39 protein-coding genes are annotated in these 40,861 nt (G+C 48.7%); 17 read left to right on the plus strand and 22 right to left on the minus strand.

The window, feature by feature from the left end:
- Positions 1-419: 419 nt before the first annotated feature.
- Complete coding sequence (locus tag H6A12_RS10540) at positions 420-944, plus strand: hypothetical protein (protein WP_204447676.1); 525 nt, start codon at positions 420-422, stop codon at positions 942-944.
- Positions 945-1,000: 56 nt separating this feature from the next.
- On the opposite strand, the gene H6A12_RS10545 is transcribed toward H6A12_RS10540, so the two are convergent.
- The 3 genes from H6A12_RS10545 to H6A12_RS10555 form a co-directional block, all read right to left on the minus strand.
- Positions 1,001-2,041 (minus strand): lysylphosphatidylglycerol synthase transmembrane domain-containing protein, encoded by a 1,041-nt coding sequence (locus H6A12_RS10545; protein ID WP_204447678.1) that lies wholly within the window; start codon positions 2,039-2,041, stop codon positions 1,001-1,003.
- An 11-nt stretch (positions 2,042-2,052) separates the two neighbouring features.
- Positions 2,053-3,105 (minus strand): glycosyltransferase family 4 protein, encoded by a 1,053-nt coding sequence (locus tag H6A12_RS10550; RefSeq protein ID WP_204447680.1) that lies wholly within the window; start codon positions 3,103-3,105, stop codon positions 2,053-2,055.
- Between the two features lie 126 nt (positions 3,106-3,231).
- Positions 3,232-3,735: a DNA-deoxyinosine glycosylase gene (locus H6A12_RS10555; RefSeq protein ID WP_204447682.1), complete on the minus strand. Its 504-nt coding sequence runs from the start codon at positions 3,733-3,735 to the stop codon at positions 3,232-3,234.
- Positions 3,736-3,895: 160 nt separating this feature from the next.
- On the opposite strand from H6A12_RS10555, the gene H6A12_RS10560 reads away from it, so the two are divergent.
- Entirely contained in the window at positions 3,896-4,447 is a 552-nt protein-coding gene (locus H6A12_RS10560) for a TIGR01440 family protein (protein WP_204447684.1), read from the plus strand.
- A gap of 36 nt (positions 4,448-4,483) precedes the next feature.
- On the opposite strand, the gene H6A12_RS10565 is transcribed toward H6A12_RS10560, so the two are convergent.
- From H6A12_RS10565 to H6A12_RS10585, 5 genes are all read right to left on the minus strand, one after another.
- Entirely contained in the window at positions 4,484-5,380 is an 897-nt protein-coding gene (locus H6A12_RS10565) for a carbon-nitrogen hydrolase family protein (RefSeq protein ID WP_204447686.1), read from the minus strand.
- 92 nt (positions 5,381-5,472) lie between these two features.
- The gene (locus H6A12_RS10570; RefSeq protein ID WP_204447688.1) at positions 5,473-6,945 is read right to left on the minus strand and encodes an L-fucose/L-arabinose isomerase family protein; all 1,473 of its coding nucleotides are present in this window, start codon (positions 6,943-6,945) and stop codon (positions 5,473-5,475) included.
- 27 nt (positions 6,946-6,972) lie between these two features.
- On the minus strand, positions 6,973-7,611 hold the full coding sequence (locus tag H6A12_RS10575) for a DUF4867 family protein (RefSeq protein WP_204447690.1): 639 nt from the start codon (positions 7,609-7,611) through the stop codon (positions 6,973-6,975).
- A 19-nt stretch (positions 7,612-7,630) separates the two neighbouring features.
- On the minus strand, positions 7,631-9,154 hold the full coding sequence (gene xylB, locus H6A12_RS10580; RefSeq protein WP_204447691.1) for a xylulokinase: 1,524 nt from the start codon (positions 9,152-9,154) through the stop codon (positions 7,631-7,633).
- Positions 9,155-9,330: 176 nt separating this feature from the next.
- Positions 9,331-10,470 (minus strand): ROK family transcriptional regulator, encoded by a 1,140-nt coding sequence (locus tag H6A12_RS10585; RefSeq protein WP_204447692.1) that lies wholly within the window; start codon positions 10,468-10,470, stop codon positions 9,331-9,333.
- A gap of 263 nt (positions 10,471-10,733) precedes the next feature.
- On the opposite strand from H6A12_RS10585, the gene metA reads away from it, so the two are divergent.
- The gene (metA, locus tag H6A12_RS10590) at positions 10,734-11,684 is read left to right on the plus strand and encodes a homoserine O-acetyltransferase MetA (RefSeq protein WP_204447693.1); all 951 of its coding nucleotides are present in this window, start codon (positions 10,734-10,736) and stop codon (positions 11,682-11,684) included.
- 50 nt (positions 11,685-11,734) lie between these two features.
- On the opposite strand, the gene H6A12_RS10595 is transcribed toward metA, so the two are convergent.
- The 3 genes from H6A12_RS10595 to H6A12_RS10600 form a co-directional block, all read right to left on the minus strand.
- On the minus strand, positions 11,735-13,978 hold the full coding sequence (locus H6A12_RS10595; RefSeq protein ID WP_345941246.1) for a heavy metal translocating P-type ATPase: 2,244 nt from the start codon (positions 13,976-13,978) through the stop codon (positions 11,735-11,737).
- On the minus strand, positions 13,979-14,188 hold the full coding sequence (locus tag H6A12_RS13700; protein ID WP_345941247.1) for a heavy-metal-associated domain-containing protein: 210 nt from the start codon (positions 14,186-14,188) through the stop codon (positions 13,979-13,981).
- 108 nt (positions 14,189-14,296) lie between these two features.
- The gene (locus H6A12_RS10600; protein ID WP_204447694.1) at positions 14,297-15,178 is read right to left on the minus strand and encodes a helix-turn-helix domain-containing protein; all 882 of its coding nucleotides are present in this window, start codon (positions 15,176-15,178) and stop codon (positions 14,297-14,299) included.
- 187 nt (positions 15,179-15,365) lie between these two features.
- Between H6A12_RS10600 and H6A12_RS10605 the strand changes: the two genes are divergently transcribed.
- The 8 genes from H6A12_RS10605 (at position 15,366) to H6A12_RS10640 (ending at position 22,917) form a co-directional block, all read left to right on the plus strand.
- Positions 15,366-16,442 carry a uroporphyrinogen decarboxylase family protein gene (locus H6A12_RS10605; protein ID WP_204447695.1) on the plus strand — a complete coding sequence of 359 codons (1,077 nt, stop codon included), beginning with the start codon at positions 15,366-15,368 and terminating at the stop codon, positions 16,440-16,442.
- A 21-nt stretch (positions 16,443-16,463) separates the two neighbouring features.
- On the plus strand, positions 16,464-16,997 hold the full coding sequence (locus H6A12_RS10610; RefSeq protein WP_204447697.1) for a DUF2284 domain-containing protein: 534 nt from the start codon (positions 16,464-16,466) through the stop codon (positions 16,995-16,997).
- Between the two features lie 31 nt (positions 16,998-17,028).
- Positions 17,029-18,567 carry an ASKHA domain-containing protein gene (locus tag H6A12_RS10615; RefSeq protein ID WP_204447699.1) on the plus strand — a complete coding sequence of 513 codons (1,539 nt, stop codon included), beginning with the start codon at positions 17,029-17,031 and terminating at the stop codon, positions 18,565-18,567.
- A gap of 65 nt (positions 18,568-18,632) precedes the next feature.
- Entirely contained in the window at positions 18,633-19,262 is a 630-nt protein-coding gene (locus tag H6A12_RS10620; RefSeq protein ID WP_204447702.1) for a corrinoid protein, read from the plus strand.
- Between the two features lie 26 nt (positions 19,263-19,288).
- A complete protein-coding gene (locus H6A12_RS10625) occupies positions 19,289-20,251 on the plus strand; it encodes a uroporphyrinogen decarboxylase family protein (RefSeq protein ID WP_204447704.1) in 963 nt (320 codons plus the stop codon).
- A 35-nt stretch (positions 20,252-20,286) separates the two neighbouring features.
- Positions 20,287-20,751 carry a uroporphyrinogen decarboxylase family protein gene (locus H6A12_RS10630; protein ID WP_204447707.1) on the plus strand — a complete coding sequence of 155 codons (465 nt, stop codon included), beginning with the start codon at positions 20,287-20,289 and terminating at the stop codon, positions 20,749-20,751.
- Positions 20,752-20,766: 15 nt separating this feature from the next.
- On the plus strand, positions 20,767-21,783 hold the full coding sequence (locus H6A12_RS10635; protein ID WP_204447709.1) for a uroporphyrinogen decarboxylase family protein: 1,017 nt from the start codon (positions 20,767-20,769) through the stop codon (positions 21,781-21,783).
- A 21-nt stretch (positions 21,784-21,804) separates the two neighbouring features.
- Positions 21,805-22,917, plus strand: a complete 1,113-nt coding sequence (locus H6A12_RS10640) for a hypothetical protein (protein ID WP_204447711.1) — start codon at positions 21,805-21,807, stop codon at positions 22,915-22,917.
- A gap of 61 nt (positions 22,918-22,978) precedes the next feature.
- Here the strand turns inward: H6A12_RS10640 and H6A12_RS10645 are convergent, their stop codons facing one another.
- The 3 genes from H6A12_RS10645 to H6A12_RS10655 are packed head-to-tail and all read right to left on the minus strand — an operon-like array spanning position 22,979 to position 27,938.
- Positions 22,979-23,749: a putative ABC transporter permease gene (locus tag H6A12_RS10645; protein ID WP_204447712.1), complete on the minus strand. Its 771-nt coding sequence runs from the start codon at positions 23,747-23,749 to the stop codon at positions 22,979-22,981.
- Positions 23,737-25,026 carry a 2-hydroxyacyl-CoA dehydratase gene (locus tag H6A12_RS10650; protein WP_204447713.1) on the minus strand — a complete coding sequence of 430 codons (1,290 nt, stop codon included), beginning with the start codon at positions 25,024-25,026 and terminating at the stop codon, positions 23,737-23,739. The genes H6A12_RS10645 and H6A12_RS10650 overlap by 13 nt, the downstream gene beginning before the upstream one ends.
- A gap of 11 nt (positions 25,027-25,037) precedes the next feature.
- On the minus strand, positions 25,038-27,938 hold the full coding sequence (locus H6A12_RS10655; protein ID WP_204447714.1) for an acyl-CoA dehydratase activase-related protein: 2,901 nt from the start codon (positions 27,936-27,938) through the stop codon (positions 25,038-25,040).
- 220 nt (positions 27,939-28,158) lie between these two features.
- On the opposite strand from H6A12_RS10655, the gene H6A12_RS10660 reads away from it, so the two are divergent.
- Complete coding sequence (locus H6A12_RS10660; RefSeq protein ID WP_204447715.1) at positions 28,159-28,671, plus strand: flavin reductase; 513 nt, start codon at positions 28,159-28,161, stop codon at positions 28,669-28,671.
- Positions 28,672-28,747: 76 nt separating this feature from the next.
- Here the strand turns inward: H6A12_RS10660 and H6A12_RS10665 are convergent, their stop codons facing one another.
- The 8 genes from H6A12_RS10665 to H6A12_RS10700 form a co-directional block, all read right to left on the minus strand.
- Positions 28,748-29,422 (minus strand): TIGR03936 family radical SAM-associated protein, encoded by a 675-nt coding sequence (locus H6A12_RS10665; protein WP_204447718.1) that lies wholly within the window; start codon positions 29,420-29,422, stop codon positions 28,748-28,750.
- Positions 29,415-31,253 (minus strand): TIGR03960 family B12-binding radical SAM protein, encoded by a 1,839-nt coding sequence (locus tag H6A12_RS10670; RefSeq protein ID WP_204447721.1) that lies wholly within the window; start codon positions 31,251-31,253, stop codon positions 29,415-29,417. Before H6A12_RS10670 ends, H6A12_RS10665 begins: the two co-directional genes overlap by 8 nt.
- Positions 31,254-31,438: 185 nt before the next feature.
- Positions 31,439-32,221 carry a sporulation transcription factor Spo0A gene (spo0A, locus tag H6A12_RS10675; protein ID WP_204447723.1) on the minus strand — a complete coding sequence of 261 codons (783 nt, stop codon included), beginning with the start codon at positions 32,219-32,221 and terminating at the stop codon, positions 31,439-31,441.
- A 122-nt stretch (positions 32,222-32,343) separates the two neighbouring features.
- Positions 32,344-33,564, minus strand: a complete 1,221-nt coding sequence (gene spoIVB / locus H6A12_RS10680) for a SpoIVB peptidase (protein WP_204447726.1) — start codon at positions 33,562-33,564, stop codon at positions 32,344-32,346.
- A 130-nt stretch (positions 33,565-33,694) separates the two neighbouring features.
- A complete protein-coding gene (gene rpsR, locus H6A12_RS10685) occupies positions 33,695-33,958 on the minus strand; it encodes a 30S ribosomal protein S18 (RefSeq protein ID WP_204447728.1) in 264 nt (87 codons plus the stop codon).
- Positions 33,959-33,982: 24 nt separating this feature from the next.
- Positions 33,983-34,447: a single-stranded DNA-binding protein gene (locus tag H6A12_RS10690; RefSeq protein ID WP_204447730.1), complete on the minus strand. Its 465-nt coding sequence runs from the start codon at positions 34,445-34,447 to the stop codon at positions 33,983-33,985.
- A gap of 17 nt (positions 34,448-34,464) precedes the next feature.
- Complete coding sequence (gene rpsF / locus H6A12_RS10695; RefSeq protein WP_204447732.1) at positions 34,465-34,764, minus strand: 30S ribosomal protein S6; 300 nt, start codon at positions 34,762-34,764, stop codon at positions 34,465-34,467.
- A gap of 167 nt (positions 34,765-34,931) precedes the next feature.
- Positions 34,932-35,900, minus strand: a complete 969-nt coding sequence (locus tag H6A12_RS10700) for an RING finger protein (RefSeq protein ID WP_204447734.1) — start codon at positions 35,898-35,900, stop codon at positions 34,932-34,934.
- Between the two features lie 172 nt (positions 35,901-36,072).
- Here H6A12_RS10700 and H6A12_RS10705 point away from each other — a divergent pair, with 172 nt between their 5' ends.
- The 5 genes from H6A12_RS10705 (at position 36,073) to H6A12_RS10725 (ending at position 40,726) form a co-directional block, all read left to right on the plus strand.
- A complete protein-coding gene (locus H6A12_RS10705; protein WP_204447735.1) occupies positions 36,073-36,765 on the plus strand; it encodes an endonuclease III domain-containing protein in 693 nt (230 codons plus the stop codon).
- A gap of 3 nt (positions 36,766-36,768) precedes the next feature.
- Positions 36,769-37,245 (plus strand): pyridoxamine 5'-phosphate oxidase family protein, encoded by a 477-nt coding sequence (locus H6A12_RS10710; protein WP_204447736.1) that lies wholly within the window; start codon positions 36,769-36,771, stop codon positions 37,243-37,245.
- An 85-nt stretch (positions 37,246-37,330) separates the two neighbouring features.
- Complete coding sequence (gene ilvD, locus H6A12_RS10715; protein WP_204447737.1) at positions 37,331-38,998, plus strand: dihydroxy-acid dehydratase; 1,668 nt, start codon at positions 37,331-37,333, stop codon at positions 38,996-38,998.
- Positions 38,999-39,089: 91 nt separating this feature from the next.
- Positions 39,090-40,268: an enoyl-ACP reductase FabV gene (fabV, locus tag H6A12_RS10720; RefSeq protein ID WP_204447738.1), complete on the plus strand. Its 1,179-nt coding sequence runs from the start codon at positions 39,090-39,092 to the stop codon at positions 40,266-40,268.
- Positions 40,268-40,726, plus strand: coding sequence for an 8-oxo-dGTP diphosphatase (locus H6A12_RS10725; protein ID WP_204447739.1), 459 nt, complete (start codon positions 40,268-40,270; stop codon positions 40,724-40,726). The genes fabV and H6A12_RS10725 overlap by 1 nt, the downstream gene beginning before the upstream one ends.
- Positions 40,727-40,861 lie beyond the last annotated feature (135 nt).

The following is a 40,861-nucleotide window of genomic DNA, read 5'->3' on the forward strand; positions in this document are numbered from 1 at the left end:
TAGAGCACCTGACTGTTAATCAGGGTGTCACTGGTTCGAGTCCAGTTGGGGGAGCCACCAGACTAAGTCTGGACGTAATTCGCGTCTGGACTTAGTTTTTTTATTTTAACGAGATGCTCGCGTCGGGAGCGAAGAAAGAAGCATCGACGCGGAATAGATAATTTCCTTTTGTTCGTGATCTTCGGACGCGAGGAAATCGAGCTTAGCCCGCGCGTCCGGACTTAGTTTTTTTATTTTAATGAGATGCTCGCATCGGGGATGACAGAGGAAATCGGACTTAGTCCGCGCGAAACGCCCACCGCAGGTGCGGGTGTGCCCGCGCGGGTACGTGTGTTTAAATTTCGCCGCCTGTAGCACGTTTGCGTTATTCTTGATTCGATATAATATTTATGCTACAATACGTTCAGGCGGTGATATAGATGAGATTTAAGACTAAATTGAATTTAAAGTTTTATATTGTTTCTCTTCTTCTATTGGGCATCGTTCTATTGGGATGGTATGGTCTGTATTTTTTGAATACAAATAAAATCTTAATGGAAGATAATATGCCGATGGATGCTCAAACTAAAATAATGTTTACGATTGTAATTGGTGCAGTTGTATTATCATGGACATTTTCTTTATTTACATTGATAAGGCAAGCAATATTGGGTTACGCTTTTGTGATAGATGAAAACGGAATTCATGCCACAGCAACGGTGAGGAATGTGTTGGCTTTTATTTTTGTTGTACCGATCAGAACGATCCCGTTTTCAGCAATCGAAAAAGTATCGGAAGATCACGAAACTTTGATCTTACATATTGATAAAACCAAAATAGACATAATTCCGTTTTTGCGGACTTTTGCAAGAAAAAAATATCATTTATTTTCTGGATTTACGGTAGAAAAACAAAACGTTATCAAAGGTGAAATCGAAAAATATATTATAAATAAAATGAACTGACTTCGTCTTGTTCCTATAGAAAAACGGCACAACAATCAGCTGTGCCGTTTTTATGTTTAGGTTGTCGAGCAAGAAGGTGTCCCTTTGCTGCCTTTCATTTTTCTCAGTGCAAATACAAACACACAAAGACCAACAATGATTGGCAGATAGAATGTCAGCAACCGCCACAATAATAGAATCAAATTGATGAGTGACGTATCTTTGAAAAAGGAAGAAAAGAATGTATAGAAGCTGTATTCCGCGCCGCCAGATGCACCCGGAAGCGGAACAAACGATGAAATCATCGTCACAAATGACAGTGCACAGATTACAAGGGTAGGCGACAGCGTGTTAACACGAAATGTTAAACATAAAAAATACGGAATAGAGAACTGCACGGTTAATTGAAGGGCTGTGAGTACGAATGTTGTAATCATCATGCGCAGGTGTTTGCGCAGCAGCAAAAATCCTTCATGAAACTCAGCGAGTTCCTTTGCGACACGGTTTGTGATCTCATCCGGTTTTTTCAGAAGCTTTAATTTGGTTAACAGACGAATCACACCAAATGCAATTTTCTGCGTAAGATTCTTAAAAAAGCAAATGGCGAATAAAAAGAACATCACACCGGTATTGATTAAAAAGCCAATGAAAACAAGATAGCCAAATCCACTGATCTGAGAAGAAAAATATCCCCATTTTGCAACCAATACAACGATGGAGTAGATCGTCAGAACAATTTGATACACAATAAATTTAATCAGCAGACAACTGCTGGAAATTCCAAGCGGGATTCCTGTTTTCGTCATATGATATGCCTGAACAGGCTGACCGCCGCTGGAAAACGGCGTAACGCAGTTAAACAGCTGACCGATCATTGAAGTGGTTACACTGGACCGAAAACGTTGTTTTTTATGGAAGCATCGTACAATCAAATGAAAGACACTACTTTCTAAAAGCCAAAACAAAATCATCAAAAGCAGCGCAACGAACAGCCATCCGAGATTTGCGATTTTAAACGTCCGTATAATGGTGTCCCATCCTGTTGACCAAATGACGTATCCAACCAGTGCGATCAAGAAGATCCCAAGAAAAATCAGATTTCTCTTTTTAAGTTCCATAATACTCCTCTCTATTTTGTGTGAGCCTGTTTTTTAGATTGTTCATCCATCACACGCGTGTAAAACGCATCCCACATGGAAAGAACGTGCTCCCGATTGTAGAAGAGATGTCCACGCCAAGCGTCTGCTTGCGCCTTTTCATAAAATGCAGGATCAGTTGCAAGGCGTTTTAATGCACGGACAAATCCGTCCAAATCCGGCTCTTTGACATAATAATTAAATAAAATTGCTTCATAGATGGGGATGTCACGCAGAAGGAGCAGAATGTTGCAATTCATTGCTTCAAGAATTGTCATGGGGAACAGTTCCTCAAACGAAGGCAAAAACATCACATCACCAAGATTATAAATGGTATTCATTTCATCACGAGCGACAATGCCCGGAAATACAAGATTTTTCGGTGGATTTGCAACGATTTTTTCAATTTCAGCGTATCCGTCGGTGATTTTTCCAAACGAAAAGCCACCTGCCCATAAAAATTGAATGTCAGGAAGGCGTTTTGCGCATTCTACAAAGTCAAAGACACCTTTGCGTGTTTGAAGCTGACCGGCGCAAACGACTGTGAATTTGTTTGGATCTAAGCCGTATTTTTGACGGGCTGCTGTCTTTTCTTCTTTGGAAAACGGGAAAAAATCGTTTTCATTCACAAAATTCGGAATGTATGTAACCTTGCTGCGGTCAATGCCATATGCGGCAAGACGGTCGATGAAGTACGGGTTGACGGTTACAAGATAATCCATACGGCCATAAAAGGACAGCAGATATTTATAAAACACTTTTTTAAAGAGCTTCGGCAATTTTAAACTCTGCTCCAGCGTTTCCGGTAAAAAGTGAACATAGCCAACCGTGCTGCCTTTTCGCTTTGCGCGTGAGATGGAGAGATAGAATGGAAAATTCACCGTATGATAATGATTGATGTTTCCGGGCTTTTTGGAATTATATGTGACATAAAAACGATCAGATAATCCATTTTCAACCAAAGCAACTTGTTCTTTATATGCAGAAGCCACGCCTTGACCTTGAACAGAATCTGCACGAGACATCATGTTGATGCAATATTTCATTAAGTAAATTCCTTTCGTTTTTTACTTGCTAAATATTAACAAAATACGTATCAATAACAGAGGTTCTATATATTATAATACGATATTCCCCCTATAAAGTCAAGGAAAAGGGGGAAAACGAAACGATTACAGCAAAATTGTATGCAATGCACTCCTATAAACATCACATAACCGTTCAAGTGTATAATATCGGCAGTTTGCTGGACTTGTGGATGGCAGTTCAATGGCTTCACGCTTTGTCTGCGGCAGACAATATTTTTTATAGAGCGCTGCCGCTTTTTTTCCTGTCGTAAAGATTGCGCGAATATCCGCGTGATTGAGAATGATCGATAAATCATTCGCCACAGGGTCTTTGATGCTTTGATCATCCGCACCGCGAATGGTGCAGGAGGCCAGCACATCCCATAGCGCAATCCCGTGTGAAAGTGCAAAATTGCGCCGTTGTTCTGTTGTCTGCGGGATTTCTTCACCGAACACGGCAGCCAACACCGGCCAGAAGCGGTTTTGCGGATGCGCATAATAAAATCCTTTTTCACGTGATTTCGGCGACGGGATTGTCCCCAAAAACAACACGCGTGATTGTTTGTCGAAAACGGGAGCCAGTTCATGCAGTACAGTATTTGAATCCATCCAATGCGCTCCTTCCGTGTTGCAGTCCCTTTTTTCGCTGACAGCTTGTTTATCAATATTATACCGCGTTTGTATATGCGTGTGCAAGCGCTGCAGTGTTGATTTTTGGCGGTGAGAGGATTATACTTGACTTAACGGAAAAACGGGAGGCATAAAAACAATGGAAGAACAAATCAGAAGAGAAGCTGCCGCTGCGGTACAGGAACTCATTGATACCGCACACTTAAAAAGCGGACAGATTCTGGTGGTTGGCTGCTCGTCGAGTGAAATTGTCGGTGAGCGGATCGGTTCACATTCGAGCGTCGATGCGGCGGGTGCAGTTGTGGCTGCGATTTTGCCGATTTTAAAGGAACATGGGATTTACCTTGCGGCACAGTGCTGTGAGCATTTGAATCGTGCGCTGATCGTGGAACAAGCGTGTGCAGATGCATATGGCCTTGAATGCGTAAACGTCGTGCCACAGCCAAAAGCAGGCGGATCGTTTGCAACGGCAGTCTATGCGTCGTTTAAATCTCCTGCCGCAGTGGAGTCGATTCGTGCACATGCAGGTATTGATATCGGCGATACGCTGATCGGCATGCATTTGCGTGCAGTTGCGGTGCCTGTGCGGCTGTCAGTGAAGCAAATCGGAGAAGCACACGTCACAGCGGCACGTACAAGGCTTAAATGTATCGGCGGCATTCGTGCACACTATGATGAATCGCTGATGTAAACAAAGACAGCCATCCGAAAACGGATGGCTGTTTTTTTAATGTTCCCGCAGAAACGGCGGAGAGATTTCGGTTGAAAGCAATGGCGCGTATACGTCCGGGCGGCGGAATGTGTTGCCCATCATTTCGTTTTCGCGGTAGGCACGCAGCGCGTCTAGATCATAATCAGCATATAATATTCCTTCTTCTGTTTCGCTTGCCAGACATAAGGTCGGATCAACAGCATTCGTATCGTCTTTCCACTGAATTGGGCTGTATGCGCACGAGCATCCGGCACCTGCACCCGGTGGATTTGCCATGATAACCCCCACCATGTTTTCATACGCACGGACACATAATGTACGCAGCCGCGGTGCCATGATGGTGCAGTCATTGGGAACAACGATCAATTCTGCGCCTTTGAGCATCAAAATGCGTGCACTTTCAGGATATTCGCGGTCATAACAGATCATCGCGCCGATTTTCACGCCGTCTATTTCGCCGACGAAAAATTCATTTCCCGGTTCGATCATTTTTTCAAAGGAAAACGCACAGGTATGCACTTTGTGATATACAAACTGGATTTCTCCGTTTTTGTCAATGAGCATCGCTGTGTTATGGGGACGCTCTGTGCCTTTTGTCAGTGCAGTGATGAGTACGCCGATTCGATGCGTTTTCGCGGCATGGCGAATCGTTTGGAAAGCATCGCCGGTGAGTGAAAGCGCTTGTGCTTTCCATGATTGATAGGCGGGGGATGTCTGTAAAACTAAGAAGGGAAGTGTTTCATCAACTTCGGGAAACGCGTATCCGGTTAAAAAGCATTCAGGAAACAGAACAAGATCCGCGCGGTTTGACGCTGCTTCCTTAATCATTTGTAATGCGGAGTGTGTATTCTGTTTAACAGCAAACGGGGTGCTTTTTTGCTGTACAATCCCGATGCGAAATGACTTTTCCAATGCACTTACCTCCTTTTTCCTTATTATAACGAAAAAGAAAAAGCCATGCAATCCCCAAAGGATTGCATGGCTTTTTTAAAAATTCTTATTGATTAGCAGAACGGGTTCTCGTTCGGATACGGCAGAGATTTCGGACGGTTATATGCGATGTCCGCAATGCCCAAGAAGTTGAACAGCGAGAACAGTGCTTTGCCGCAGTGCGAGAATGCAACTGCACCGTGGTGCGGATACTGTTTCTCTACGAGCACATAGCGGTAGAAACGATCCATTTCCGGAATTGCAAACACGCCGATGCTGCCGAAGCTGCGGGATGCGACGTCGAGTGTCTGACCCTGTGCGATATATGCTTTCAGTTCGCCCGAAGCAGTGCCCTGCAGACGGAAGAACGTGATATCGCTTGCAGCGATGTCGCCTTCCATGGTGCCGCGGGTGATATCCGGCTCTGCTTTTTCCGGTTCGAGCTGACGTTTCATGATGAGCTGGTAGCCCATATGCGGGTTTTTCAAACGGCATGCCGGTGTATTGCCGCAGTGGAAGCCCATGAATGTTTCATCCAGGCGGAAGTCATAGCGGCCTTTGATGTCCTCATCATAGATGGAAGCCGGTACGCTGTTGTTGATGTCGAGCAGTGTGACCGATTCGCCGGTGACACAGATGCCGATGTATTCGCTGAGTGCGCCGAAGATGTCGACCTCACAGCTGACCGGAATGCCTCTTTCGGTCAGGCGGCTGTTGACATAGCACGGAACGAAGCCAAACTCGGTCTGGAATGCCGGCCAGCATTTGTTTGCAAATGCGACATAGTCACGGGTGCCTTTGTGTTCTTCTGCCCAGTCGAGGAGTGTGAGCTCATACTGTGCCAAACGCGGCAGAACGCCTTTATACGGATTGTTTTCGCCGAGTTCAGCTGCCATTTCTGCCATGAGCGCCGGAATGCGTTCGTCATTTGCGTGTGCGCGGTAGGAAACGAGCAGGTCGAGCTCAGAGTTTTCCTCTACCTCAACGCCCAGGTCAAACAGCGGTTTGATCGGTGCGTTGCAAGCGAAAAAGTCGCTCGGACGCGGACCGAAGGTGATGATTTTGAGCGAACGCAGGCCGAGCAGTGCAGTTGCAACCGGAACAAACTCTGCGATCATTTTTGCGATATCGGAAGCGGTTCCAACCGGATACGGCGGAATGAATGCTTTGATGTTGCGCAGACCTAAGTTGTACGAGCAGTTGAGCATACCGCAGTATGCGTCGCCGCGGCCGTTGATCATGTCGCCGTCGCCCTCAGCGGCAGCCACATACATTACAGGACCGTCAAAATACTGTGCAAGCATCGTTTCCGGTGTTTCCGGACCGAAGTTGCCCAGATAGACGCACAGTGCGTTGACACCGTTTGCTTTCACGTCTTCGATTGCTTTTTTGACGTCTGCTTCGGTTTCAACAGTAACCGGGCAGTCGTACAGTTCGCCGTCATACGCGTTTGCGATTGCATGGCGGCGGCGCTCAGAGAGCGAGATCGGGAAACATCCGCGGCTTACGGAGATGATTCCCATTTTGACAGCAGGAATGTTGTTCATTGTAAAGACTCCTTTATGTATTAGATTTTAAATTAAGCGGTCAATGTTGATATTGTCGCCGGTCAGACCCACATAAGCACCCGATTTGACTTCCGGTGCATCTTCGTGTGCAATGAGCCATTTGTTTTTTGCAAACAGCAGGCGGTCTTCGCCTTCGTCACTGCCGATTTCCGGTTTTGCTTCGTTTGTGCCTTTCGGCAGAATCACAGCAACGCGGAAGCCTGCACCTTTATACGCACTGCACGGCGCATAGTGGAGCGTTGTTGCATACAGCTCAACAAGTGTGCCTGCCGGAACACAGAATGCATGAACATTCGAGGTGGACAGCTTTCCGTCTTTGATTTCGTCCTGTTTTGCGAGCAGCAGTACGATATCGTCAGCAGCAGCGTTTAACTCGCTGTCGCGGTGATATTCGACACAGTTGAGCATGGTATTGGTACCGTTGCAGTAGCCGATCTGAATCGGCATACCGCCATAAAAACGGGTTTGCAGTGCATCAAACAGCGGCAGTGCTTCAAGCGTCTTGTCGGACGGTACGTAGATCACGCCGTCTGACGGACAGTCGGTTGTTTCTTTTAAGAAAGCGAACAGGGCAGCGGTATCATAGCCTTTGATGACGCGGCCATACGCATTAAACGCTTCGTCAAATACGGAATAAAGTTTCATGTTGGATCATCCTTTCTTCTTACAGGGAAGCAAGTGCTTTGTAAGAATCTTTGAGCGCGGGATAAAGACTGCGGTAGACCGCGTAGAAATGCTCATATGCTTCGTGTGCACAAAGATCCGGAAGCTGCGGCTCGTTTGTGCGGATCACTTTGCGGCATGCTTCTTCGACCGATGGATACAATCCGCAGCCGACACCTGCCAAAATTGCAACACCGAGCGCCGGACCCTCTTTGGAAGCAACCGTTTTAACCGGGCAGCCATAGAGATCTGCAAGCATCTGCCGCCACAGCGGACTGGTTCCGCCGCCGCCGCAGGCGAGCATCTCGTTTGACACAACGCCCATTTCTTTTAACACTTCCATGCAGTCGCGCAGGGAGTAGGAAACACCCTCCATAACGGCACGAATCATATCGCGTTTTGTGTGGATCGCAGACAGACCGAAGAATACGCCGCGGCAGTTTGCGTCAAGGTGCGGTGTGCGTTCGCCCATCAGATACGGCAAAAACAAGAGCTTGTTTGCGCCGATCGGTACGTTTGCAGCCTCTTTATCCATCAGATAGTACGGGTCAACACCCATCTGTTTTGCGGTTTCCATTTCTGCGGTGCAGAAGTTGTTCCGAAACCACGAGAGCGACAGTCCGGCGCTCTGTGTAACGCCCATTACATGCCAGCAGCCCGGAACAGCACAGCAGAAGGTATGCACGCGGCCTTTCGGGTCAATCACCATATTGGAGGTGTGTGCAAACACAACGCCTGATGTACCGATTGTGGTGAATGCTTTGCCGTCCTCGACAACGCCGGTACCGACTGCGGCTGCGGCATTGTCGCCTGCACCGCCGACAACCGGTGTGCCGGCACAAAGTCCGGTGAGTGCAGCGATTTCCTCGGTCACATAGCCGGTCACTTCCGGCGACTCATAAACTTTCGGCAGCCACGACGGATCGATCGACAGTTTGCTGACGACTTCTTCACTCCAGCAGCGGTTTTTCACGTCGAGCAGGTTCATGCCCGAAGCGTCGGAAACCTCTGTTGCAAATACGCCGGTCAGTTTGTAGCGGATGTAGTCTTTCGGCAGCAAAATATGCGCACATTTTGCATAAAGCTCCGGTTCATGTTTTCTGACCCAGAGGATTTTTCCGGCGGTAAAGCCGGGCAATGCCGGGTTTGCAGTCAGTTCGATCAAACGCTCTGCACCGATGGTTTCCGTGATTTCGGCGCATTCCTCCGTGGTACGGCCGTCGCACCACAGAATGCTCTTGCGCAAAACAGTGCCCGAAGCATCGAGCATAACGAGTCCGTGCATCTGACCGGAAAGACCGATGCCTTTGATCGATTCCGGCGAAACACCGCTTGTTTCGATGACGGTGCGGATGGTTTGTACGCTTGCGCGGTACCAATCGTCCGGATCTTGCTCCGCCCAGCCGTTTTGCGGCTGATACAGCGGATATTCGACGGTGGAGGAGGCAAGCGGGGTGCCGTTTTCGTCAAAGAGAACAGTTTTGGTACCGGAGGTACCGATGTCAATGCCAAGCAGACAGTTCATATTGGCAGCACTCCTTTATTGTAAAAAATCCTTGTGATGTTTTCGTGCGCTTCGCGAAAAACATCTTTGTTATTTTCCATAGTAAACGGGAATGAGCACTTTGTCAATAAAAATTTGTGCCCGAACACGCATTGTAACACTTCTTAACTGCAAAAAGACGAAGCATGTCTTATTTTTCAGGTGTCTTCAAGAATCCGCTGAATCCAGCGAAGTGCCGCACCGGTGCAGTTTGTGAGCGAATGCAGCTTGCTCAAAGACAAAAAGTGGTGATTGGAGCCCGGCAGAATATGCGCGTTTACTTTTTCGGTGAGCTGATCCATATAGGGCGCCAAAACAGAAGCGATTTGACCGCCGATAATAATGTCGCAGTCAAGCACCGTATAAATGGAGGAAATTCCGATTGCCAGATCGGACAGATACGTATCCAATCGTTCACAGCATGCCGTGTCGCCGTTTTCCACACGGGCTAAAAATTCCTCGACTGTAATGGAAAAGTCAGACGAGATTCGATCGGTCGAACAATATGCTTCCAGACATCCTTTTTTGCTGCAGGCGCAGACGAGCGCATCGTTTTGCGGATGAATGCACAAATGTCCGAATTCCGCAGCGCGTCTGGTCATGCCTTCATACGGCTCGCCGTTAAAAAAGCAAGCGCCGCCGATCCCCTTGCCGACCGAGAGATATGCCATTGTTTTTTTGTCGTTTAAGCCAAACAGCTCAGCAAAACCGCCGGCACTCGCGTCATTGTCAAACAGGCAGGGATATGGGATCACATCTGAAAAACGGGACAGCGGGTAATGCGAAACACCGAGTGAAGGAGCCATTTCCAGTGTTTTCGAATCGGGACTGATGATGCCCGGCAGTGAAATGCCCACACCGAGGATGCGGCTGCGGTCGACGTTGTTTTGGGTCAAAAAGGTTTCAAGGCTTGAAGAAAGTGTTTCAAAATAGGAGTCTGTGTCAGTGAATCGGCGGATTACGCGCGAAGAGCCGATGCGCTGTCCCAACAAATTGAGTGCAATGAACCGAATGGCGCTTGCGCTGATCTCAATGCCAATTGCGGCAAACGCACGGTAAGCCAGCGCAATAATCGTGGGGCGGCGTCCGCCTGTTGAGCTGAATGTACCTGCAAACTCAATCAGTCCCTCGGCATGCAGTTCTTTTAAATTTTGATTGACAGTCGGAAGGCTTAATGAAAGTGTGGTTGCAATTTCCTGACGGGAGATTTCACGTTCTGAATAAATCAGACGGAAAATTCTGTTTCTGTTTTTGCGGCGCAAATGGTACATGGCCGTTTGATTCTCATCATGTTTCATTTTAGTCACCACTTTTATAAAAGCTTAAATTTCGTGTTCATTATAGCACATTTCGTATGTTTTGAAAACAGCTTTTCAACAAGAAACGAAAAGAATTTACAGGAACCTCACAAAAGATATCGCTTTTCAAAAGGCGGTGTCAGTCAAAACCGTTGTTTCTGCCGGTAAACGCTTGACGGAATCGCGCTTTTTCTGATATCATGAAACAAGACAATTTTGCGTCTATTTTTGCTTCAAAGGAATGAAGGAGGAGCTTTTTTATCATGCCGATTAAAATATCCGACAGCTTACCGGCACGTGCAGTGCTCGAACAGGAGCATATTTTTGTAATGACTGAATATCGGGCGCTTCATCAGGATATCCGCCCGTTAAAAATATGTATTTTAAATTTGATGCCGACAAAGATTGTGACCGAAACACAGCTTCTGCGCTGTCTTGCAAATACACCGCTTCAAATTGAGGTGGATCTGCTTCAGACAAAAAGCCATGTTTCCACGCACACGCCGGAGGATCATCTGCTTTCGTTTTATCAGACATTTGACGATGTCAAAGATCGGTTTTATGACGGCATGATCATCACCGGTGCGCCGGTTGAGCATCTGGCGTTTGAGGAAGTGGAATACTGGGAGGAACTGTGCCGCATTATGGAGTGGACGAAAACGAATGTCCAGTCGGTATTTCATATTTGCTGGGCGGCACAGGCAGCGCTTTACTATCATTATGGCGTGAAAAAATATCCGCTTGCAAAAAAACTGTCCGGCATTTTTACGCATCAGATGCGCACACCGAAATCGAGATTGTTCCGCGGCTTTGACGATACGTTTTTGGCGCCGCATTCCCGCCATACAGAGGTGCGTGCGGAAGACATCGAGAAAATTGAGGCCCTCAAGATCATGTCCGTTTCCGATGAAGCAGGCGTTCATATTGTCTGCGATCAGGACGGCAGACAGTTTTTCGTCACCGGTCATTCGGAGTATGATGCAGAAACGATTCGGTTAGAATATGAGCGCGACCTTCAGAAAGGATTGAATCCTGACATTCCGAAACACTATTTTCCGGATGATGATCCCACCAAAGCGCCGAAAAATATGTGGCGTTCGCATGCGCACCTGCTTTATACAAACTGGCTCAACTATTTTGTGTATCAGACCACGCCGTATGACATTGAAGCGTCACATGCGCCGACATTTTCAAAAACAGAACATGCAGAATGAATAAAAAACGCAGTCCTTATAAAAAGGGCTGCGTTTTTTATACGGTTCGATCAGTTAAGATCGTCTTTTTTGAGTTTCATATAGTTTAAGCGAAGTGCATTGGTGACAACCGATACGCTCGAAAGGCTCATTGCAGCCGCCGCAATCATCGGGTTTAGCAGCACGCCGAACACCGGGTACAGTACACCTGCCGCAATCGGAATGCCTAATACGTTATAGCCGAATGCCCAGAACAGATTCTGTTTGATATTGCGCATTGTCATGTGACTTAACCGAATGGCCGTTACAACGTCGCGCAGATCATTTTTCACCAAGACAATATCTGCCGATTCAATCGCAACGTCTGTGCCGGAACCGACTGCAATGCCGACATCTGCCGTTGTGAGAGCAGGGGCATCGTTGATGCCGTCGCCCACCATGCAGACAAGATGATGTCTGTCTGTCTGGTATTGTTTGATGGTAGCCGCTTTTGTGTCAGGAAGCATCTGTGCGTGAACAAGATCGATTCCTGCCTGGTCGGCAATCGCGCGGGCGGTTTTTTCGTTGTCGCCTGTGAGCATTACCGTGCGGATTCCCATGTTGTGGAGTGCACGGATTGCACGGACACTTGTCGGTTTGATCGGATCCGTGACAGCCAGAATGCCGCACAGAGCACCGTCTGCACTTACAAGAATCGGTGTTTTTCCCTGTTGTGCAAATGTCTGTGCCTGCGCAGGCATCGGGATTTGCAGATAGGAAGGGGTACCGATTTTTACAAATACGCCGTCGATCATACCTTCAATGCCGTTTCCGACGACCGCCTGAAACTGTGTCACTTCCTTGAGCGGCACACCGCGATTCTGTGCAAACGATACGACTGCCTGTGCGAGCGGGTGTTCACTTGCCTGTTCCAGTGAAGCGGCAAGCGTTAACACGGTGTCCTCCGGCATGGAAACCGGTAAGAAGTCGCTGACAGTCGGCGCACCCTCGGTAATCGTTCCCGTTTTATCGAACAGGACCGTTTTGATATGGTGCGTTTGCTGCAAAGCGGCGGCGTTTTTAAACAGTACACCGTTCGCCGCACCTTTTCCGGTGCCCACGATGATGGCAGTCGGCGTTGCAAGTCCGAGCGCACACGGGCAGGCAATGACGAGCACGGAGATGAACACCTGCATCGAAAATGCGAAATCCCATTTGACAAAGAACCAAATGACTGCCGCGAGCAGTGCGATCGACATGACCACCGGCGTAAACCATCCGGAAATCACATCTGCCAAATGTGCAATCGGCGCTTTGGAGCCGGCGGCATCCTCTACCATCTGGACAATGCGGGCCAGTGCGGTGTCCTCACCGATACGTTCCGCTGTATAGACGATACTGCCGGTCTGGTTGATTGTCGCACCGTATACGCGGTCGCCGGGCAGTTTTTCAACCGGCAGGCTCTCGCCGGTCAGCATGCTTTCGTCAATCGATGTTTGACCTGAAACAACCGTGCCGTCCACCGGCAAGCTTTCGCCCGGACGAATCAGTACGCTGTCGCCAAGCTTCACGTCCGAAGCGTCAATCGTGACAGGCTCGCCGTTTCTTAAAACGGTTGCGGTTTTCGGCGCAAGTGACATCAGTGCACGAATGGCTTCGCCTGTTTTTCCGCGGCTTCTCGATTCCAAGAATTTTCCGAGCAGAATCAGCGCGATGATGACACCGGCACTCTCAAAATAGAGCCGGTGTGCCGCATGCATATCGCCCAAAGCAATCAGCACTGTCGAATAGAGGCTGTAGCCGAGCGCCGCCGTCGTTGATACGGCAACAAGGCTGTCCATATTCGGCGCTAATCGGAACAGTGCGGCGTATCCGCGGGTATAAAATCCGAATCCCGCAATCAGAATCGGAATGAGCAGGATGATCTGTGTCACGGCAAACAGCAGCGGGTTGTTGTCCGGCAGCAAAAATGAGGGATACAGCCGGTCGAGCAGCGGAACCATCGGCGCCATCGCCGTATAGAGAAGCAGTGCGCCGAATACAACGGAAATAATCATGCGGCGTTTTTTGTCGGCTGTTTCCTTTTCTTTGCTGATGCGTTCCAGTTCAGCCGCTTTTGCCCGATCAATCATTTCGTATCCGGCCGCTTTGACTGCCTGTGCAAGCTGTTCTTTGGATACTTCGTTCGGGTTATAGTCAATCGTTGCACGCTCGGTCGCAATGTTAACCTGTGCGTCCAAAACGCCGTGTGTTTTGTTGAGCGCGCGTTCGACATTAGCGGCACAGGCGGCACACATCATACCGCCGATTTTGCAAGTCAGTTTTTCAGTTTCCATTTACGCCAAAACCTCATAGCCGGTTTCAGTGATCGCGGTACGGATGGTATCGGAAGAAAGAGCGGCTTCTTCATACTTTACGGTGACTTCGCCTTTTTTGGCACTGGCTTTGACGGATTTTACACCATCGAGTGCGCTGAGCGCGTTGGTGACGCGTGCTTCACAGTGTGCGCACATCATGCCTTTGACGGAAAATGTTTCTTTTTTCATTTTGAATCGCTCCTTTATATGTTTAAAATATACTATGTAAGTATATTTCTATTATACCAAGTTCGTATACAAAAAGCAACCCGGTATCTGTACAGATACCGGGAATTTTTATTTGTTTGTGTGTGCCTGCCGATAGGAGAGCGGCGTTGTGCCGGTGAGCTTTCTAAAAATGCGGCTGAAGTAGCAGGGGTCGTGATAGCCGCATGCTTCTGAAATAATTGCCATCGGTTCGTTGGTGTTTGTGAGCATGTGCTGTGCATAGGAGATGCGGACGTGATTGACATAATCGGTAAACGTCTTTCCGTAGAGCCGTTTGAATTTGACCGCGAAATTGCTGTAACTTAAATGGCAGAATTCCAAAGCGGTATCAATCAATGAATCCTCATAAAAATGTGTTGCGATATACTGTAAGAGCATATTGAATTGTTTTGTTTCTTTTTTGGAGATCATATTGCCCGGTACAATCGACGGAAACGGCATGAGCGTGTCGCATAGGACAGACATCAGCATGCATATCGCATGGCGCATTCGGATCTGGAATCCGTGAGAACGCGTTTCCGTTTCGGAAAGCAGGAGATCGAGATAAGGTTGTACATCGGAAAGCGCATGGTTGAATGTCAGACAGCGATAGCCGCTCTCTGTTAAAAACGGGGACCAATACTCCTGCTCGATGTCGAATACTTTTTGCGAAAGAAGCAAAGAGGTATCAAACTTTAAAAGTGCAATTTCGGAACAATCCGCACCGTTTACAAACTCGTGCACCTGCTGCGGATAGATATAGATAATGTCGCCGGGATTGAGCACGAGTGTTTTTCCGCCGATATTGACAAGCTCTCTTCCTTTGTATACAAACACCATTTCACAGCAGAAATGCCAGTGCATAAGCGAGGTGCTGTCTTTTACAGGATTGACAGAGTGATAGCACTCGATTGGATAGTTCGGAATCTGGTTTGTTGATTCGGGATTTTCAAGAAAAATGGACTCTGGCACAAAAATCACTCCGTTCAAAAAAGAATAGTCCAAAAATCAAAGATGTATATACATAGAATTTCGTGTGAAAGTTGCTATAATGAAGACAAAACAGACGGTCGGTTTTAAAGAAACAGTACGAAATTTTGTCAAAACACTTTTCTCTATTATATGAGCAAACGAGAAAAGAAACAAGAGGTGTTTTTAAATGGAAATTATCCGCTACAAAGATTTTGAGCCGGATTACCGCAACATTGTCAAGGTTGCAAACAATGAATGGGTGGATCGTGTTCCGCTTTACGAGCACTTGGTCGGCGAAAAAGTGATTCGTGAAACAACGGGCACACGGCCGTTTGACTTAATGTTTTCCAAAGATATGGCAGAGAGCCGCGAGGGCTTCCGTCAATATTGGGACTTTTTTAAACAGATGGGCTATGACACGGCTTCGATGGAGTTTTCAAGCTGCGGCATTTTGATCGACGGCGGCGCACTCGGCGCACACAAAGAAGGCGTCATCAAAACGCGCGAGGATTTTGAAAAATATCCGTTTGACGAGCTGCCGACACGCTTTTTTGACGCGTATGCGCCGTATATGCGCAATTTTGCTGAAACCTGCCCGGCAGGAATGAAAGCAATCGGCGGTGTAGGCAACGGTTTGTTTGAAACAGTGCAGGATCTGGTCGGTTACATGGATCTTTGCTTTATGAAAAGCGACAACGAAGAACTGTATGCCGATTTGTTCAAAAAACTCGGTGATGTGCATGCACAGATCTGGAAACGATTCCTCGATGAATTTTCCGATGTGTTCTGTGTCTGCCGGTTCGGCGACGACTTGGGCTTCAACACCATGACGCTGCTGTCTACCGAAGATATTCGTGCGCACATCCTGCCGCAGTACCGCCGGATCACCGATATGGTGCATGCAAAAGGAAAACCGTTTTTGCTGCATTCGTGCGGAAATCTGTTTAAAGTATTCGATTCGATTATTTCCGAAGCAAACATCAACGCAAAACATTCAAACGAAGACGGTATTGCACATTTCTCTGTTTGGGTCGAAAAATACGGCGACAAAATCGGCAACTTCGGCGGTATTGATACCGACGTACTGTGCCGCAAAACATCGCAGGAAATCCGCGAATATGTGCTTGACTGCTTAGAGCGTGTCAAAGGTCACGGCGGTATTGCATTCGGTTCGGGCAACTCGATTCCTGATTATGTTCCGACCGAAGGATATCTTGCGATGGTGGATACCGTTCGTGAATGGCGCGGCGACAAACGCGCATAAGAAAAAAGAGGCGAAACATTTATGGATTACAGCAAACTGGTTCAAATTGTAAAAGAAATCGGCTTCACCGATGCGGCACTCATTTCTCCAAGCGATCTTAAGCCGCTTACTGAAGTGCGGAATATGTGCGCAGTGGATCGCTGCGGTGCATACGGCAGAAAATGGAGCTGTCCGCCGTACTGCGGTACACTTGAGGAGTGCACCGACCGGATTCAGTCCCGTACACAGGGTGTTGTGATGATTTCTGTTACAAAGCTTGAAGATTCCTTTGATTTAGAGGGAATGGAGGCTGCGGGAAAAGCGCATCAGAAGCTGTTTGCAAAGGCGGCGGACGAACTGCGCAAAGAGTTCCCGGATCTGTTGCCGCTTGGCGCAGGCGGATGCACCACCTGTGAAACGTGCACCTGCCCGGATGCACCGTGCCGTTTTCCGGAAAAGCTTGTCGTTCCGATGGAGGCATACGGTTTGCTTGTGAGCGATGTATGCAATCGCTGCGGCTTAAAATATTATAACGGCGAAGCAACGGTTACCTATGTTTCGTGCATCGTTGTCTGAGCGTTAACCAATCTATTCCGGAGGAACATTCATGTTTATCGCAAAAATTCAAAACGGAGGGACACAAACCACCGCCGAATTTTCAAAGGAAACACTTCTTTCCGATTTTACAGAGCCGTTTTCTGTTCCGATGCCCTGCGGCGGCAATCATACCTGCGGCAAATGCAAGGTGCGTGCTGAAGGCGCGCTTTCTCCGCTGACCGAAGCGGAAAAACGCCGATTGACAAAAGAAGAGATTGCTTCCGGCATTCGCATGGCTTGTGCGGCATCGGCAGTCGGAGATTGTACCATTACCATTTTGCAGAGCAAACAGGATGATCGTTCTGTGATGCTTGACGGCACCAAAAAGACGGTTGCGCAAGAGGGAATTGGCATTGCGGTCGATATCGGAACAACGACGATTGCAGTTTACACCTATCAAAACGGCGAGCGGGTTCGTGCGATTGGCGAGCACAACAAGCAAGGTGCGTTCGGTGCGGATGTCATTACACGTATCGGTGTAAATGAGCCGCAGACACTGCATCAGACGATCGTGTCGCAGATTGACACACTGTTTCATCGTGCGATCGATCAAATTGCAGTACCGAGCGAAGTCAAACGGATTGTCGTCACCGGCAACACAACGATGCTTCACTTTTTCTATGGATATGATCCGGCACCGCTTGCAGTTTCGCCGTTTCGGACGGTTTCGCTCTTTGATGAGGAACAGCCCGCGGCCAAATGGTTTCCTGCATATGAAAATGCAGTGCTTTATCTGCCGCCGTGCATTTCGGCGTATGTGGGTGCCGATATGGTGTGCGCAATGGAAGCAGCTGACTTTTTGAATGGGAAAAAGACAGCACTGCTTGCCGATATCGGCACAAACGGTGAAATGGCACTTGTCCATGACGGACAGCTTGTCACCTGCTCGACAGCGGCAGGACCGGCGCTCGAAGGCGCATGTATCCGCCAGGGAATGCCGGCGGGTGCGGGTGCAATCGACAACGTCTTTTTGAATGCGGACAAGACGATCGGCTATCATGTGATCGGCGAAGAAGCACCGCAGGGACTTTGCGGAAGCGGACTCATCCGGCTGATGGCACTGCTTGTCGAATTAGAAATTGTCGATGAAATGGGCGCAATCAACGAAGAATGCGGCGCATATGAATCGCTCATCGATGAGGATGACGAAGGGCTGCTTGTCCGAATTGGTGACAGCGGCATCATACTGACACAGCGCGATATTCGTCAGATTCAGCTTGCAAAAGCATCGATCTGCGCCGGAATCCTCACCATGCTGCACCACTGTGGTGTTTCAGCTGATGAAGCGGAAACCTTTTATATCTGCGGCGGTTTCGGAAGCTATATTGATCCGAAGGCTGCGGCAACCATTGGATTGATTCCTGCTTCACTGGCAGACTGCGTCAAAGTGCTCGGCAATGCAGCCGGTACAGGCGCTGCCGATCTTTTGAGCGAGCGCGGCCGCGAAAGTGCGCGTTCGATTGCAAAACAGGCACACATCATCGAGCTTTCAGAAAGTCCGTTTTTCATGGATCAGTACGTCGAGCAGATGAGCTTTTATACCGAATAACATCAGCGTGATGCTGAGTTATATATTAACACGAAAAAATTTTTATTCAGAAAGGATCATGTATTATGAGCACAACATTAGTAGAACTGAGCGAATTCCTCCAGAAAGGCAGAGTAAAAAACGTTAAAGAACTCGTCCAGAAAGCACTCGACGAAGGCATTGCACCGAACGTGATTCTGGAAGAAGGCCTGCTGAGCGGTATGTCCGTTGTCGGCGAAAAATTCAAGAAAAACGAAGTATTCGTTCCGGAAGTTTTGATCGCTGCACGTGCAATGAATGCCGGCACCACCATGCTCAAACCGTACCTCGTACAGGAAGGCGTTGAGAGCAAAGGCACCGTTGTCATCGGTACAGTTAAAGGCGACCTGCACGATATCGGCAAAAACATCGTAAAAATGATGATGGAAGGCAAAGGCATGAACGTTATCGATCTGGGTGTTGACGTTTCTGCTGAGCAGTATGTTCAGGCTGCAAAAGAGAACGATGCAGACATCATCGCTTGCTCCACACTGCTGACCACCACCATGGGTGAGATCAAAAACGTTGTTGACCTCGTCAAAAAAGAGGGCATCCGTGCAAAAGTTATGATCGGCGGCGCACCTGTTACTCAGGACTTCTGCGACAGCGTACAGGCAGATTCCTACACACCGGATGCAGCAACCGCAGCTGAAGTTGCAGTTGGTTTCTGCTCGTAATTTAAGAAAAGGGAGGAGACGGAACCATGGCTGATACCCATAAACAACGATTTGAAAAAGCGCTTCGGCGCGAACCGATCATCGGTCATGTTCCGCAGTTTGAACTTGTCTTTTTCCTCACAATGGAAGCGTTTGGGAAGGTACACCCTTCCCATCGTTTTTATGAGCAGTGGAATCAGATGTCTTATGCGGAGCAGAAACTTCACATTGAAGAAATGGCTGATATCTATATCATGACGGCCAAACGCTATAATCATGATGCGATTTTTGTTCATCCGAATCCGGGTGATCTCGAAAACACCAAATGGCTGCTTGAGACAATCCGTGAAAAAACAGGCGATGAGTATTTCCTGATGATGCACGGTGATACAACGGTAAGCATTCCGACCGGCGATGACATGATCGATTTCTCGGTAAGAATGTATGAAGATCCGGACAGCATTCACGATCAGCAGAAACGCTGGCAGGAGGAAGCGTCTAAACGTGCAGCAGCACTTTCGGGTACCGGTTTGCTCGATGGCTTTGCACTCTGCTCGGACTATGCATTCAACGTCAACCCGTTCTTCTCGCCGGACATCTTTGCAGAGCTTGTTGCACCGCATTTGAAAGAATGCATCGATACATACAGAGGTCTCGGCTTCTATACAATCAAACACACCGACGGCAACATCAATCCGATTCTCGATCAGATTGTTGACTGCGGTCCGGATGCGCTGCATTCGATTGATCCGCAGGGTCACATGAACCTGCTCGAAGTCCGCCAAAAATACGGCGACCGTGTCTGCACGATCGGCAACGTCAACTGCGGTCTTTTGCAGACCGGTACAGTGGAAGAGGCGGAAGAAGATGTTCGCCGCTGCATCCGTGAAGGTATGGCAGAGGGATATGGCTTCATTTTCTCTACATCCAACTGTGCATATACCGGACTGCCGCTCGAGCGTTATGAGCTGATGCAGAAAATCTGGCGTGAAGAAGCAATCTACCGTTAAGAGAGAGTAAGGAGAGCAACATTATTCAGGGCGTGATGTTTGATACCTTGTTTGCTTCCGGTACAATTATGTCGAAAGATATGTGGATCGAGATGGAGAGTGACGCAATCAAAGCGCTTGCGGATGTTTGTCATGAACGCGGTGTGCTGGTTATGATTCACAACTGCGGTGAAAAGCCGTATTTTGATGCACAGATTGAAGCAACCAATCCGATTGCGTTCTCCTTCCTGCATCCGCCGGCAGATTGCGCCGATTTTGCAGAATGCAAAGAAAAATACGGCAAGACATTGGGTCTTATCGGCTGTGTGCCGCCGCCGATGGTGGTTACAAGCACCGATGAAGCATGGGTGGAAGAATGCAAACGTCAGATCGACATTTTCGGCAAAGACAGCGGCTATATGCTGGCAACCGGCTGTGAATATCCGTCCGGCTCTGATTTTAGAAAAGCTGAACTGATGGTCGAGGTTGCAAAAACATACACCCCTTATAAAGAAGCGTAAAGGAACGATAGGTTTATGGAACGTACCTCAAGACAGCTTGTATTGGACACGCTGAATTTTAAAAATACAGACGGCCGTGTTCCGCGTCAAATCTGGACACTGCCGTGGGCAGAGTTTACATATCCTGAAATGATGAAAAAAATCCGCGAGGATTTCACATGGGATTTTGACGGCCCGCAGACAACGTATGAAGCACTCCCGAAAACACAGGGCGATCCGTATGAGGTTGGCACCTATGTGGACGAATGGGGCTGCATTTTTACAAACATTCACAAAGGTATTATCGGTGAGGTCAAAGAGCCGATTGTCAAAGATGATGACTGGGAAGATGCGGACAATGTCCATATCCCGGAGGAGTTTTTGACCTTTGATATTGACCAGGTCAACGCGTCGTATCATGCATCGGATAAATTTATGATGGCTGGCTGCTGCCCGCGTCCGTTTGAGCAGCTTCAGTTTATCCGCGGTACCGTCAATCTCTACATGGATTTGATGGACCCGCCGAAGAAAATGCTCGAATTCATGGAGAAAATGCACGACTTTTACTGCCGCCTGCTCACCAAATGGGCACAGACAGACGTCGATGCACTCAATATGATGGACGACTGGGGTTCACAGCAAGCACTGCTGATTAACCCGGCGCTGTGGGATGAGTATTTCCGTCCGATGTACCGCGACTATATCGACATTGCGCACAAACACGGCAAGAAAATGTTCATGCACTCGGACGGCTATACGCTCGACATCATTCCGCGTTTGATTGACATCGGACTCGATGCAATGAACAGCCAGATTTTCTGCATGGGTGTTGATAAATTAAAACAGTTTAAAGGCAAAATCACCTTCTGGGGTGAGATTGACCGTCAGCACTTGATTCCGGAGGGAACACCGGAGCAGATTGAAAACGCCGTCAAGAGCGTTTACGAGAATCTCTGGGACAACGGCGGATGTATCGCACAGTGCGAGTTCGGCCCGGGCGCAAATCCGGACAACGTTTACCGCATCTTCAAAACGTGGGAATCGCTTCGGTAAGAGATACAGGGAGAGCGAAAGATGAACAATCGCGATTTTTTGACGCTGAACCGGCAGATTATCCGCGGCGAAGCAAACGGTAAAGTACTCTGGCAGCCGCGTATCATTTGCTGGTATGCCGATAGACAGTATCGCAATGAGCCGCTGCCTGCACCGTATACCGGTATGAGCATTCGTGAGCTTTATGATGCACTTGACTGCTCGAACCGTATCTATGATTATAACGAAGCAGTGAAACTGATTGAAGATCCGTCGATCAAGCGGTATTCAAAGAAACTGGATGAACTGCGGACACAGCATTTCGTCGAAACACCTGAAGGTACGATCGACTGTATCTTAAAGCGAAACCGTTCAAACTACGGCGAGTTTTTTGAACAATGGTGGGTCGAAGACCAAAAGGACATGGAAGTTCAGATGTACATTGAAGCACATCAGGACTATGTGTTCGACGAGGAAGCATATAACCGGGTTTATGAGATCTGGGGAAACAACGGCTTGGGTTCGATCTATTTCCCGCGCATCAATGTGCAGTCGCTGTTTAACGACACCATGGGTGTTGAAGGCGGTATTTTTGCATTGATGGATATGCCGGACGTCTGCGAAGAATATTTTAAAATCAAGAGCCAGAACCATGACCGTTTCATCAAGATGATTGAAACGAGCAAGTTTGAATGGATCAACTTCGGTGACAACGTGCACTGTGCAACGCTTCCGCCGTCGCTGTTTGAGCAGTATGTACTGCCGGAATATCAGCACCGCAACGAGCTTCTGCACAAGCAGGGACAGTTCACATTTGCGCACTGGGACGGCGATACCAAGGCGATTTTGAAATATGCAAAAGAAACCGGCTTGGACGGCATTGAAGCGGTAACACCGAAGCCGCAGGGCGATGTGACACTCAAGGAAATCAAAGAAGCATTCGGCGATGACGTGTACTTGGTGGACGGCATTGCAGCACTTTTGTTTGATGAGATGTATCCGATTGAGATGCTCAAAGAGCAGACCGAGCAGATTATCGACATGTTTGCAGGACAGCTGATTCTCGGCATTTCGGACGAGATGTCTTCGACAGGCAACATCGACCGGATCAAATATGTCGGCGAGATTGTGGATCGCCACAATGCACGCTGTTAAGTAAAACAGAATATGAAAAATCCGCGTGGGCTTTTGCCAACGCGGATTTTTTTGTCCTGTTTTATTGTTTTTTCTTTCGTACATACGCACGCACAGCAGTTTTGAGTTTTTCCATCGCTTCCGGATATCGCTTGGACTGTATCTGCGGAAATGCGCGCAGAATACGGCGTTCGAGCGCATGTGTATCTGTCTGCATCCGCTCAAGCTGTGCGCGGAGCTCCGCAACAGCGGCGGAAGCCTGTGCATGCTGTTCCTCCCGCATCGTTTTAACCGTTTGATGAAACGATTCTGCAGCGGCTTGCATTTTTTGAATGTGACCGTTGACCCGCAGGAAGGTGTACACGGTGATCAGACAATCGCTGAACAAGATTCCGCATAAAAATCCGCACAACAACCCAAGCTCGAGTGTTGGCAGTGCTTCGATGTACCGTGCAAACAGCGGGTGAATCCATAAATCAAGCACAACGCACAAAAGCCCGAACAATACACTGTTGCGTAAGCATACACGTCCATGCAGATTTAATATCCGCTTCGAATAATCCCACAGCTTCATGTGGAAAATGGTTTCCAACAGCCAGCCGGTCACATATTCGAGTGCACTTGTGACAATGGCGCCCACGAAAAAAATGAGCAGCGGATTGCCGTGGAGCGGCCGCAGTGCGCTCAGCACGAGGAGTGCACCGAATCCGTATACCGGGCAGAGCGGACCGTTTAAAAAGCCGCGGTTGACCAGTTTTTTTGCACCGATCGAACAATAGACGGTTTCACACATCCAGCCTAAGACACTGTAGCAAAAAAAGTACAGTACCCAGCAGACGATCAGATTCCACATGTGTCCTCCTTGCTTGAAAGCTGCTCTTTTGCAACGGCGAGCATCAATTTAATGCGGTTTTCCTGGTTGACACGGGTTGCGCCGGCATCATAGTCGATTGCAACGATGTTTGCCCGCTCGTCGATTTCGCGGATTTTGCGGATCATGCCTTTTCCGCAGATGTGATTCGGCAGACAGCCAAACGGCTGCGTGCAGACGATATTTTCATAGCCCATTTCCACAAGTTCGAGCATCTCCGCTGTCAAAAGCCATCCTTCCCCCATTTTATCACCGTAGCCAATCACGCCTTTGACGAGCGATTTTGTGTGCTGATAAGGTGATGGCGGGATAAACTGCGGCGCCTCCTTGATGCTTTCAATCAAAATGGATTCGAGTGCCTCGCAGTAACGCATCAGCTTGTTGACCACGAAAAATTTGAGTTTACTTCCGCCGTAAAGTTTGATATCCTCTAACCGGTTATCCACTTTAAACAGTGCGAACGACAAAATGCCCGGTAAATTGACTTCGCAGTCCTGTGATGCCAAAAAGTCCTCGAGGTTGTTGTTGCCGAGGCTTGCGTATTTGACGTAGATTTCGCCGACCACGCCGACTTTTACCTTCGGTGTACGGCAAACCGGCACGTTTGCAAAATCCGCCACAATCTGTTTGAGTGTTTCGCGAATTTCCTTTTTGGAGCAGCCTTCGCCTTTGTTTAATTTTTTGACAAGATAGTCGGTCCAGTGATCAACGAGTGCATCCGTTTGACCATCGTTTTGTTCATACGGCTTTGTCTGGTTTTTTAACAGCATCAGAGCGTCACCGTAGACAATCGCGCCGACAGCGCGGCGGATGATCGGCAGTGTGAGCTTAAAGCCCGGGTTTTTCTCCATGCCCGAAAGGTTTACGGAGATGACCGGAACGTGTTCGAGCCCAGCTTTTTTGAGTGCCTTGCGCAAAAGATAAATATAGTTGGACGCACGGCAGCCGCCGCCCGTCTGGGTAATCATCAGCGCCACCTTGTTAAGGTCATATTTTCCGCTCTGAAGCGCGTGAATCAGCTGTCCGATGACTAAAATTGCCGGATAGCAGGTGTCGTTGTGAACATATTTGAGTCCCGTCTGTGCAATTTCCGGGCCGGTTGTCGTGAGCAGTTCCGGGTGATAGCCGAAATGACGGAACACGTTGCCTAAAATCGTGAAGTGAATCGGCGCCATCATCGGAAACAGAAGCGTATATTCACGCTTCATTTCCTTTGTGAACAGCAGCCGTCCTGTTTTATCATAGATCAGTTTTGCCATAGTATGCCTCCTCAGCGTCCGATTGCCGCAAACAAACTGCGCAGGCGGATCGTCACCGCGCCAAGGTTTGAAATTTCGTCAATTTTAATCTGTGTATAAATTTTTCCGTTTCGTTCTAAGATGTCGCGGACTTCGTCGGTTGTGATCGCATCGACGCCGCAGCCAAACGAAACGAGTTGCACGAGTTCCATGTCGGGCTGCGCGCTCACATAATCAGCTGCCGCATACAGCCGCGCATGATAGGTCCATTGGTTTAAAACATTTCGTTTTGTCTTTTTGGCGTGCACGCTCAGCACATCCTCTGAAATGACTGTCGCACCAAAGCTTGTGATGAGCTTGTCGATACCGTGGTTGATTTCCGGGTCGACATGATACGGTCTTCCTGACAGTACGATAATCTGGCGGTTTTCGTTTCGTGCCTGTGCAATCATTTCTTCGCCTTTTTTGCGGATATCCAAAAGATATGCGTCATATTCCGCATAGGCAGCCGCTGCCGCATCCTGTACTTCTTTCAGCGTAATATCCGAGAAGTACTGCGATAAAACAGCGTGCATCTTTTTGGGGAAATCCTTTTTGCGGTGAATGCCGACATAGTCTTTGATGAGTGTTTTTCCCTGAAGCGACGCCATATTTGCACCGATGACTTCCGGATAATAGGCAACGACCGGGCAGTTATAGTGGTTGTCGCCTAAGTGCTCGTCGAAGTTATACGACATGCACGGATAGAAAATCGTGTTGACGCCTTCGTCGATAAGCGCTTGCACATGACCGTGCATCAGCTTTGCCGGATAACATACCGTATCCGACGGAATCGTCTGCTGACCGTTTGTGTAGAGTGCGCGGCTCGACACCGGCGAGCGGTGCACAGTAAACGACAGCTTTGTAAAAAAGGTATGCCAGAACGGGAGCAGTTCATACATGTTCAGTCCCATCGGAATGCCGATTGTGCCGCGTTTGCCTTCCACAGGCGCATAGGAAAACAGTTTTTGCCGTTTATATGCGTAGAGATTTCGTTCATCCGACGAAGCGGCTTTTGTCACCGGGCGTTCACAGCGGTTGCCGCCGATGAATTTTCTGCCGTCGTGGAAGGTGTTTACAGTCAGGCGGCAGTGATTGTTGCACAGTCCGCAGGTGACAACGCGGATGTCGTGCGTGAATTCTATGAGCTCTTTTTGAGAGATGATCGTGCTTTTTTGATCGGGCTGTGCTTTTTGTTTTGCATACAGTGCCGCACCGTATGCGCCCATCAATCCCGAAATGTCCGGGCGAATGACTTCGGTACCGATTTCCTGTTCAAATGCACGCAGAACCGCGTCGTTTAAAAACGTGCCGCCCTGCACCACGATTTTTTTGCCGAGCTCACCCGGAGATGACGCACGAATGACTTTATACAGCGCGTTTTTGACAACCGCCAGCGACAGTCCGGCAGAAATATCCTCAATGGATGCACCGTCTTTCTGCGCCTGTTTGACGGATGAATTCATGAAAACCGTACAGCGGGAGCCGAGATCGACCGGTTTTTTCGCGAGCAGGCCGAGTTTTGAAAATTCCTCCGGCGAATAGTGGAGTGCATTTGCAAAGGTCTGCAAAAACGAACCGCATCCGGATGAGCATGCTTCGTTTAAAAAGATGTTATCGATGGCGCCGTTGTGAATTTTAAAGCACTTGATATCCTGGCCGCCGATATCGATGACAAACTGCACATCCGGCAAAAACGATTTTGCCGCCGTAAAATGCGCCACGGTTTCGACAATGCCATAATCGGCGCAAAACGCACTGCGGATCAGTTCTTCACCATAGCCGGTGACGGCTGCCGCTGCAATTTGAATATCCGGTTTTTGTTCGTATAATTCGGTCAAAAAGGTGCGGATCAGCGGAACAGGGTTGCCGCTGTTGGGCAGATAGACCTCGTGCAACAGCTCGTTTTGCTCGCCTATCACAACGGCTTTGACCGTCGTAGAGCCCGCATCAATACCGATGTACGTTTTGCCGTGATAACTTAAAAGATCGCCGCGTGTTGCACGGCAGCGGTTATGGCGTACTAAAAAGGCATCGTATTCCGCCTGATCGGAAAACAGCGGCGCGCGGTAAGAGAAGTTTCCTTTTGCCTGATAATGCGCGATGGCGTCGGATGCTTTTTTTAAGTCAATCGGCTGATCTGCGCAGAATGCCGCACCGATTGCCACATAGTAAAGCGAATTTTCCGGACAAACGCCGGTGGTATGAAGTGCTTCGTCAAAGCTTTGGCGAAGCGAAGAAGAAAAGGTGAGCGGTCCGCCTAAGTACACGATATTTCCTGTAATTTCCCGGCCTTGCGCCAATCCTGCGATTGTTTGGCTCACCACCGCATTATAAATACTCGCCGCAATGTCCGGCTTGCGTGCGCCTTGATTCAAAAGCGGCTGAATATCGGTTTTTGCAAATACACCGCAGCGGGAAGCGATTGTATATGTTTTTTCTTTTTGTTTTGCAAGTGTGTCGAGTTCTTCGGGTGTAACACTTAAAAGGGAAGCCATCTGATCGATAAATGCGCCTGTTCCGCCGGCACATGATCCATTCATGCGCACTTCCAGTCCGTTTGTTAAAAACAGAATTTTTGCATCCTCACCGCCTAACTCAATGACAACATCCGTGTTCGGAAGCAGACGGTTGACGCACACACGCGCTGCATATACTTCCTGTACAAACGGAATGGCAGTGTTTTCTGCAATACCGATTCCCGCAGAACCGGAAATTGCAAGATATGCTTCCTGCTGTTCCGGAAATCGGCTGCGAATTTTTGCAAGCAGCTGTCCGCAGCTTTCAATAATCTGCGAGAAATGACGTTCATATGATTGATAAATAAAATGGTTTTGATCGTCTAATACAACGCATTTAATCGTAGTTGATCCGATGTCCAATCCGATTCTCACGTTATCCCTCCAATTTGTTTTTTCACGTTCTTATCTATTTTACAGCGGTTTTTTTTAAAATGCAAGATTTCATTCTGGACGTTGATGTGTGCGGGAACAGAAAATCATTGATTCTTCAGCAAAAAATGAAAAAAACTCTCCTTTTCTCCCCCTTTACAGAAGCGGAAAAGCAGTGTATCATAGCATTTATAGAAACCAACAGCAGGAGGATTTTTTCATCATGACTGAATTCATTCAATGTTCTCCCTATGAACTGACACAAAACCCGTTTTCATTGATCGGAAAGGATTGGGCGCTCTTAACAGGCGGTACGCTCGGCAGCTGCAACCCGATGACAGTCAGCTGGGGCGGACTGGGAATTTTATGGAATAAACCGGTGGCAACGGTCTATGTTCGCCCGCAGCGTCATACGTTTGGATTTATGGAATCACACCACACATTCACACTCTCGTTTTTCGAAAATGATCCGGAATACCGGAAAATGCTTGCATTCTGCGGCAAAGAGTCAGGCCGCACAGTGAACAAGTGGGAAGCATGCGGTCTGCATCCGATTACGCTCGACAGCGGTGCCGCACCGGCAGAAGCTTCGCTTGTGCTCGTATGCCGTAAGCTGTATGCGCAGGACCTCAAAGAGGAATGCTTTGTGGAGCGTTCTGTGATTGAGCCGAACTATCCGGACAAAGATTTTCATCGTATGTATATCGGTGAGATTGTAGCGAGCTACAAACGGTAATCTCAAATGAACACAAAAAATCACCTCAATTCGTCAGCAGAACGCTAGCGATTGAGGTGATTTTTTATGCAGTGAATCAGCAGAACGATGTGCCGTCTGCCATTAAAAGCGACTCGCGGCAAATCTGCCAGCGAAGCGGCATTTGATCGTTTGCCTGTACGAATGCATCCAGTAAAAGCGACGGATTCAAGTTGCTTTGAATGCCGGCTTGGGTTTTGAGTGTGAGCAAAACAGAATCTTCGGCAGCTTCACAGGACAACAATGCACACATCGGACGGATGTCAATCTGTTTGGTGATTTTGCGGCGTCCCTGTTTTGCGCGTTTTTCCACCAGAATCTGTTCGCTGTCCATGAACGCACAAAACCGCGCGCGCAGTTCCTCAGCGGAACAGTTGCCGGCAAACAGGCGGATCGTGTAGATTGCATGGGTGATTGCCTGTGGCTTGTGCACGATTTTTGCAGTGGATACAACGCGGATATCCGGCGGAAGCGTTTGATTTAAACGGATTGTCACTTCATCGAGTGAGAATTCTTCGTCGGTTAAGCGCAGGTCCATCACTTCGCTTTTGCTCTCGTATCCCAAAGAGAGGGGAAGTGCAAACGTCAGATAAATGTGCGGATTAAAGCCTTCGGTGTACCACACCGGCAGCTTTGCGCGCACAATGGCACGCTGCATACAGCGCATCATGTCAAGATGGGAAATATACCGTGCGCGTCCGGTTTTGTGATAAAAAACACGAATATCAATCAAAGCATTTCCCTCCCACTAATGTATTGGCGCCGCAGCCTGCACATTGCATCCGGCAGTTTTTTGTCACCGATGCTTCGTGCGCTTTTTTGTTTTCCCGCTGTAAAAAGGCTTCGCTCACACAGTAATCAAGGTGGCTCCAAGGCAGAACTTCGTCAAATGAACGGCGGCGGTTTGCGTAAAAGGCAGGATCAAGACCGCATTCTTTGAATGCTTCCATCCACCGGTCGTAATGGAACTGGTCGTCCCAGCTGTCAAACGTGCAGCCTTTTTGGAATGCTTTGTAGATGACCTGTGAAAGCCGGCGATCGCCGCGGGCAAACACCGCCTCCAAAACCGAGGCATCGGAATGGTGATATTTGAGCGAGATTTTTTTGCTGGTGACCGCATCGCGCAGAATGCGGTGTTTTTCTTCGATCTGTGCAAAGGTGTCCTGCGGTTCGTACTGGAACGGCGTAAACGGTTTCGGTACAAATGTCGAAACAGAAACCGTCACATTGACCGACTGTCCTTTCGGACGGTTTTCAGTGTGATAGTAAAGATCCACCACGCGCTGTGCAAGCTCAATGATGCCGCGGATGTCTTCTTCTGCTTCTGTGGGCAGACCGATCATAAAGTAAAGCTTCACAGACGAATAGCCGCCTTCAAATGCCAGACGGCAGCTGTGCATAACGTCTTCTTCCGAAATGTTTTTGTTGATGACGTCGCGCATACGCTGTGTACCGGCTTCGGGCGCAAACGTTAAGCCGCTTTTGCGCACGGCTTTGATTTTTTCGAGCAGTTCTTCGGAGAAGTTGTCGATGCGCAAAGAGGGAAGTGTCATGTTGATATGGCGTGTCTGCGTGTAGTCAAATAATTCCGTCAGCAGTGATTCCATGTCCGAGTAGTCGCTCGTACTGAGCGACGAGAGCGACACTTCTTCATAGCCGGTCGATTCACATAAATCACGGCATTCTGCGCAGATGGTGCCCGGTTTCTTTTCACGCAGCGGACGGTACAAAAATCCTGCCTGACAGAAGCGGCATCCGCGGATACAGCCGCGCAGTACTTCGACGACAGCACGGTCATGCACGGTACCCATAAACGGAACGATGAAGTTCTCCGGATAAAATACCTTGTCAAAGTCGCGGATAATCCGTTTTTTGACGGTTTTCGGTGCATCGTCTTTTGCGGTGATCTGTGCGACCGTTCCGTCTTCGTTATAAGTGACATCGTAAAGTGACGGAACGTAAATGCCTTCGAGCTGAGCGGCTTTTTGTAAAAACGCTGCTTTTGATTCGTTCGCTTCTTTCGAAGCACGATATAAATCCATCAGCTCGTTCATGAGTTCTTCGCCTTCACCGAGCATGAACAGATCCACAAAGTCGACAAGCGGCTCCGGGTTGCATGCACACGGACCGCCGGCAACAACCAGGTTTTTGAGCGAAGGACGGTCTTTTGCGAGCACCGGCACGCCGCCTAATTTGAGCATATTCAAAATGTTTGTGTAGGAAAGTTCATATTGAAGCGTAAAGCCGATTACATCAAAATCAGAAAGCGGGTCAAGGCTTTCGAGCGCATAAAGCGGGATGTTTTCCTGCTGTAATGCTTCTTCAAAATCGACCCATGGCGCAAATACACGTTCGCACCAGGTGTCCTCCCGGTGGTTTAACAGGGAATAGAGAATCTTCATGCCAAGATGTGACATACCGATTTCATACGTATCGGGAAAGCAAAATGCAAACCGTATGGAAACGGCGTTTTTATCTTTCATGACGCTGTTTAATTCGCCGCCGGTATAGCGGGACGGCTTTTGCACACGCATCAAAATGTGGTCAAGTTGTTGTAGCTGCATAATTCCTCCAAAACAACGGATATTCTTTCTTTTGATTCTTTTTATTGTACCATAAATGATGCGAAAAAGAAAGAAAATCGCTGTGATTTGCTTGTTTTGCAATAAAAAAGCTCCTTCTTTCAGAAAATAAAACCGTGATACGGCTTTGTTTTCGTCAAAAAGGAACTTTTGTGTTTTTAAGCATGTTATCGAGCGACTGCATTCATTCGTTTGAGCTTTAAACGAAGCTTGTCTGCGATCATTGCAATAAATTCGGAGTTTGTGGGTTTTCCGCGACCGGTGTTGATCGTATAGCCGAAATAGTCGTTGAGCGTGTCCACATCGCCGCGGTCCCATGCGATCTCGATGGCGTGGCGGATTGCGCGTTCGACACGGGAAGAAGTGGTCTGGAACGTTTTTGCAATCGTCGGATACAAAAGCTTTGTCACGGAGTTGATCATCTCCTGATCGTTGACGCTCAAAATGATGGCTTCGCGGATATAGTGATATCCTTTGATATGCGCCGGAATGCCGATGTGCAGAATCAGATCGGTGACGATTGCTTCAAGATCGTCGGTTGCAGTGCCCGGATGGTTGATATCGAGTGGTTTTCCTGATTTCATTCCGCCCAAGGACAGCACACGGTCACAAAGCGCCTGATTGTCAAACGGGCGGAGCATATAATAACTTGCGCCGTTTTGCATCACTTCGTTTTCGACATATTGATTGTCATAGCCGCTTACGACAATGACTTTCGGCGGATTCGGATGCTTGTCCAGCGCACGAAGCACGTCAATGGCATCTTTTTGGGACATAAACGATTCCATGACGACAACATCCGGTTTCCAGTCGAAAATTGTTTGCAGGACGCGATTGCCGTCTTTTGCAACGAGCGATACATCTGCACCGCACTGGGAGAGCAGGTCACTGCAAGCCATGCCAAAGTGAATCGAATTATCTCCAATCAAAACTTTTAAATGCTTTTGCATAAAGGATACCTCCACTAAGTTGATAGTTATAGGATACCATATATTACCAAACAATGCAACAGCAAAATCAAAAAAATTACTAACAAATGGAAATTTGTTTGCAAAAACAGGATTGTCGCGGTTTATTCCATGGTAGAAAGCATATTTTCGGCAAAAATTCCATATCCTCGCGTCGGATTGTTGACAAAAACATGCGTCACAGCGCCGACAAGTTTCTCGTTTTGAAGAATCGGTGAGCCGCTCATTCCCTGTACAATGCCGCCGGTGCGTTCAAGCAGGGCTTCATCGGTCACGGTGATGATCATGTTTTTGGTGAGCGCCTGCTCGTTCATGTTGATTTCATCAATGCGGATCTGGTACTCTTGGACGCCGTCATCGCCGAGTGTGCAGCGAATCACAGCATCACCCGGTTTTACTTCCTGCTTGTGCAGCACTTCCACTTCCTGTGTCGCTGCGAGTGTTTCGTCGGTAATTGTACCGAACACACCTGTCTGCGTGTTTTGGCTGAGTGTACCGCACGGCTCGTTTGAGGAAAAACTGCCTTTCAATTCACCGGGAGTACCGACAACACCTTTTTTGATTCCCGACAGATGAACCGGGCAGATCTGACCGGCAGACAACGGCATCAAAAGGCCGGTGTCACCGTCGTTGATTCCATGGCCGAGTCCGCCGAATGCACCGGTTTCACTTTCGTAATAGGAAACCGTGCCGATGCCGGCAGTCGAATCCCGCACCCACAATCCGCCTTTATACGTTCCGTCCATTCCTTTTGCCGGCTGCAATGTCGCATGATATACCACGTCATCACGCGAATAGGCGATGTCATAAGAGGAAGCACCGCTTGAAAACAAGGCGGCCACTTCTTCGTTGGTGAACACTTCTGTGCCGTTGATCGTCAAAATGGTGTCACCTTTTTGGATACCCGCTTCTGCGGCAGGATAGACGGTTCCGTTCGGTGTTTCCACGGCGGCGGTGTCAATCACGAGCACGCCTTTTGTAAACAGCTTGATGCCGAACAGCGTGCCGCCCGGTGTCACAGTTTCGCGTTCTTTGACGCTCACGTGCGTTTGCGTAATCGGGAAGATGCCGAACAGACGAACAGTCACCTGTTCGGAAGTACCGAGCGATTGTCCTGCCAGACTTGTTTGGTCATAGGAAATCGGCGAACCGCTTTTTAGATAAGAAAGCGAGGCGAATGACAGCTCTTCGCCGGGAGATACGTAAAAATTTTCGGGAATTTGCTGCTCTAAGCAAAACGCAGTGCCGAAAAAGAATGTTGCAAGCGCCGCAGCTGCAGCGGCTGTTTTATGGATGATACTGCGCAGTATTTGATTTCGCTTCATAAAAAAGATTCCTCCAAATATCGATGGTGCTTTTGATAGTGTGCACCGGAATATTTATTTTATTGGAGGAAAAATCATATAAAAAAAGACGGTTTTATGAAAAAACCGCCTTTTTTTAAACAATGTAAAATCAGTCGCTCACATACGGCAGCAGAGCAGCCTGTCTTGCACGTTTGATTGCAACAGTCAGCTCGCGCTGGTGACGTGCACAAGTGCCGGTTACACGGCGCGGAACGATTTTCGCACGCTCAGAAAGATAACGGCGCAGTTTTGCAACGTCTTTGTAATCGATGTGTTCAGCTTTATCAACGCAGAAAGCGCAAACTTTTTTGCGGGATCTTCTGCCTGCCGGACGATTCGGGCGTTCCGGTCTTTCGTTATGGTTTCTCTCCATCAATACTTTACCTCCTTGTAAATTTTAAAACGGAAGATCGCTGTCGTCATCTTCGATTGCTTCAAAATCACCGATGCTGAATCCGGTGCCTTTGGTCGGCTCCGCAAAGCTTTCGGGTTTTGGAACAGGGAAAGATGCCGGTGCCTGCGAACGCGGTGCAGAATCCGATTTGCTGTCTGCAAAATAGACCTGCTCTGCAAGCACTTCAAATGCGGTGCGTTTGTTTCCGTTTTTGTCTTCGTAGTTCCTTGTTTGAATCGAGCCTTCAATCGCAATCATACGGCCTTTTTGAAAATAGCGGCAGATGAAATCAGCCGTCTGTCTCCAAGCCACGATGTTGATGAAGTCTGTTTGGCGCGAACCGCCGTCTTTCGGTGCGTAGTTTCTGTCAACTGCGATCGAAAACGACGTAACGGATGTGCCGTTCGGAGTTTGCTTATGCTCAGGATCAGCCGTAAGCCGTCCCATCAAAATAACGCGATTCAGCATAACCAAAACACCTCCGATTATTCGCTTACGCGAAGTGTCACAACCGAACGCATTACGCCATCAGTGATGTTTAATACGCGCTCGAGCTCTGCCGGGAACGACGGAGCAGAAGTAAAGTTGAACAGAACGTAGTAGCCCTCGGTCTCATAGTTGATCGGGTAAGCCAGTCTGCGTTTGCCCCACTCATCAACAGAATCCAGGGTTGCGTTTGCGGAGATCAGTGCATTGATTTTCTCAACCAGTGCTTTGATGCCGTCTTCGCCAACTTTGGTACTAAAAACGATGAGTGCTTCGTATTTCTCTGTGAGTTTTGCCATGTTGGTGCACCTCCTTTTGGACATATGCCTCTTTGCGTTTTGCAAAGGGGAAGGAGTTTATCCGGCATTCGGATAAACAAAATGCGAACAAAAGCCGCATACATCTGATATTTTATCAGGCAATGCGGCTTTTGTCAAGAATTTGTTTTTAAAAATAACGTTTTTCTTTATAAAAAGAAGAGAAGCATGAAAAATGCGAGAACATTGACTGCTGCATAAGCGATCAGAAGACCGGCAATGAGTTTTGTTGCAACCGAGCCTTTTTTCGCGAGCAGTGCACGGCATTCTTCCGGAGAAGAAGTGACAGCGCGCGCTTTTGCAATATGCTTTTGACAGTGGCGCATATAAAGCGTGTTTGCAAAAAATCCGCAGACAAACCGCATTGCAAGCGCTAAAAGCTGGCAAATCATGCTGATGGTCGTGATAGAAGTGAACGAGTCGGACGGCATCAGCGTCGAAGCAGATGTCATCGCCTGATAGGTCATCAAATACTGCGGCAGGGAGATGAGCATCTGAATCAAAAAGATGAGAATGCCCGTGCCGTACATTTTGCGGTATAAGAAATATCCGCCCTGGAAGAAAAATGCGCTCCAGTTGATGATTTTTGTTTTGGAGCGGGCAAGCTCACGGAAACGGAGCAAAAAGTAATGCGCGTTTCTGCCGATATATGCGGCATAGTCCTGTGCCTGAATGCCTTCGATTTCTTCTTCGGGCGGAACGGACTGTGCCTGTGCAAACATACCAAACGGCATCGGGCCAAATCCCTGCGGCATGCCGTTGGTGCCTTGCTGTGCCGAATAAGGCGGTGTCTGGGCGTTTGCTTGATGCGGCATAGAAAGCGGTGTGCCGCAGGTATTGCAAAACAGCGCAGAATTGGGATTCTCAGCACCGCACCGCGGGCACGTTCTGCCCGCTTCGGCAGAAGATTCGTCAGAAGCGGTGTGTGCGTCCGATTCGGGCTGCGGCGGTGTCCACGGTGTGTGCGATTCGTGAAGCTGTGGGAAAATGCATTCGCCTTTTTCCATCAGACAAGCACGGTGATACGGTGCACCACAGACAGGACAGACAACGATGTCGTCATCCTTTGTAAAAGGTTTGCCGCAGATCGGACAGGGAATATGTTCATAGCGGTTCATGTGTGTAAAAGACCCTCCAACCGGAAAAATCATGATTTTTGTTTTCATTATACCGGTTTTGTGTCGAATAGTAAAGGAAAAAGTAACAGACAAACTGTGAACATTCTGCTAACCGCATTCCCTTTTTGGCCGGTTTCGTGGTATACTTAAAAAAACAGCAGGAGGGAGTTTTATGACAAAAAAAGAACGTGCGGCACAGGCGGTCGCCATTTTGAAAGAACGATATCCGGAAGCGATTTGTTCGCTTGTCTATGATAAAGAAAAACCATACGAACTGGTGATTGCCACACGGCTTTCGGCGCAGTGTACTGACGCCCGCGTGAACATCGTGACAAAGGAGCTGTTTGCACGCTACGATTCGCTCGAAGCATTTGCAAACGCTGACCTTGCCGAGGTGGAGGAGATCGTCAAGCCGTGCGGCTTTTTCCGGATGAAGGCGAAGGATACCATCGGTATGTGTCAGGCGATGCTTTCGCGTTTTGACGGAAAAGTGCCCGATACCATCGAGGAACTGATTACACTGCCGGGTGTCGGTCGGAAAACAGCGAACCTGATTGTCGGCGACATTTACCACAAGCCGTCGATCGTGACAGACACGCACTGCATCCGTATTTGCGGCAGGCTCGGTCTTACGACCGGCATCACAGAGCCGAAAAAGGTGGAAGATGCCCTGCGGCCGATTCTTGATCCGGTGGAATCGGGGGACTTTTGCCATCGGCTTGTATTGTTCGGGCGGGATGTCTGTACTGCACGTGCACCGAAATGTGAAGAGTGTCCGTTGAAACCGATTTGTAAAGAAGGACCTGCACCGAAAAAGACGAAAAAGCCGTCGGCTCGTGCAAAAATCAAACCAGAGGAGGCATAAGAAATGCGCAGAAAAGACAGAGAGATAACCGATTTGAATGATATTCGTGCGATTTTTGCGCGATGCCTAAATATTACACTTTCGATGTGCGATGATGGCAGACCGTATGCAGTGCCGCTGAATTTCGGCGTGCGCGAAGAAGATGGAAAGCTTGTGATTTACGCACATTGCGCAAAATCGGGCAGAAAACTTTCGTGTATTGAAAAGAATCCGGCAGTATGTGTGTCGTGCGGACGTGTGCTTTCGATTGTGGACGGCGATTCTGCCTGTGACATGACTGCAAAATATGAAAGCGTGGTCGGATTCGGAAATGCAGAGGTTTTATCGGATGGCGATGCGCTGCTTGACGCGGGACTTCATGCGGTTGTTTCGCATTACGGCGAACATCCGGGCGATGCGTTTGAAAAGTACCGAAAAGCGACTGCGGTGATTCGCATCGTGCTCGATGAAGTGACCGGAAAGTCGAATTGCAAGGCGTAAGAAACATTTTTTCTTGACATCGCGCGCAAGAACGCGTATGATGAATGATAATTTAATACTGTAAAACAGAAAAGGGGTTTGAGTGATGAACAGTGAAGCAATCATGCAGGGCGCGCAGAATGCGCCGCATCGTGCATTGTTTTCCGCACTTGGTTATACAAAAGAGGAGATGAGCCGTCCGCTGGTCGGCATTGTCTGCTCGCAGAATGAGATCGTTCCGGGACATATGGAGCTTGACCGGATTGCAGACGCCGTGAAACTGGGTGTTGCAATGGCAGGCGGTACACCGGTTGTTTTTCCGGCAATCGCGGTGTGCGACGGTATCGCGATGGGACATCAGGGAATGAAGTATTCGCTGGTCACACGCGATTTGATCGCCGATTCCACCGAAGCAATGGCAATGGCGCACGGATTTGATGCGCTCGTCATGATTCCAAACTGCGACAAAAACGTGCCGGGTCTTTTGATGGCGGCGGCAAGACTGAATATTCCGACCATTTTTGTGAGCGGCGGCCCGATGCTTGCAGGTACTGTGGACGGCTGTAAGGTGAGCTTTTCGGCGGCATCCGAGGCAGTCGGCGCATATCTTTCCGGAAAAATTTCCGCAGAAAAAATGCAGGAGTTTGAGGAAAAAACATGCCCGACATGTGGTTCCTGTTCCGGTATGTACACGGCAAACTCGATGAACTGCCTGACCGAGGTGCTCGGCATGGGCCTTTGCGGAAACGGCACGATTCCGGCAGTGTATTCCGAACGCATCCGTTTGGCAAAGCATGCCGGCATGCAGATCATGGAGCTTGTCCGCAAAAATATCCGCCCGCGTGATATTATGACAGAATCGGCATTCCGCAATGCGCTCACGATGGATATGGCGCTCGGATGCAGTACAAACAGCATGCTTCACCTGCCGGCGATTGCACATGAGGCAGGCATTGAGCTCAATATGGACATGGCAAATGAAATCAGCGACCGCACACCGAACCTGTGCCATTTGGCACCTGCCGGCCCGCATCATATGGAAGATTTGTACGAAGCAGGCGGCGTGTATGCCGTCATGCACGAAATCAGCAAGCTTGGCCTTTTGGATGAAAGCTGCATGACCTGTACCGGCAAAACGGTGGGCGAAAACATTCAATCGAGCAAAAACAAAAACCCCGACGTCATTCGTCCGGTCGAGAATCCGTACAGCAAAACGGGCGGCATTGCAGTGCTTCGCGGCAACTTAGCGCCGGATTCCTGCGTCGTCAAACGGTCTGCTGTCGCACCGGAGATGCTCTGCCATTCCGGTCCGGCACGCGTGTTTGACAGCGAAGAAGATGCGATGGCGGCGATCAACGGCGATCAGATCCACGACGGTGATGTTGTGGTCATCCGCTATGAAGGTCCGAAAGGCGGCCCGGGTATGCGCGAGATGCTCAATCCGACTTCTGCCATCATGGGACGCGGACTCGGCAGCACGGTTGCACTCATCACCGACGGACGCTTTTCAGGTGCGACACGCGGCGCTGCCATCGGACACGTTTCACCGGAAGCAGCAGTCGGCGGCAATATTGCACTCGTCGAAGAGGGCGATATCATCGATATCGACATCATGGCAAATACGATCAATGTGCGCGTGTCGGATGAAGAACTGGCAAAACGGCGTGCCGCATGGACACCGAAAGAGCCGCGGATCAAAACCGGCTATCTTGCGCGGTATGCATCGCTTGTCACATCCGGCAACCGCGGTGCAATTCTCGAAGTGAAGAAATAAACAAAAATACAGCGGATTGTTGCGTTGCTTGCAAAAGAAGTCGATTTATGGTATGCTGTGTAAAACAATCTTTGTGTAAAGGAGAACCGACATGATTGTAAAACCGAAAATTCGTGGATTCATCTGCACAACCGCACATCCGGACGGATGCAAAGCGATTGTCAAAGAGCAGATCGATTATGTAAAATCACAGGCAAAAACCGAAGGCCCGAAAAAAGTGCTCGTCATCGGCGCTTCGATGGGATATGGACTCGCTTCCCGTATTTCTGCGGCATATTCGTGCGGCGCGGCAACGCTCGGCGTGATTTTTGACCGCAACGGCAGCGAAAAACGTACCGGTACAGCCGGCTGGTATAACACCGCCGCATTCGAAGAATTTGCAAAAGCAGACGGACTGTATGCAAAAACAATAAACGGCGACGCTTATTCAAAAGAGATCAAAGACAAAGTGATCGAAACGATCAAAGCGGATCTCGGCAAAGTTGATATGGTCGTTTACAGCTTAGCAGCACCGAAACGTGTGGCAGCTGACGGCACAGTCTATAGCTCTGTGCTCAAAACAACCGGCGAATCGTATACCAATAAAACGATTGACTTGAAAAACCGCACCGTTTCCGATGTGACCATCGAACCGGCAACCGAGGAAGAGATCACACATACCGTGAAAGTCATGGGCGGCGAAGATTGGCGTGACTGGATCGACGCACTGCGTGCAGCTGATGCAATCGAGCCGCATGCGGTTACTGTTGCATATTCGTACATCGGTCCGGAACTGACCCATCCGATGTATTTTGACGGTTCGATCGGCCGTGCAAAAGCACACCTCGCGCGCACTGCAGAGGAAATCAGTGCAGAATGCGGCGGTATTCGTGCATACATTTCGGTAAACAAGGCGCTTGTAACCCAGTCGAGTGCAGCAATTCCGATCGTTCCGCTGTACATCTCGATTCTGTACAAGGTCATGAAAGCGCACGGCAACCACGAAGGCTGCATCGAGCAGATGTACCGTCTGTTCCACGACAAGCTGTACGGCGCGTCGGTCTGCACCGATGAATCGGGTATGGTGCGCATGGACGACTGGGAGATGGAAGAAGACATCCAGAAAGAAGTTTCTGCACTTTGGGAAAACATCTCGACCGAAACGCTCGGCGAATGTGCGGACATCGACGGTTACTGGCATGATTTTTATCGTCTGTTTGGCTTTGAGGCAGCAGGCGTTGACTATGATGCAGACGAGGATGTTGTTCGTCCGATCGAAGGCGTGGAATAATGGCACGCGAGGAACGCGCTGTTTTTACGAATATGTGTATGATCTCCGATGCGTCGGGAAACGTGTTGGTGCAGAATCGAAACAGCAAAGACTGGCCGGGTGTTACGTTTCCGGGCGGTCATGTGGAGCCTGGGGAATCGTTTGTGCAGTCGGTAATCCGTGAGGTGTATGAAGAAACGGGACTGACGATAGAGAACCCCCGTCTGTGCGGCATAAAACAGTTTCAGACGGATGACGGCGCACGATATGTTGTGCTGCTTTACCGGACCGAAACGTTTTCAGGTGTGCTCAAAAGTTCAGATGAAGGCGAGGTCTTTTGGATAAAAAAAGACGAACTTGCCGCACATGCTTTGCCGGTTGATTTTCTGCCGATGGTCGAGGTGTTTGAGTCAGAGAAACTGACGGAATGTTATTATGAGAAGACACCGCAGGATGCGTGGGAGATGCGATTGATGTAAATAAAAAAGCAAGCCGAAAAAAACGGCTTGCACTTGTCAAGAGAAAGTAGACAGTAAAAAGAATATTTATCAGAAGCCCCGTTCGGTTTTAAACTGAACGGGGCTTCTGTAACCCAATGCAGCGGCCGGACGGTG

Origin of the sequence: Merdimmobilis hominis (genome assembly GCF_016901855.1) — a bacterium.
Taxonomy (GTDB): domain Bacteria; phylum Bacillota; class Clostridia; order Oscillospirales; family Ruminococcaceae; genus Paludihabitans.

Excerpts from the sequence above, each read along its gene's own strand:
- rpsF (WP_204447732.1), bottom strand. The coding sequence starts at position 34,764 with ATGGCAAAACTCACAGAGAAATACGAAGCACTCATCGTTTTTAGTACC.
- H6A12_RS10575 (WP_204447690.1), bottom strand. The coding sequence starts at position 7,611 with ATGAAACTTTATTCCGTATTTGACGAAGCGTTTAATGCGTATGGCCGC.
- H6A12_RS10585 (WP_204447692.1), bottom strand. The coding sequence starts at position 10,470 with ATGAAACATGATGAGAATCAAACGGCCATGTACCATTTGCGCCGCAAA.
- H6A12_RS10570 (WP_204447688.1), bottom strand. The coding sequence starts at position 6,945 with ATGAACAACATTCCTGCTGTCAAAATGGGAATCATCTCCGTAAGCCGC.
- H6A12_RS10640 (WP_204447711.1), top strand. The coding sequence starts at position 21,805 with ATGAACAATCGCGATTTTTTGACGCTGAACCGGCAGATTATCCGCGGC.
- H6A12_RS10560 (WP_204447684.1), top strand. The coding sequence starts at position 3,896 with ATGGAAGAACAAATCAGAAGAGAAGCTGCCGCTGCGGTACAGGAACTC.
- H6A12_RS10670 (WP_204447721.1), bottom strand. The coding sequence starts at position 31,253 with ATGCAGCTACAACAACTTGACCACATTTTGATGCGTGTGCAAAAGCCG.
- H6A12_RS10620 (WP_204447702.1), top strand. The coding sequence starts at position 18,633 with ATGAGCACAACATTAGTAGAACTGAGCGAATTCCTCCAGAAAGGCAGA.
- ilvD (WP_204447737.1), top strand. The coding sequence starts at position 37,331 with ATGAACAGTGAAGCAATCATGCAGGGCGCGCAGAATGCGCCGCATCGT.
- metA (WP_204447693.1), top strand. The coding sequence starts at position 10,734 with ATGCCGATTAAAATATCCGACAGCTTACCGGCACGTGCAGTGCTCGAA.
- H6A12_RS10650 (WP_204447713.1), bottom strand. The coding sequence starts at position 25,026 with ATGGCAAAACTGATCTATGATAAAACAGGACGGCTGCTGTTCACAAAG.
- H6A12_RS10605 (WP_204447695.1), top strand. The coding sequence starts at position 15,366 with ATGGAAATTATCCGCTACAAAGATTTTGAGCCGGATTACCGCAACATT.
- H6A12_RS10625 (WP_204447704.1), top strand. The coding sequence starts at position 19,289 with ATGGCTGATACCCATAAACAACGATTTGAAAAAGCGCTTCGGCGCGAA.
- H6A12_RS10725 (WP_204447739.1), top strand. The coding sequence starts at position 40,268 with ATGGCACGCGAGGAACGCGCTGTTTTTACGAATATGTGTATGATCTCC.
- H6A12_RS10540 (WP_204447676.1), top strand. The coding sequence starts at position 420 with ATGAGATTTAAGACTAAATTGAATTTAAAGTTTTATATTGTTTCTCTT.
- H6A12_RS10710 (WP_204447736.1), top strand. The coding sequence starts at position 36,769 with ATGCGCAGAAAAGACAGAGAGATAACCGATTTGAATGATATTCGTGCG.
- spoIVB (WP_204447726.1), bottom strand. The coding sequence starts at position 33,564 with ATGAAGCGAAATCAAATACTGCGCAGTATCATCCATAAAACAGCCGCT.
- rpsR (WP_204447728.1), bottom strand. The coding sequence starts at position 33,958 with ATGGAGAGAAACCATAACGAAAGACCGGAACGCCCGAATCGTCCGGCA.
- H6A12_RS10550 (WP_204447680.1), bottom strand. The coding sequence starts at position 3,105 with ATGAAATATTGCATCAACATGATGTCTCGTGCAGATTCTGTTCAAGGT.
- H6A12_RS10595 (WP_345941246.1), bottom strand. The coding sequence starts at position 13,978 with ATGGAAACTGAAAAACTGACTTGCAAAATCGGCGGTATGATGTGTGCC.
- fabV (WP_204447738.1), top strand. The coding sequence starts at position 39,090 with ATGATTGTAAAACCGAAAATTCGTGGATTCATCTGCACAACCGCACAT.
- H6A12_RS10555 (WP_204447682.1), bottom strand. The coding sequence starts at position 3,735 with ATGGATTCAAATACTGTACTGCATGAACTGGCTCCCGTTTTCGACAAA.
- H6A12_RS10660 (WP_204447715.1), top strand. The coding sequence starts at position 28,159 with ATGACTGAATTCATTCAATGTTCTCCCTATGAACTGACACAAAACCCG.
- xylB (WP_204447691.1), bottom strand. The coding sequence starts at position 9,154 with ATGAACTGTCTGCTTGGCATTGACATCGGTACCTCCGGTACCAAAACT.
- H6A12_RS13700 (WP_345941247.1), bottom strand. The coding sequence starts at position 14,188 with ATGAAAAAAGAAACATTTTCCGTCAAAGGCATGATGTGCGCACACTGT.
- H6A12_RS10690 (WP_204447730.1), bottom strand. The coding sequence starts at position 34,447 with ATGCTGAATCGCGTTATTTTGATGGGACGGCTTACGGCTGATCCTGAG.
- H6A12_RS10645 (WP_204447712.1), bottom strand. The coding sequence starts at position 23,749 with ATGTGGAATCTGATCGTCTGCTGGGTACTGTACTTTTTTTGCTACAGT.
- H6A12_RS10545 (WP_204447678.1), bottom strand. The coding sequence starts at position 2,041 with ATGGAACTTAAAAAGAGAAATCTGATTTTTCTTGGGATCTTCTTGATC.
- H6A12_RS10630 (WP_204447707.1), top strand. The coding sequence starts at position 20,287 with ATGTTTGATACCTTGTTTGCTTCCGGTACAATTATGTCGAAAGATATG.
- H6A12_RS10705 (WP_204447735.1), top strand. The coding sequence starts at position 36,073 with ATGACAAAAAAAGAACGTGCGGCACAGGCGGTCGCCATTTTGAAAGAA.
- spo0A (WP_204447723.1), bottom strand. The coding sequence starts at position 32,221 with ATGCAAAAGCATTTAAAAGTTTTGATTGGAGATAATTCGATTCACTTT.
- H6A12_RS10700 (WP_204447734.1), bottom strand. The coding sequence starts at position 35,900 with ATGAACCGCTATGAACATATTCCCTGTCCGATCTGCGGCAAACCTTTT.
- H6A12_RS10635 (WP_204447709.1), top strand. The coding sequence starts at position 20,767 with ATGGAACGTACCTCAAGACAGCTTGTATTGGACACGCTGAATTTTAAA.
- H6A12_RS10615 (WP_204447699.1), top strand. The coding sequence starts at position 17,029 with ATGTTTATCGCAAAAATTCAAAACGGAGGGACACAAACCACCGCCGAA.
- H6A12_RS10610 (WP_204447697.1), top strand. The coding sequence starts at position 16,464 with ATGGATTACAGCAAACTGGTTCAAATTGTAAAAGAAATCGGCTTCACC.